General features: G+C 55.2%; 48 protein-coding genes. 23 read left to right on the forward strand and 25 right to left on the reverse strand.

The features are described from left to right. Positions 1-239 (reverse strand): IS66 family insertion sequence element accessory protein TnpA (gene tnpA, locus G565_RS26820; protein ID WP_157600093.1); only part of this gene is annotated, 239 nt, incomplete at its 3' end. 144 nt (positions 240-383) lie between these two features. On the opposite strand from tnpA, the gene G565_RS0114320 reads away from it, so the two are divergent. From G565_RS0114320 to G565_RS0114395, 14 genes are all read left to right on the forward strand, one after another. Beyond that, positions 384-950 (forward strand): ANTAR domain-containing response regulator, encoded by a 567-nt coding sequence (locus G565_RS0114320; RefSeq protein WP_028671524.1) that lies wholly within the window; start codon positions 384-386, stop codon positions 948-950. Between the two features lie 84 nt (positions 951-1,034). Beyond that, on the forward strand, positions 1,035-2,144 hold the full coding sequence (locus tag G565_RS24260) for a CmpA/NrtA family ABC transporter substrate-binding protein (RefSeq protein WP_051207947.1): 1,110 nt from the start codon (positions 1,035-1,037) through the stop codon (positions 2,142-2,144). Positions 2,145-2,472: 328 nt separating this feature from the next. Beyond that, positions 2,473-2,769, forward strand: a complete 297-nt coding sequence (locus G565_RS0114340; protein WP_028671525.1) for a hypothetical protein — start codon at positions 2,473-2,475, stop codon at positions 2,767-2,769. Positions 2,770-2,963: 194 nt separating this feature from the next. Beyond that, positions 2,964-3,137, forward strand: a complete 174-nt coding sequence (locus G565_RS26825; protein ID WP_157600094.1) for a hypothetical protein — start codon at positions 2,964-2,966, stop codon at positions 3,135-3,137. A gap of 181 nt (positions 3,138-3,318) precedes the next feature. After that, positions 3,319-4,701 (forward strand): CmpA/NrtA family ABC transporter substrate-binding protein, encoded by a 1,383-nt coding sequence (locus G565_RS0114350; protein WP_157600095.1) that lies wholly within the window; start codon positions 3,319-3,321, stop codon positions 4,699-4,701. 163 nt (positions 4,702-4,864) lie between these two features. After that, positions 4,865-5,770 carry an ABC transporter permease gene (locus G565_RS0114355; protein ID WP_245584191.1) on the forward strand — a complete coding sequence of 302 codons (906 nt, stop codon included), beginning with the start codon at positions 4,865-4,867 and terminating at the stop codon, positions 5,768-5,770. A 39-nt stretch (positions 5,771-5,809) separates the two neighbouring features. Then, positions 5,810-6,658 (forward strand): ABC transporter ATP-binding protein, encoded by an 849-nt coding sequence (locus tag G565_RS0114360; protein ID WP_028671528.1) that lies wholly within the window; start codon positions 5,810-5,812, stop codon positions 6,656-6,658. A 392-nt stretch (positions 6,659-7,050) separates the two neighbouring features. Beyond that, positions 7,051-8,001, forward strand: a complete 951-nt coding sequence (locus G565_RS0114365; protein ID WP_028671529.1) for a PDC sensor domain-containing protein — start codon at positions 7,051-7,053, stop codon at positions 7,999-8,001. Positions 8,002-8,092: 91 nt separating this feature from the next. Then, the gene (locus tag G565_RS24265; RefSeq protein ID WP_051207949.1) at positions 8,093-8,368 is read left to right on the forward strand and encodes a DUF1289 domain-containing protein; all 276 of its coding nucleotides are present in this window, start codon (positions 8,093-8,095) and stop codon (positions 8,366-8,368) included. A gap of 79 nt (positions 8,369-8,447) precedes the next feature. Continuing rightward, positions 8,448-8,639, forward strand: coding sequence for a zinc ribbon domain-containing protein (locus G565_RS0114375; RefSeq protein WP_028671530.1), 192 nt, complete (start codon positions 8,448-8,450; stop codon positions 8,637-8,639). A gap of 301 nt (positions 8,640-8,940) precedes the next feature. After that, on the forward strand, positions 8,941-10,131 hold the full coding sequence (locus tag G565_RS24270) for an NAD(P)/FAD-dependent oxidoreductase (RefSeq protein WP_051207950.1): 1,191 nt from the start codon (positions 8,941-8,943) through the stop codon (positions 10,129-10,131). Positions 10,132-10,140: 9 nt separating this feature from the next. Further along, positions 10,141-12,699, forward strand: coding sequence for a nitrite reductase large subunit NirB (nirB, locus tag G565_RS0114385; RefSeq protein ID WP_037339430.1), 2,559 nt, complete (start codon positions 10,141-10,143; stop codon positions 12,697-12,699). 9 nt (positions 12,700-12,708) lie between these two features. Beyond that, a complete protein-coding gene (nirD, locus tag G565_RS0114390) occupies positions 12,709-13,101 on the forward strand; it encodes a nitrite reductase small subunit NirD (RefSeq protein ID WP_051207952.1) in 393 nt (130 codons plus the stop codon). Beyond that, entirely contained in the window at positions 13,098-15,758 is a 2,661-nt protein-coding gene (locus G565_RS0114395; RefSeq protein WP_028671533.1) for a nitrate reductase, read from the forward strand. Before nirD ends, G565_RS0114395 begins: the two co-directional genes overlap by 4 nt. 2 nt (positions 15,759-15,760) lie before the next feature. Here G565_RS0114395 and G565_RS0114400 read toward each other — a convergent pair whose 3' ends face one another. The 5 genes from G565_RS0114400 to doeB2 form a co-directional block, all read right to left on the reverse strand. After that, on the reverse strand, positions 15,761-17,005 hold the full coding sequence (locus G565_RS0114400) for a hypothetical protein (RefSeq protein WP_028671534.1): 1,245 nt from the start codon (positions 17,003-17,005) through the stop codon (positions 15,761-15,763). 92 nt (positions 17,006-17,097) lie between these two features. Beyond that, entirely contained in the window at positions 17,098-18,471 is a 1,374-nt protein-coding gene (locus G565_RS0114405) for an NAD-dependent succinate-semialdehyde dehydrogenase (RefSeq protein ID WP_028671535.1), read from the reverse strand. A 218-nt stretch (positions 18,472-18,689) separates the two neighbouring features. After that, complete coding sequence (gene doeA, locus G565_RS24275; RefSeq protein WP_051207954.1) at positions 18,690-20,009, reverse strand: ectoine hydrolase; 1,320 nt, start codon at positions 20,007-20,009, stop codon at positions 18,690-18,692. Next, complete coding sequence (locus G565_RS0114415) at positions 20,006-21,283, reverse strand: aspartate aminotransferase family protein (RefSeq protein ID WP_028671536.1); 1,278 nt, start codon at positions 21,281-21,283, stop codon at positions 20,006-20,008. The genes doeA and G565_RS0114415 overlap by 4 nt, the downstream gene beginning before the upstream one ends. 129 nt (positions 21,284-21,412) lie before the next feature. Next, positions 21,413-22,600 carry a N(2)-acetyl-L-2,4-diaminobutanoate deacetylase DoeB2 gene (gene doeB2 / locus G565_RS0114420; RefSeq protein ID WP_084649404.1) on the reverse strand — a complete coding sequence of 396 codons (1,188 nt, stop codon included), beginning with the start codon at positions 22,598-22,600 and terminating at the stop codon, positions 21,413-21,415. A gap of 534 nt (positions 22,601-23,134) precedes the next feature. Here doeB2 and G565_RS24280 point away from each other — a divergent pair. Further along, complete coding sequence (locus G565_RS24280) at positions 23,135-23,923, forward strand: substrate-binding periplasmic protein (protein ID WP_037339434.1); 789 nt, start codon at positions 23,135-23,137, stop codon at positions 23,921-23,923. On the opposite strand, the gene G565_RS0114435 is transcribed toward G565_RS24280, so the two are convergent. The 6 genes from G565_RS0114435 to G565_RS0114460 form a co-directional block, all read right to left on the reverse strand. After that, positions 23,907-24,683: a TSUP family transporter gene (locus G565_RS0114435; protein ID WP_028671538.1), complete on the reverse strand. Its 777-nt coding sequence runs from the start codon at positions 24,681-24,683 to the stop codon at positions 23,907-23,909. The genes G565_RS24280 and G565_RS0114435 overlap by 17 nt on opposite strands. Positions 24,684-24,777: 94 nt before the next feature. Next, the gene (locus tag G565_RS0114440) at positions 24,778-26,508 is read right to left on the reverse strand and encodes a TorF family putative porin (protein ID WP_028671539.1); all 1,731 of its coding nucleotides are present in this window, start codon (positions 26,506-26,508) and stop codon (positions 24,778-24,780) included. A gap of 153 nt (positions 26,509-26,661) precedes the next feature. After that, a complete protein-coding gene (locus G565_RS0114445; protein ID WP_157600096.1) occupies positions 26,662-27,300 on the reverse strand; it encodes a class I SAM-dependent methyltransferase in 639 nt (212 codons plus the stop codon). A 137-nt stretch (positions 27,301-27,437) separates the two neighbouring features. After that, positions 27,438-27,902 (reverse strand): Mpo1 family 2-hydroxy fatty acid dioxygenase, encoded by a 465-nt coding sequence (locus G565_RS0114450; RefSeq protein ID WP_028671541.1) that lies wholly within the window; start codon positions 27,900-27,902, stop codon positions 27,438-27,440. A 194-nt stretch (positions 27,903-28,096) separates the two neighbouring features. Then, positions 28,097-28,264 (reverse strand): hypothetical protein, encoded by a 168-nt coding sequence (locus G565_RS26830; protein ID WP_157600097.1) that lies wholly within the window; start codon positions 28,262-28,264, stop codon positions 28,097-28,099. A 247-nt stretch (positions 28,265-28,511) separates the two neighbouring features. Further along, positions 28,512-30,740: a DUF1631 family protein gene (locus tag G565_RS0114460; protein WP_028671542.1), complete on the reverse strand. Its 2,229-nt coding sequence runs from the start codon at positions 30,738-30,740 to the stop codon at positions 28,512-28,514. A gap of 321 nt (positions 30,741-31,061) precedes the next feature. Here G565_RS0114460 and G565_RS0114465 point away from each other — a divergent pair, with 321 nt between their 5' ends. Continuing rightward, positions 31,062-32,123 carry a Gfo/Idh/MocA family oxidoreductase gene (locus G565_RS0114465; protein ID WP_051207956.1) on the forward strand — a complete coding sequence of 354 codons (1,062 nt, stop codon included), beginning with the start codon at positions 31,062-31,064 and terminating at the stop codon, positions 32,121-32,123. A gap of 52 nt (positions 32,124-32,175) precedes the next feature. On the opposite strand, the gene G565_RS0114470 is transcribed toward G565_RS0114465, so the two are convergent. The 9 genes from G565_RS0114470 to G565_RS26835 all read right to left on the reverse strand — a co-directional run bounded on the left by G565_RS0114470 (position 32,176) and on the right by G565_RS26835 (position 40,749). After that, positions 32,176-33,024 (reverse strand): substrate-binding periplasmic protein, encoded by an 849-nt coding sequence (locus tag G565_RS0114470; protein ID WP_211227186.1) that lies wholly within the window; start codon positions 33,022-33,024, stop codon positions 32,176-32,178. Positions 33,025-33,192: 168 nt separating this feature from the next. Continuing rightward, positions 33,193-34,527: a GH1 family beta-glucosidase gene (locus tag G565_RS0114475; RefSeq protein ID WP_028671545.1), complete on the reverse strand. Its 1,335-nt coding sequence runs from the start codon at positions 34,525-34,527 to the stop codon at positions 33,193-33,195. A gap of 47 nt (positions 34,528-34,574) precedes the next feature. Then, positions 34,575-35,441: a carbohydrate ABC transporter permease gene (locus G565_RS0114480; protein ID WP_051207958.1), complete on the reverse strand. Its 867-nt coding sequence runs from the start codon at positions 35,439-35,441 to the stop codon at positions 34,575-34,577. Next, positions 35,441-36,445, reverse strand: a complete 1,005-nt coding sequence (locus tag G565_RS0114485) for a carbohydrate ABC transporter permease (protein ID WP_245584190.1) — start codon at positions 36,443-36,445, stop codon at positions 35,441-35,443. The genes G565_RS0114480 and G565_RS0114485 overlap by 1 nt, the downstream gene beginning before the upstream one ends. Before the next feature lie 84 nt (positions 36,446-36,529). Further along, positions 36,530-37,741, reverse strand: a complete 1,212-nt coding sequence (locus G565_RS0114490) for an extracellular solute-binding protein (RefSeq protein ID WP_028671548.1) — start codon at positions 37,739-37,741, stop codon at positions 36,530-36,532. A 355-nt stretch (positions 37,742-38,096) separates the two neighbouring features. After that, on the reverse strand, positions 38,097-39,104 hold the full coding sequence (locus tag G565_RS0114495) for a LacI family DNA-binding transcriptional regulator (protein ID WP_028671549.1): 1,008 nt from the start codon (positions 39,102-39,104) through the stop codon (positions 38,097-38,099). 103 nt (positions 39,105-39,207) lie between these two features. Further along, positions 39,208-39,810 carry a YitT family protein gene (locus G565_RS0114500; protein WP_028671550.1) on the reverse strand — a complete coding sequence of 201 codons (603 nt, stop codon included), beginning with the start codon at positions 39,808-39,810 and terminating at the stop codon, positions 39,208-39,210. A 108-nt stretch (positions 39,811-39,918) separates the two neighbouring features. Continuing rightward, complete coding sequence (locus tag G565_RS0114505) at positions 39,919-40,368, reverse strand: methylglyoxal synthase (RefSeq protein ID WP_028671551.1); 450 nt, start codon at positions 40,366-40,368, stop codon at positions 39,919-39,921. A 9-nt stretch (positions 40,369-40,377) separates the two neighbouring features. Further along, positions 40,378-40,749, reverse strand: a complete 372-nt coding sequence (locus tag G565_RS26835) for a VanZ family protein (RefSeq protein ID WP_037339439.1) — start codon at positions 40,747-40,749, stop codon at positions 40,378-40,380. 123 nt (positions 40,750-40,872) lie between these two features. Here G565_RS26835 and G565_RS0114515 point away from each other — a divergent pair, with 123 nt between their 5' ends. Beyond that, entirely contained in the window at positions 40,873-43,119 is a 2,247-nt protein-coding gene (locus G565_RS0114515) for a CHASE2 domain-containing protein (RefSeq protein ID WP_051207960.1), read from the forward strand. A gap of 68 nt (positions 43,120-43,187) precedes the next feature. On the opposite strand, the gene G565_RS0114520 is transcribed toward G565_RS0114515, so the two are convergent. From G565_RS0114520 to G565_RS0114535, 4 genes are all read right to left on the reverse strand, one after another. Next, the gene (locus tag G565_RS0114520; RefSeq protein WP_028671553.1) at positions 43,188-44,558 is read right to left on the reverse strand and encodes a sigma-54-dependent transcriptional regulator; all 1,371 of its coding nucleotides are present in this window, start codon (positions 44,556-44,558) and stop codon (positions 43,188-43,190) included. After that, on the reverse strand, positions 44,555-46,378 hold the full coding sequence (locus tag G565_RS0114525; protein ID WP_028671554.1) for a sensor histidine kinase: 1,824 nt from the start codon (positions 46,376-46,378) through the stop codon (positions 44,555-44,557). Before G565_RS0114525 ends, G565_RS0114520 begins: the two co-directional genes overlap by 4 nt. 194 nt (positions 46,379-46,572) lie before the next feature. After that, the gene (locus G565_RS24290; protein ID WP_037339442.1) at positions 46,573-48,759 is read right to left on the reverse strand and encodes a TRAP transporter permease; all 2,187 of its coding nucleotides are present in this window, start codon (positions 48,757-48,759) and stop codon (positions 46,573-46,575) included. Between the two features lie 86 nt (positions 48,760-48,845). Beyond that, positions 48,846-49,823, reverse strand: coding sequence for a TAXI family TRAP transporter solute-binding subunit (locus tag G565_RS0114535; RefSeq protein ID WP_425413978.1), 978 nt, complete (start codon positions 49,821-49,823; stop codon positions 48,846-48,848). Between the two features lie 389 nt (positions 49,824-50,212). On the opposite strand from G565_RS0114535, the gene ispE reads away from it, so the two are divergent. From ispE to G565_RS24295, 6 genes are all read left to right on the forward strand, one after another. Next, positions 50,213-51,076, forward strand: coding sequence for a 4-(cytidine 5'-diphospho)-2-C-methyl-D-erythritol kinase (gene ispE, locus G565_RS0114540; protein WP_028671556.1), 864 nt, complete (start codon positions 50,213-50,215; stop codon positions 51,074-51,076). A 93-nt stretch (positions 51,077-51,169) separates the two neighbouring features. Continuing rightward, a complete protein-coding gene (locus tag G565_RS0114545; protein WP_425413979.1) occupies positions 51,170-52,096 on the forward strand; it encodes a ribose-phosphate pyrophosphokinase in 927 nt (308 codons plus the stop codon). Between the two features lie 120 nt (positions 52,097-52,216). Beyond that, positions 52,217-52,852 carry a 50S ribosomal protein L25/general stress protein Ctc gene (locus tag G565_RS0114550; protein WP_028671558.1) on the forward strand — a complete coding sequence of 212 codons (636 nt, stop codon included), beginning with the start codon at positions 52,217-52,219 and terminating at the stop codon, positions 52,850-52,852. Between the two features lie 158 nt (positions 52,853-53,010). After that, positions 53,011-53,601: an aminoacyl-tRNA hydrolase gene (gene pth, locus G565_RS0114555; RefSeq protein WP_028671559.1), complete on the forward strand. Its 591-nt coding sequence runs from the start codon at positions 53,011-53,013 to the stop codon at positions 53,599-53,601. A gap of 25 nt (positions 53,602-53,626) precedes the next feature. Continuing rightward, on the forward strand, positions 53,627-54,718 hold the full coding sequence (ychF, locus tag G565_RS0114560) for a redox-regulated ATPase YchF (RefSeq protein WP_028671560.1): 1,092 nt from the start codon (positions 53,627-53,629) through the stop codon (positions 54,716-54,718). 158 nt (positions 54,719-54,876) lie between these two features. After that, a partial coding sequence (locus tag G565_RS24295; protein WP_051207962.1) for a methyl-accepting chemotaxis protein occupies positions 54,877-55,932 on the forward strand: 1,056 nt, incomplete at its 3' end.

Here is a 55,932-nt window from a genome sequence, read left to right on the forward strand (position 1 = left end):
CAGGGTCTATCGGCATCACTCGGGTTGCCGGGATTCGGCGAAAGAGCGCTCAGATCAATGAACGACGGTTCAGGCTTCGTTTCTGGACCGGGTTCGGAAGTCTCCAGGCGCTGACGCCATTTGTAAAAACTGGCTGGACTGACTGAATGCTCGGAACAGAACGTTGGGACGGACAAGCCGGATTGTTGTTGCTGTTCGATCAGGGATTGCCATTGTGATCGGGTTCTACGCTTGGCCATGATTGCCTCGGACGTCGATGAATGAGGCTTGAGATTATCGCGCGGGAAGGCTCAGTAGAATGACTCCCTAAAATGAACGCTTACCTTGCAAAGACAAGCTCACACCCGTTTCAGCCAGATACAGCAGGACCCAAACGTGCGCGTATGAACATTCTTGTCATTGATCAACAGCTCGAACGCGCTCAAATTCTGGAGACAGCACTGACTGCGCTGGGCTATGCCGTGGTGATTCGATCACCGAACGAACATCGAATCTATCAGTTGGTTGAGTCCTTTCAGCCTGATGTGGTCATCGTTGACGCCCAGTCTCCCGACCGGGACATGCTTGAGGATGTCGCTCTCACCTCTGACCGGACACCGCGACCGATCATCTTTTTTGCCGAAGACGATGACGACACGGTCATCCGCGACGCTATTGCTGCCGGGGTCAGTGCTTATATTGTCGATGGCCTGCAGGCCAGCAGAGTCAACACCATCATTAAAGTGGCCATATCCCGTTTTGAGGCCTTTCAGGCGTTGCGTGGTGAACTGCGTAAAACCCGGGACGAACTGGCTGAACGCAAGATCATTGACCGGGCCAAAGGGCTGCTGATGAAGCATCGCCAATGCGACGAGGCGGCCGCTTTTGGCGCCATGCGTAAGATGGCCATGAACAAGAAGGTGCGTTTAATCGAGATCGCCCAGGATATCCTGGTGCTGTTCGATGAATAACCCGACACCAGCCACCCCAAACGACCTCGCGCCCGGGCAACCCCTGAGACACCAGCCCGTGCATGACGATAAGAGAACGCTGCAATGAGCAATCCATCCAACACCCCAGATACCGACTGCACCGAACTGGACCTCGGCTTCCTGCCCTTGCTGGATGCCGCGCCGCTGATTGTCGCCCAGGAAGCCGAGTTCTTTAGCGATGCCGGCTTACAGGTACGACTCCACCGGGAAGGCAACTGGGCCAGTCTCAGGGACAAGTTGTCGTTGAAATTGATTGACGGAGCCCATTTACTGGCGCCACTCGTTGTTGCCAGTCAATCCTCACTGGCCAGCACCGCTGTTCGAAACCGCCTTACAACCGCCCTGTCGCTTGGCCTTAATGGCAATGCGATCACCCTGTCCAATGCGCTGACCGAGGCTCTTGAGTGCACCTTGCCCGCAACACCGGCGCAACTGGGACCGGCATTGAAAGCCGTCATAGAGAACCGGCAAAGCCAGGGCCTGCCCAGGCTGGTGTTTGGCACCGTGTTCCCGATGTCCATGCACACCTATTTACTGCGTACTTTTTTTGAACAGGGGGGCATCGACCCCAACCGGGACATAGAGATTCGCGTTGTACCGCCCCAGCAAATGGTAGCCGCCCTGACCCAGGGTGACGTCGACGGATTTTGTGTCGGCGAGCCCTGGAATACCGATGCCGTGCGTGCCTGTCAGGGCAATCTTGCATTACTGGGCTATGACATCTGGCCCGACGCACCGGAAAAAGTACTCGCCGTTCATGCCGACTTCGCCGAGCAGCGCCCCGACACCCATCAGGCTCTGATTGGCGCGATCATGCGTGCCTGCCAATGGCTGGATGGGCCCAACAGCCTGGCCTCTGTCGCACACTGGCTGTCCAGACCCAATTACCTGAATTGCGATTCCGACTTGCTGCTGGAGGCCATGCAGGCGCCGTGGCCCGACGGTCAGCCGCGCTGGCACAAGGTGTTCTACCGCAACCGGGCGACCTACCCCGACCCGGATCACGCCCGCTGGATGCTGACGCAGATGCAGTCTGCCCGACAATTGCCCGAAAACCGGGTTTCTGACGCTGAATTGATCTCCCGGGCCTATCAACCGCAGATATGGAAAAAAGTTTTCAAAAAGATGACGCCAGTACTGAGTGCTGAAACTCCAACCGATTCAGAGACTTAGAAAGCCGTCCAAAAAAACGGCTTCAATCCCATCTGTTTTTCTTTAAAAACCCTCTTTTCAGCCCCCCTCGTCCTCTGTATTATGCGCGGCCCGCTGACCACTGAGCCCTTGAACATCAAGAGTCAAGGCGCTGACGGGAGACCTGTATGAACAAAGCAGCGTCGGCACCGGAGCCATCACGGCATAACCCGGTTGCCCGGTTCAATCCGCACCGAGGCCAGAGTTTTACCGACCGGAAAAAGTCGGCCAAACGCGGATACCAAAAGCACCGCCCAGACTGGGCTTAACATTAACCCAACGTGTCCAGAGCGATACCGGGAGCCACATCATGATCCGTTTCACAGTCGATACCATTCGCGTTCTCATTCACGTCAGCCCACGCGGCGCGTTTGAGGACCTGACTGACTGGGATCAGGAGGTTGTCGGGTCCTATTCGGTGGATGTCTCGGCCAAACTGGGTAAGGAACACTGGGCTGATGCAGCCCTGGATGCCTTTCACGGCTCGATCTCGGTGGATGATGAAGACGCCCTTGAGTTCCTGGTTGAAGACAGCCAGGGCAGTCTGTTGATCGGTTCCCAGGGTCATCTGCACGCGTCTTTGATGGACGAAGCCGAGCTGGTCTGAGCTTGATTCATTGCCTGGCGCATCGCTGACGTATGCGCCCGGCTCAACGCCTGAAACGGCCGGCCGGCCAACCCACAACATCGCTCAGCACCATCGCCACTCCGTGACTCAACAGCCTCGATAGCCCACCACCCACGCACCCTATATATGTGCCTCAATGGTGCGACAGTACCGCTACAGCCCATTAATAGCGCATGAAACTGCCTGATTACCAGACAACACTGATGCGTCGACTGTCGACGCAGACCGCTTCACGGGGGCGTATCCCAGCCATTGCTGAGTTCTGGCATGGTAATCGCTTTACACTCACTACACCCATTGACCTGCTCATCAACACGCAGGCCAAAAACGACTGGTTTGACCTTTGACGACTGCACACCTGAGTGGTGATCGTCAGACAGAAAAACCTGAGTGACAACACAGACTACTTGGCAACGGTGCCCTGTTCGCAACATGCGAACTCGGCGCCGTTTTTTTTTGGGCGTCATTTAGCCAGAGCCAGCTTCAGGCACGCTGAATGCAATGGTAAACCTATGGGAGACAGACATCATGACCTTTAAGAACCCTGCGAAAGCGGTGCATACAACGCTTACCCGAACGCTGTTGACGGCAGCTCTGTGCAGCAGCGTCAGCGTCGCTCAGGCTGACCTTGGCTGGCCGGAAAAAGAAGCACTGACGTTCGGCTTCATTAAACTGACCGACATGGCACCGCTGGCGATCGCCTATGAGAAAGGCTACTTCGAAGACGAAGGGCTCTACGTAACACTCGAAGCCCAGGCCAACTGGAAAGTACTCCTAGACGGTGTCATTACTGGCCAGTTGGATGGCGCACACATGCTCGCCGGCCAACCGCTTGCCGCGACCCTGGGCTATGGCACCCAGGCAAACATCATTACCCCTTTTTCGATGGATCTGAATGGCAATGGCATAACGGTCTCCAACGATGTATGGGCGAGTATGAAACAACATATTCCCCATGAAGACGGCCTGCCTGTGCACCCGATTAGCGCCGAAGCCTTACAGCCAGTTGTCAACGAATACCGTGATCGGGGTGACGCGTTCAAAATGGGCATGGTGTTCCCGGTCTCGACTCATAACTATGAAATTCGGTACTGGCTCGCAGCGGGTGGGCTTCACCCCGGTTACTACGACCCGGCCAATGGGGACACCTCGGGTCTGATCGATGCTGACGTGCAACTGAGCGTAACGCCGCCACCGCAGATGCCGTCCACCCTTGAGGCAGGCACCATTAAAGGGTACAGCGTCGGTGAACCCTGGAACCAGCAAGCGGTATTCAAAGGCATCGGCGTACCGGTGATTACCGACTATGAAATTTGGAAAAACAATCCGGAAAAAGTGTTTGGTATTACTGAAGAGTTTGCCGAAGCCTATCCAAACACCACGACCCGAATGGTGCGCGCACTGATCCGGGCGGCCCATTGGCTGGATGCAGACAATAACGCTAACCGCGAGGAAGCGGTTCGAATATTGTCGCAGCCGAAATACGTCGGCGCCGATGAGGAAGTGATTGCCAATTCCATGACGGGCACCTTCGAGTACGAGCGCGATGATGTTCGTTCCGTGCCGGACTTCAACGTCTTTTTCCGCTACAACGCGACCTACCCTTACTATTCCGATGCCATCTGGTATCTGACCCAAATGCGCCGCTGGGGCCAGATTGAAGAGCAAAAAACGGACGACTGGTACATCGATATGGCGGCTCGTGTTTATCGCCCCGACCTTTATCAGTCGGCGGCTGAAAGCCTCATCGACGATGGCTTGTTCAGTGCCGATCAGTTTCCTGCGTTTGCCAGCGAAACCGGTTTTAAACCCGAACAAACTGAATTCATTGACGGTATTCCCTACAACGGCCGTGAACCCAATGCCTACCTGAGCCGGTTTCCAATTGGTTTGCAAGGCAGCAACGAGTAATCGCGGACCGTGCACCGGGCGTCTTTATGGAAGTCCGGTGCACCCCAGTTCGGTACAGGAGATAGCTATGACAGCGCAGACTTTCACTCATCCATGGCGGAAGCTTAAACTCACCCTGAGTCATCGGCTGGCTGATTTCAACCCCACACAATGGCTCATCTCAATGTTGTTGCCAGCGACCGGTATCGTGATATTTCTGATGCTGTGGCACGTGGGTGCCGGCCAGATCAATACATCTCTGGGTACTTTTCCGGGGCCTCTTGATGTGGTTGAACAAAGCCAGTCACTGTGGGAAGGACACCAGGCTGAACGCGAGAGTGAACGCGCCTTTTATCAGCGACAGGAAGACCGCAATGCCGCGCGCATGGCAGATGACCCGGGCTATACCCCAACCATTCACAGTTACCCGGGCAAAGCGACGTTTATCGATCAGACAGTCACCAGTCTGGTAACCGTTCTGGCTGGTTTTCTGGTGGCCAGTGTGATCGCAATACCCTGTGGCATCCTGATCGGTTTGTCACGGTCGACCTACCTGGCGGTCAACCCCATCATTCAAATTTTCAAACCGGTATCACCCCTGGCCTGGCTACCGCTGGTGACCATGGTGGTCAGCGCTGTGTATGTGTCGGACGATCCGATGTTTGAAAAGTCGTTCATAACCTCATTGTTCACGGTCACTCTTTGTTCACTCTGGCCCACGCTGATCAATACCGCCGTCGGCGTGGCCAATATTGACCGAGACTTACTCAATGTCAGCAAAGTGCTTCGGCTACCGACGTTTACACACATTCGTAAAATCGTTATCCCGTCAGCCATTCCAATGATGTTTACCGGTCTGCGTGTTTCGCTGGGCATCGCCTGGATGGTGTTAATCGCCGCTGAAATGCTGGCGCAAAACCCCGGGCTCGGCAAATTCGTCTGGGATGAGTTTCAGAACGGCAGTTCCAATTCGCTCGGTCGGATCATGGTCGCGGTGCTGGCCATTGGTCTGATCGGTTACGCTCTGGACCGCATAATGCTGATGCTGCAACAAGCCGTCAGTTGGGACAAAACCAGTGAACAGCGTTAAGTCGAACCCCCATACTTTTCACGCGTCAGGAGAATCAACATGACCCAGACACACCTGGAACTGAGCGGCGTCGGCATCGACTTTCCGACCCCCAAAGGCCCTTTTACCGCCCTGAACAACGTTAACCTGAAGGTCCATGATGGCGAGTTTGTTTCACTGATCGGGCATTCCGGTTGCGGTAAAAGCACGGTACTCAATATTGTCGCCGGCTTGCATCAGGCAACGCGCGGCGGGGTTCTATTGAATGGCAGGGAGGTCAATGAACCCGGGCCTGAGCGGGCTGTTGTGTTTCAAAATCACAGCCTGCTGCCCTGGCTATCCGCCTGGGAAAACGTTGAGTTGGCGGTAAAACGGGTTTTCGGTAAAACCAAAAGCCGGACCGAAATAAAAGAATGGATTGCCCACAATCTGGAGCTGGTGCACATGGGTCATGCCATGCACAAACGCCCCGGTGAAATTTCCGGTGGCATGAAACAACGGGTGGGCATTGCCAGAGCCCTGGCCATGCAACCGAGCGTGTTACTACTGGACGAACCCTTCGGCGCACTCGACGCCCTTACTCGCGCTCACCTGCAGGATTCGCTGATGGAGATTCAGGCGCAACTGGGCACCACCGTTATCATGATCACCCATGATGTGGATGAAGCCGTGCTGTTATCGGACCGAATCGTAATGATGACCAATGGCCCATCGGCCACAGTCGGTCAGATTCTGGAGGTTGACCTTGAACGACCGCGCAACCGACTCGCGCTGGCCGACAATGCACACTACAACCACTTACGATCGGAAGTGTTGACGTTTTTGTATGAGAAGCAACGCAAGATCGAGCCGTTTTCAGCCCGGACAACCGCCTCTGCTCAGGCAAAAAAGAAAACCGAAGTCGCCTGATTGACCCATTCATGTTTCGGAGTTCAGATTAGCTGATTCGCCAGGAGTCCGTGCCAGCTGGCACTTAAAATTTTGCGTCTACTCTACATTGACCGCCATAAACCTGATCGGTTTAATGGGTATAGAACTTACAGCAATGCGTTTTGATCTATTTTTTAAAAACACCTCCGAATAGTTAGCACAAACAGGCTGCTTTTCGGAGCGATTCTGTTGTTTCACTACGGTTCAGTCGAGCGCATCACCATTCAAACGATGTTTTTACCGACAGACTGTTATTGAGCAACAAAGCTGACCTGACGGGCAAGCCTGACGGCTGGAGTCTGCGTTGGAGAAGCCATTGTCGGGGTGGTAACGTAAACGACTCACGCACTCCCCAGGGACTTCACCGCCTCATGGCGTACCACAGTTATTTGCATCTTGTATCGAGCTACCAACAGGATCGTGCGGCCATCAATGGCCTGATCGAATCCATCGTCTCCAGCCTCGACCGGATCGCCCTGCTAACCGACCCCAAGGCACAGCAGGAAGAGGTCGCGCATCTCAGTAAGGCCTATCCGTTCATAGAAATGCTGTACAGCCTCGATGAACGGGGCACACAGTTATTGCCCTCCGCCTATGGCCAGGGCGTAACCGAACCCGCACGCCGTACCCTGGGGCAATACAGTGACCGCAGCCACCGGCCCTACTTTCAGGCAGCGCACCAGAACACTGGAGCCATCACCGTCTCTGAGCCCTATTTGTCGAGTGCGACGCATCGGCTGGCCATTTCTGCCGTATTGAGATTCAACCGGAATGACGGTGATGACACTGGGGCTGCAACACCAGGGTATCTGGTGCTGAATCTGAACCTGCAAGCGCTGATTGCGTACCTGAACAACGACCAGTTGCGCTATCGGTTTCACCCGGTGTTTCGGGCTGTCTATGCCCTGATCGGTTCGGTACTGATCGCCGTATCCGGTTTGCTGCTCTGGGCGTCATTGCAATCCTTACTGGGGACCCTGCTAACACCCAGCCACATTGCCACCGATTCATTCGGAGTCGTCATTCTGATCACCCTGAGTCTGGCTATTTTTGATCTTGGCAAAACCATCATCGAAGAAGAAGTCTTTGTTCACAAAGACATTCACCACCACGGGTCAACGGAAAGAACCATTACCCGCTTCATGTCTGCTATTCTGATAGCCATATCAATTGAAGCTCTACTGCTGATGTTCAAGTCCTTACTGGGTGAGAGCAATCAACTGCTTCAGGCGGTATATATGATGTTGTCGGCCGTTGCACTTCTGATCGGGCTTGGTATTTACCTGAAGCTGAGCCGGCCCGACAATGGTAACAGCAAGTAGCTGACTCGCCCGGGTTTCGCAAGTCGGGCCACCCCGGTAGCTCTGGTCTGTACCTAAGACCGGTAAACAGAGGAAAGCCTGTCAGGGCGTCATGAAACAACTCGAATTTTTCGACATCCCCAGCCCGTGCATCGGCGTCTGTGAATCCGGTGCCAGAGGCTACTGTCGTGGTTGTTTTCGTTCCAGGGCCGAGCGCCAATACTGGTTTCAGGCCGACGACGAAGCCAAGCGCCTGATCATTCGTGCCTGCCAGGTGCGCAAGCTTCGATTCGAGCGGACCCAAAACGGACAGGTAAGCGACCCGGAACCACAACAGGAAACCCTCGCGCTCATAAGCGATGAAGGCCTTGGCAGCACCGACACTTGAGTTACGAATAAAGCCGTGCAGTCCGGTGAGCCATGCACTACTTTTTGTCGTATCGTCGTACCAAACTTGCGGAGGCCACATGTCACTCGATCACCTCTCCACTGAACTGGTGGATCTGCGTTGCCCTTATTGCGACGCCCACATTCACCTGATTATCGATCCCACCGACGACAGCCAGGAGTACACCGAAGACTGTGAGGTGTGTTGCCAGCCCATGCTTGTCTTTACCGAAGGCGATCAGATTGTGCGCCTGGCGCGTGAAGACGAATAACAGAAGCTCATGCCCCAACACCGACCACAGCACACGCCTTTCTGACTGGTCTTGGTGCAAAAAAAGTCGGCCTTCCCCATGAAGAGTGCCTAACCGCCTGATTTAAGGCGGTTTTAAAAGTTGGCACGCCCTTCGCTATATAGAAATCAGTCATCACAAATCAGAGTCGGGTTTACTCCCTTCTTTGAGATGAGATGGCCTTACACTGTGATTTGCGTATCGAGCATTGGCGCTCTTGGGGAAACCCAAGAGCGTCTTTTTTTTGCCTGGCCGAAACTGGCGGGCGAGAGCGAGGGGCCATATGAACCAGGAGCGTTTACTGATCATCGGACACGGTATGGCGGCAACCCGGTTGCTGCAACAGCTGACCGAGGGTGGCTATGGGGGCTCCATCACCGTCATTGGTGACGAAGGCGGTGTGGGTTACAACCGCATTCAATTGACGCCCTGGCTCGCCGGAGAGGTCAGCGAAGCCAGCCTGAATCTGGTCGATGACGCCTGGTACCGACACCATCGGATATACCGTGTAAACGGCGATGCCGTCGCCTCGCTCGATCCGGATGGATTGGTCACATTGAGCACTGGCCGCACCCTGGCGTTTGATACAGCGGTACTGGCAACCGGTGCCCTGCCCCGCTTTCCGGACCTGCCCTTTCCGCCGCAGCCGGCTATACGAGCATTTCGAAGCAAGGCAGATGGTCATTGGCTAAAAGCACTGCCCCGCGGCCAGTCGGTGGTTGTCATCGGAGGTGGTCTGCTGGGGCTTGAGGCCGCATGGGGTCTGCGTGCTCGCGGCCATAGCGTCAGCCTGGTGCATCGCAACGGTCATCTGATGAACCGGCAATTGTCTGCGCCCACAGCCGCCTTACTTGCAGGCGCAATGTCGCAAGCTGGCATCACAATTCACCTTGGTTGTGAGCTGCGCCGAATCAATGCCAACCCGGTCATCGAGTCAGTCGAGTTAACGAATGGCGAGATTCTGAACGCCCGGGTCCTGATCGCTGCAGCCGGTATTCAACCCAACCAGCACCTCGCGCAGCAGGCCGGTTTGGGGGTGCATCGCGGCGTACTGATCGATGACCAGATGCGCACCAGCCATCCGCGTGTTTTCGCGCTGGGCGAATGCGCCGAGTTCAACGGCGAAACCTTCGGCCTGGTCGCACCCGCCTATGAGCAGGCGGACGTTCTGGCGTCTGTACTCTGCGGTCGCCCGGCGCACTGGTCTCCTTTGCAAAGCACCACCCGATTAAAGATTTCTGGTCTCGACGTCGTTTCTCACGGCCGCATCGACCACCCGGATGCCCGGCACCTGACGTTGAACGCACCGGGCCGTAACCAGTGCCGACGGCTGCACTTTCTGAACGACCGACTGATCGGTGCCGAAATGATCGGCCTGCGCAGTCACCTCGAGCTTTATCAACGCCTGATTGAACAGCAGACCCCCATTAACGATGCCCGCGCCGTGATGCTGGGCAACATGAAGGCGGCCTAGGAGAAGGGTATGACACCGCAAACGACACACACCAACGCATCGGCTCAACGCCAACTGGTCATCATCGGCAATGGCATGGTCGGTCACCATGCGGCCATGAGCTTTCTGGACGCCTGCCAGGGTAAAGCGGACTGGGCGATACACATAGTGGGCGAAGAAACCTACAGCGCTTACGACCGGGTGCACCTATCCGACTATTTCCAGGGGAAAACCCACGCGGACCTGGCGCTGGGAACCGGTGACGAGTACCGCGAGCATGGCATTCATACTCACCTCGGTGTGGCCGCGCGCCGTATTGATCGTGATGCGAAAACCGTAGCTCTGGCAGACGACACCGTACTGCCTTACGACGCCCTGATTCTGGCCACGGGGTCCTATCCCTTTGTGCCACCCATTCCCGGGCACAACCTACCTTCCTGCCTGGTCTACCGGACGCTCGATGATCTCGATGCCATTCGCAATGCGGCCAGCGATGGCAGCGTCGGTGTTGTCATCGGCGGTGGCCTGCTGGGTCTCGAGGCGGCTAATGCGCTTAAGTCTCTCGGGCTCGATACTCATGTGATCGAATTCGCACCACAATTGATGCCGGTGCAACTTGATGCCGATGCCGGAACCCTGTTACGCGATAAAATCCAGGCACTCGGGGTTCAAGTTCACGTAAGCACCGCTACCCAGTCAATTACTGCCGACGAGCAGGGGCGGACCGTACTGGCCTTCGCCGATGCTGATCCACTGGTTTGCGATGTGGTTGTCTTTTCTGCCGGCATTCGCCCCCAGGATGCCCTGGCCCGTGATGCCGGTCTGACCCTTGGTGAACGCGGTGGTGTCACCATCAACAATCAGTGCCAGACATCCGACCCGGCGATCTACGCCGTGGGTGAAGTGGCCCTTTGGAACAACGCCATCTTCGGTCTGGTTGCGCCGGGCTATCGCATGGCTGAAACGGCGGCGGCCCATCTCGCTGGCACCGATGCCTCTTTCACCGGGGCTGATATGAGCACCAAATTGAAACTCTTGGGTGTTGATGTTGGCTCGATTGGCGATGCCCATGCCCGCAGCGCCGGCGCAGTGACCTATCGCTACAGCAATGAACGCTCTGGCGTCTATCGCAAGCTGGTCACCAGTGCCGATGGCAGCCGCCTGCTCGGTGCCATTCTGGTCGGTGACAACAGTTTGTATGACACCTTGCTGCAGTACTACCTGAACGACATCACGTTGCCCAAAGAACCCGACAGCCTGATTTTACCCAGCAGCGAAGGCGTGCCTCAGTTGGGCGTCGATGCATTGCCGGACACCGCTACCCTGTGTTCCTGCCTGAACGTCACCAAAGGCGATGTCGTCGGTGCCATTGATGGCGGTTGCTGTTCTCTGGGAGAGGTTAAGGCTGAGACTCGCGCCAGCAGCGGATGCGGCGGATGCGCAGCGATGCTAACGCACGTTGTGAACGCGACTCTGGAGGCTCGAGGGGTCGAAGTGGACCATTCGCTGTGCGAACACTTTCACTATACCCGTCAGGAATTATTTCATCTGGTACAGGTCGGGCAGATAAAAACCTTCGATGCCCTGGTTCGGGAGCATGGCCAGGGGTTGGGCTGCGACATATGCAAGCCAACGGTAGCGTCCATTCTAGCCAGTTGCTGGAACGAAGGAGTGCTGGAGCCAGCGCACGTTAACCTGCAAGACACCAACGACACCTTTTTGGCCAACATGCAAAAAGACGGTACCTATTCGGTTGTGCCGCGCATTGCCGGGGGTGAAATTACCGCCGACAAACTGATCGTGATTGGCGAGGTTGCCAAAGAATACGACCTCTACACCAAAATCACCGGGGGTCAGCGCGTCGATTTATTCGGTGCCCAGTTGCATCAGTTGCCTGAGATCTGGACGCGGCTGATCGACGCTGGTTTCGAAACCGGACAGGCTTACGGTAAGTCGGTGCGCACGGTTAAATCCTGCGTGGGCAGTACCTGGTGTCGCTACGGCCAACAAGACAGCGTTGGCATGGCCATTCTGCTGGAGAATCGCTACAAGGGGCTACGCGCACCACACAAACTGAAATTCGCCGTATCCGGTTGCACACGCGAATGCGCCGAAGCGCAGAGCAAGGACATTGGCGTCATCGCCACCGAACACGGCTGGAATCTCTACGTCTGCGGCAATGGTGGTATGAAACCACGCCATGCTGATCTGTTCGCGACCGATCTCGACGACGTCACTCTGATCAAAACCATTGATCGACTGCTGATGTTCTACATCAAAACCGCCGACCGGTTGCAACGCACCGCTCGCTGGATGGAAAACCTCGAAGGCGGCCTCGATTACCTGAAAGACGTCATCCTCAACGATTCACTGCACCTGAACATAGAACTGGAACAGCAGATGGCGCGCATCGTTGAATCCTACCAGTGCGAGTGGAAAGCGGTGCTGGACGACCCGGAAAAACTGAAGCGTTTCAGAACCTTCGTCAACAGTGACAGCGCCGACAGTAACGTGGTGTTTGTCAAAGAACGCGAACAGATTCGACCCGCCCGGGACGATGAAAAAGCCCGGCTCATCGCAACCACCTAGGAGACCGCTATGACTGCCAATGCTCAAACACCGAGTCAGGCTCACGCATCAATAACCAGCCCCTGGGTTCAGGTTTGCAAGGTCAATGACCTGGTACCCGGCTCCGGGGTTGCCGCTCTGGTGCTCGGTCAGCAAATCGCCTTGTTCTATTTACCCGATGAACAGGGCCTCAGCGCATCGAAACGAGTCTACGCACTCGCCAACCAGGACCCGGCCAGCGGTGCCAACGTCATGGCCCGCGGCATTCTCGGCGACATCAGGGGTGAAGCCGTAGTCGCAGCGCCCTTGTACAAACACCATTTTTCGCTTGAAACCGGCCGTTGCCTGGAAGACGACCACTGGCAGGTTACCGTTTGGCCAGCTCGCATCGTCGATGGCAAGGTCGAGATCGAGTGGGTATGACGGATCGCCGCCTGCATACCACCTGTGCCTACTGTGGCGTTGGATGTGGGGTGGAAATTCCCCACGCCGGTGACCGCACCATTCAGGTTCGCGGTCTGGCGAACCACCCGGCCAACCAGGGTAGGCTCTGTGTGAAGGGAACGCACCTGGGTGAGGTACTGCCGTTGCAGCAGCGACTGTTGCGACCCACCTTAGCCGGAGAAACAGTCAGTTGGGACACAGCACTCGACTTTATCAGCCAGAAAATGACGAACGCCCGCACAGAAACAGGTGTGGACAGTCTGGGTTTCTATCTCTCCGGTCAATTGCTGACTGAAGATTATTACGTCGCCAACAAACTCGCCAAGGGCTTTCTCGGCACCGCAAACCTGGATACCAATTCACGCTTGTGCATGTCGTCGGCAGTGGCCGCCTATCAGCAATCGCTGGGTGAAGATGCGGTACCCGGCTGCTACGACGACATTGAGCAGGCCGACTTGGTGATACTGGTTGGCTCCAACCTCGCCTGGGCGCACCCGGTGTTGTTTCAGCGTTTGCAGGCAGCGCGCAAAGCACGACCGCAGATGCGTCTGGTGGTCATTGACCCGCGTGCAACAGACACCAGCCGGGCGGCTGATTTGCACCTGCCACTCAAACCCGGAACCGATGGCCGGCTCTTCAACGGAGCGCTGGCCTGGCTGTCAGAACAAGGCGCGCTGGATACCGATTTCATTCAACACCACACAGCACAGTTTGATGAAACATTGATTGCTGCCCGCCAGCACGCAGGCACAGACTGGGCTGCCCTGGCAAACGACTGCGGCCTTACCCTGGCAGACCTGCTGCAGTTTTTCGACGGGTTGAAGACAACACCCAAAACCGTTACAGCCTGGTCGATGGGCATTAACCAGAGCCGGTCCGGTGTCGCTAAAAGCCAAGCCATCATTAACCTTCACCTGGCGACCGGTCGCATTGGCAAAGTCGGTGCCACTCCGTTCTCGATCACCGGGCAACCCAATGCCATGGGCGGTCGTGAAGTGGGGGGCCTGGCCAATCAACTGGCCAGCCATCGGGGGTTTACCGAGACAGACTGTGACACGGTAGCTCGCTTCTGGAAGGCACCCCGTATAGCGCGAAAGCCAGGCCTGAAAGCGGTGGATTTGTTTGAAGCCGCCGCCCGCGGTGACATTAAGGTCTTGTGGATCATGGCCACCAATCCGCTGGCCAGCCTGCCTGATGCCAACCGGGTGCGTGAGGCGCTGGCCCGGGTGGACACAGTGATCGTCTCCGATGTGGTGACCGACAACGATACGCTCGCCTACGCTGACCTGGTTTTACCGGCGCTTGCCTGGGGTGAAAAAGACGGTACCGTCACCAATTCCGAACGTTGCCTGTCAAGGCAGCGTGGCTTTTTGCTTCCTCCCGGGGAAGCCAAGCCTGACTGGTGGGCGCTGGCTGAAGTCGGCAAACGGCTTGGTTTTGAGAATGCTTTCGACTACGCGCATCCGGCGGCTATCTTTGCAGAACATGCCGCGCTCAGTGCGTTCGAACCAGCACCCAACCGGCAATTCAATTTGCACCCCCTAACGAGTCTCACCGCGCGTGAATACGATGACCTTGCACCCGCGCAGTGGCCCTTCGACGCCGATGGTCGCTCACGTGCACGACTGTTCAGCGATGGGCGCTTCGCCACCACTGATGGTCGTGCCCGTTTTATTGCTGTCGCACCCGCCGAGCCGGACGCGTGCGCAAACCAGTTGCGATTGAATACCGGCCGGCTGCGTGATCAGTGGCATACCATGACGCGCACGGGTCTGGTGAACCGACTCGGTCAACACCGGCCAGACTTCTGCCTCACCCTGCATCCGGCTGATGCTGCCGAGCGAGGGCTCATCGAAGGCCAGCCGGTTCGTGTACGCAACGCACTGGGACAATTCATCGCTTTGTTGGCCGTCGATACGGCTCAGCGGCGCGGCGATGCTTTCGCACCGATGCACTGGAACGCGACCTTTGCCGCCCAAGGCGGTGTGGCAAAGGTTATTCCACCCATCGTAGACCCCCAGTCTGGGCAGCCGGAAACCAAGCACGCACTGGTTGACGTGGAGCCTCTTACCATAGCCTGTTCCGGGGTCTATATCGGTGACCAACTGCCCGAGCCACTGTCTCAGGGGGCAATCTGGTTTAAACGCTCATTGGGCGAACGCTGGCTCTGGTCTTTGCACTACAGCCAACACACAGTCGCCGAAGTGTCGGAACGCTGGCAGTGCTTTGCAAACGACATCGGTTTTTCGATGACCGATACCGATCATCACTGGTTCCACCAGGCCACTGCGCCGGGTCAGTCACCGACCGTTTTCTGGCTGGCACTGAGCGATCAGCAACGACCGGATCCGGATACCGACTGGCTTCTGGAGCAATGGCAAAACAGCCAGGTGCCGCTGGATGACTGGCTGGCGGGAAGCCCGGGCGAAGCAGACCCCCGTGGCAATCTTATCTGTACTTGCCATTCGGTTTACGACCGGGATATTCAAGGGTTCCTTGCGCAGCATTCCAGTGCAGACCTGAAAGCGGTTCAATCTGCATTGAAGTGCAGTACTCAGTGTGGCAGTTGCCTCGAGGAAGTGACTGACCTGGTTGGCCGGTGTACCGCCGCATCACCGGATGTGGAATCTGCCTGACACTATTTCAGGCCCTTCAGGGCATTCTCGACATTCACACCCGCTACCAGCATACCAATCAGCTCCCCGGTTGAATCCCTAACCGGCAAGGCGATCTGGGATAAGAACTGCCGGGTGGACTCATCGTAGGCAATGGCATCAACCTGAACGGACAGGCGCTGGGTAACAATGGCATCAAAGGGCCTCTCATCGCCCTGATTCCAATCGGAGGTTATGTCGCTGGTACCGATTGTCGCACCATGAATATCGGTGATGAACAGCTCACTGAACACCCCCTGCGACTGACGACGAATCAGTGCCAGCCGGATCGACAGATCGCGACTGAGCACTTCGGCAATCAGATCGTATTCACCCGTTCGGACCTCATCAATCCATTGGCGGTCTATACGGTTTATATCATTGGGGCTAAGCAGCTGGTTGCGCGCATTGGCCTGCAATACCGGCTCTCGCACCCAATCCGATGTTAGCCACCGGGAGAGAGATTCGACCCGCTCGTTAAGAGCCCGCTGGTTTTGTTCGGTCAGGGCAATCTGTTCGATACGACACCCCACCGCTGCCTGATTGAAGCCGCGCATAAAACCCGGATGCTGATCAAAGAACGCATCCGTTATGTAGAGTCCCAGCGGAATAAACCCCACAAATCGTTGATTAATGGCCGACAACTCTCCATTCAATCGGTCAACCGCTTCATTGAAGACGGTTTCACTGACCAATAAATGTCGCGCGCGACCCGCCAGAAAAGCCCGCACCAGGCTGTCTGTCGTCGCCACGCTGAAAAACCTGGTAAAACCCTGACTTTGCAACCAAATCGCCTGATAAGTGCCGTTCATGACCAAAACTGTTTGGTCTTTGAGGTCATCGAGCGCGACATCCGACACGTCATCCAGGCTATACCAATACCAGGACTCCAGCAGTAGCGGATCAGACAGAACCGCAAAATCATCGCTGCCTGAATTCTGAACATAAAGAAACCAGCCATCGATTTCGCCACGATGTGCCAGCCTCACCACTCTGGGCCAGGGAGCAATAGCCGTCTGAAACCGGTAGTCAGGCAATTGATCAAAAACGCAGTCGAGGGTGCGTTTGGCATCGCCCTGCAATGACTGGTCAGGCGACTCAAACAGGTAAGGAGGCATGATGTCTGTGCCCAGACGCAGTGTCGTTTCAGCGCTGGCGACAAGCGACAGGCTGGCAATACACAAGAGCATCATTACTGACAAACAGACTTTCAGACTGACCGGACGCATCAGGACCTAAATTCCCAGATAAGCACCCAGCGCAGTGTAGACAGTAATTCGGAAAAAGCAGTGCCTTCGGGGGAAGGCACTGTCAGATGGATTCAGCCGTCCTGTTTAGGACCGATCCAGACTTGCTGGGCGTTGACGAATTCACGAATGCCATGTGGACCCAATTCCCGGCCCATACCGGAGCGTTTGATGCCGCCACTGGGCAGGCGCGGGTCGGTCTTAACAATGCCGTTAACCGCTACTTGCCCCACTTCAAGCCGACGGGCAATGGCTTCACCGCGACTGGCATTGGTCCAGACGGCTGCCGCCAGGCCATAATCACTGTTGTTGGCGATGGCGATGGCCTGCTCTTCACTCTCAGCTTTCATCATGACCGCAACCGGCCCAAAGGTCTCTTCACAACTGGCCACCATCGACTCAGTGACATCCGCCAGCAGAGTGACCGGATAGAAATAACCCGGACCTGATGGCAATTCACCACCGAGCAAACAGCGCGCCCCGGCCTCAACCGACGCGGTCACCTGGCGATGCAGGTTGTCGCGCAAATCCGCCCGGGCAATCGGTCCGATGTCGGTGCTTTCATCGCGCGGATCGCCCATTTTCAACCTGGCCAGACGCTCGTGCACTTTTTCAACCAGGCTGTCATAGACCGGAGCCTCGACAATGATGCGTTTGGCCGCGATGCAACTCTGGCCGGCATTGATGATACGCGACAGCGTGATGATATCGGCCGCCTCATCAAGGTTGGCATCCGCCAGTACGATACAGGGGTCGGAGCCGCCCAGCTCCAGCACCGAGTGCTTTATTTCAGAGGCCGCTATGGAGGCCACCGCACTGCCCCCCTTTTCCGAGCCGGTAAAGGAGACCGCCTGAATACGCTTGTCGCGAATAACGGCTTCAACGGCTGGCGTTTCCAGTGGCAGGTTCTGAAAAATATCAGCCGGTGCGCCGACCTGGTCAAACAGGTCAGCAATCGCCTGGGCGCAGGCCGGTACATGCGGGTCGTGTTTCATTACACAGGTATTGCCCGCCATCAAGGTTGGCGCTGCGTAGCGGAACGCCAGCCAGAATGGCGCATTCCAGGGCAGGATACCCAGAATCACACCCAGCGGCAGATGCTGCACGTAACTGAGCGTTGCATCGGAGCCCAGTGTCTGGGGTTGCAAATACGCTTCGGCGTTTTGCGCATAGTGTTCGGCACACCAGGCTGACTTGATGACCTCGGCACGGGCTTCCTTGATGGGCTTGCCCATTTCTTCGGTCATCAGGATGGCCAGGCGGTCTACATCGTCGCGCATCAGCTTGGCGACTTTCATTAACACCTCTGCACGCTCGTCGAAAGAGCGGGTCCGCCAGCTTTTGAACGCCGTTTCGGCGCGCGACAGGATGTCTTCAACCTGTGCGGATGTAGCCGCAGGCACTTCATGCAATTGCTTGCCTGTGGACGGATCGGTGGCGGTCAACATGTCTCGTTCTCCTCGGTTATCTGTGTCACTGGCTCAAGTTCCGGAGTTCAGTCTCGTTTTTTGCCAGGAGTCCGTGCCAGCCACCGGGTGTACCTCTCCGGGGTCGGCATAAACCCATCCATGGGGCCTAGACCGCAACATCCATGTTGCGGTCTACCCCGGAGAGGCACACCCGGCACCTGGCACTCACTTAGCCAAGAACTCCAAACATACGTTTGCTATGAGCCGGCAACTTCGCTGTTTGCTTTGCTAGCCTCTTTCTTGCGCTTTGCCGTGCTTTCGCTGGCTTGCGGTTTCGGTTCAGCGCTCAATGGCTTACCCGACACATCGGTTAGCCGGGCGGGTGTGTTGGCACTGAGTTCGCGCGCCGCGAATTCCGGTTTGACGACGAAATCTTCATCCAGACTGAAAAAGGATTCGCAGCCCCGGGCAGTCACGTAGATGGTGTCGGAAATGCCCACCGTTTTATTGCCATCGACACCCCACATCCACGGAATGATGTGAAAGGTCATGCCCTCACGCAGTACCTGAGAGTCGCCCTGTTTCAGACTGATGATATAGCCTTCATCCCAACTCGGCGGAAACGCAATGCCGATTGAATAACCGGAGCGGGTAACCAGTCGCGCACCCACGTCGTTATCGGTAATGATGTTGCGCACCAGGTTGTCCACATCAGACACCGTGAGCCCGGGCCGTATCAGCTTCTTGACCTCGCGCAGGGCGTGCTGCATGCGCTCCTGAGCGTGATGCATGGAGGCCGACAAATCGCCCAGTACAATGGTGCGCATCATGGCGGTGTGGTAACGCCGATAGCAGCCACCGACTTCCAGAAACACATGCTCTCCGGGTTGCACCGTCCGGCCTTCCCAGGTGGCGTGACCGATCATCGAGCGGGGTCCGGAGGTCACGTATGGCATGACCGCCGGTGGCTCGCCACCGGCCCGGAACATGGCCGCCGAAATGGCCGCACCAATGTCGTTTTCGGTGGCACCGGCCACGGTCGCTTCAAAGCCGGCTTTCATGCCTGCTTCGGTTGCCCGGGCGGCCTTGCGCATCACATCCAGCTCGGCCGGCGACTTGCAAATCCGGCCCTCTTCGACAATGCCAAAACAATCGTTCAGTGACCCGTCGAGAAAGGTGGTGTGAATGCTGTCCTGGTGATAAGCCGGGAAAAAGTAACTGTTACGTTCGTAACCGATGCTCTTTCCGTTCAGTCCAAACTCACGCAAGGCCTCGACCAGCATCTGGATCGCATCCCCGGTATCCGGGTAGGGCCGAGTTCGTTCCACCCAGGTACGGGCGTGAACGTTCGACTCCTCCAACGCCCGGGTGATCATGAACGGCTCGTCCTCCAAAGGCACAACAAGTGCCTGGAAGAACGAATACCCCGTGGTCTGATAATCGGTCAGATACATCAGATTTTCAGGGTCGGTAATCACCACAGCATCCAGTAGCCTGCTGGCCATACGCTCACGCAGACCGTCCAGTCGACGCACGTACTCGTCGAATGGAAAGGTCATGTCCTCGCGTTGTTTCATGCCGCCTCCAGCGCTTCCCCGATGGCTTTCGACAGCGTCGCCAGACCTTCATGCAAGTCGCTGTTCGGTATCGTTAGTGGCGGAATGAGCTTAAGTACCCGACCACCGATACCGCAGGCACCGATCAGCATACCAGCCTCGAAACAGCGCCGGGCCACGTCTTTCGCCAGGGCACCATCGCCCAGGTCAATGGCCTGCATCATGCCTTTGCCACGGACCTGAAAAGCCTTGTCGCTGTGTTCCGCGCAGATGCCCTGCAGGTGCTCTTTCATTTCCTTGCCCTTGGTGGCCACTTCGGTCATCAGGCTATCGTCTTTGAAGTAGCTGAGCGCCTGAACACCGGCAACAAAGGAAAAGCCCTGACCACGGAAGGTGCCGGTGTGTTCACCCGGGCCCCAGTGTTTATCGTGCTCGGGACGCACCAGGTTCATCGCCAGCGGCGTGCCGAAACCGCCGATGCCTTTGGCCAGGGTCACGATGTCCGGGTCCAGACCCATGCCATCGAAACTGAAGTAGTTGCCAGTGCGGCCACAACCGGCCTGAATGTCATCGATGATGAACATTGCGCCCAGATCGTGCGCCAGTTTCTGCACCGCCTGCAGCCATTCTTTGGAAGCAACATGCACCCCGCCCTCGGCCTGTATGGCTTCGACCAGAAATGCCGCAGGCGGCTCAAGGCCACTGCTCGGGTCGGCATAGAGAGCACGCAGGCGGTCGACCGAATCGACGCCGCAACCCAGGGTACAGCCCTTGCACTGGGTTTCGCAGCCGAACGGCTGGCGCAGTACGTGGTTCAACGGCACGCCAGCGGCATTGCGGAAATAGCTGTTAGCGGTGGCGGCCAATGCGCCCAGGGTCATACCATGAAAACCGTGGCTATAAGCCACAATGGTTTGCCGGCCGGTGACTTTACGCGCCAGTTTCATCGCGGCTTCTACCGCATTGGTACCGGTTGGCCCCATGAACTGCATTTTGTAGTTCATCTTGCGCGGCTCAAGAATGGTTTGAGCGAATTCCTGAATGAAATCACGCTTGACCGTGGTGTACATGTCCAGACTGTGCGCCACACCATCGTTCTGAATGAATTCGATCAGTGCTTTTTTCATGCGTTCGTTGTTGTGACCGAAGTTCAACACCCCGGCTCCGGCGAAAAAGTCCACATAGGACTTGCCCGCTTCGTCGACCTGGCGAGCATTCGACGCCGACTTGAATACCGTCGGATACAACCGGCAGTAGCCACGGATATCAGATTCCCATTTTTCAAATACGTCCATTTCAACCCCTCCAGTTGTGTGTTGATAAAAAACTTCTTGTTACCCGGCATGTTCGGTTTCAGGTCACGGCACCGCAACATCGGGTATGTTTTACGGCATCGTTACCCTGAACGATGCCAGACAATCCGGTCAGTCCGGAATCGGGACTCCGGCCAGGCGAGCATATATGCGCGCCACCGGGTCAATAAGAGCGTCATTAAAATCGTAATTCGGACTGTGGCACGGCACCTCGTGTGCGGGCTCACCGTCTCCGGAACCGATCAGTGCAAAAGCGCCCGGACAGACCTGCAAGTAATAGCTGAAGTCCTCCGATGCCATAATCGGCAAGCGCGTTGTTTCGCTTAACGCGTGCTCACCCAGTTGCGCAGTCAGCGCCGACCGATATTCCGACGCTTCAGCTGCATGGTTAACCGTAGCCGAATATCGTGGAAATACCTCAACCTGGCATTCAACGCCATACGCCTGTGCCGTCGCCGTGGAGATTTCCTCAATCATCTGTGTCAGCGGTTCGCGCATGGCAGGATCGGCCAGACGAAAGCTGCCTTCAAGCACGGCCTGATCCGGAATTACAGTGACGCCGCTGCGCGCATCAAAGGACGTGACGCTCAACACCGTCGCATTCTGTGCCGGTAACCGCCGACTGACGGCTTGTTGCAAGGCGACGACGATTGCCGAACCCGCCAGAACCGGGTCCCGGCACAACTCGGGCTGACTGGCATGGCCGCCCTGGCCCTTTACGACCAGTTTGAAGGTGCCGTTACCCGCCATGACCGCACCATCGGGACACACCGCCTGACCAAATGGAATCGCGGGCCAGTTGTGCCAGCCAAACACAGCATCCACACCGGCCAATGCACCATCTTCAATCATGCGCCTGGCACCATGCCCCCCCTCTTCGGCCGGTTGAAACAGAAGGGTTACCGGGCCAGGCAACACGCCTTCCTGAGACTTTAACCAGCCGGTGGCTGCAAACAAGGTGGCGGCATGGCCATCGTGACCGCATGCATGCATGCAGCCCTGATTATGTGACGACCAGGCCACACCACTGTTTTCTTCAATCGGCAAGGCATCAATATCGGCGCGCAGCGCGATATGCCGACCCGGAGCATCGGGTGCCAGTGTTGCGACGGTACCGGTATCCGCACAGACCCGCCATTCAATACCCAGGGCGGTTAACTTTTGGCGCAAGGTCGCTGCGGTGCGTTGCTCAGACCAGCTCAATTCCGGCTGGCGGTGCAAATCCCGGCGCAACGCAATGGCTTCTTCAATGGCTAATGCCCAGCTTGAACTGTCTGATGTTCGAGTGCGTGTAGACACCGTTAAATCACCTCTTGCTGTCTTGGTTTGCGTCTGCGTCAGTGCAGTAGTCGTTGCTGAACATCGCTGATCTGCGGATAAAATGTTTTGATCCCCACAGACCGTTTATCGAGCCTGTAACCCACCCTAGTTTCATAAGCAGAGGCCATGCAAGGTTTTTTTCAGGACCCGGAACGACGCGGTTGCACAGCGCTGGTTTACCGGTGTTAGACCCAGTTACTGAAAAACGCCATGAACAACCTTTTTTTCCCTTTTATTTCAATCGACTAGCGTCTTTTAGCAGGCTCTGAAACTGCTCATGAGCGACGCTGTTTTACTCACTGAAATCCCACGTTAAACGCCAGCTCCTGACACTCAATTTTCACTCCATTCCCCCTTTTTTTATTCTGGAGGGGAATAACCATTAGGCCCCTTATTATTAGGGGCATAAATCGTTTCTCATCGTAAGAAGTCTGTCGTCCGCCCAGCGAACAATTCAGCCAGCCAAGAAGTATTTGGCTATACTGTCTACTCAAACGGACACTGGATGGATTGATGCGATCTGGAATCAAAATCATTCTGCTGACAGCAACACTGGTCATCAGTCAGGCTCAGGCTCAAGTCCTGATCAGTACGGGTGGATGGCCGCCTTTCCTAACCCCTGAACAGAAGCACTTCGGTTTCATCGCTCATTTAATTTCTGATGTTTTCGCCGAATCCGGCATCGAGGTTGACTATCAGTTGGTTCCCTGGCGTCGCGCCTATGTCGGCGCCGTGTCCGGTGAATACGACGCGACTGCCGTGTGGATGGATGCACCCGACCGGCATGCCGATATGCTGTATAGCGACGCGATCCTCGATGAGCGCTTTGTTTTCTTTCACCGGGCCGGTCAGACGTTTGAATGGCAGGAATTTACAGATTTATCAGGCTTAAAGCTGGCGGGCGTTTTGGGTTACAGTTATGGCCCTGAGTTTGATGCGGCTGTTGAAGCAGGCATTCTCGACATCGAATGGGTTGCCAGTGAGGCATCGACAGTCAACATGCTGCTGGCCGGGCGGATCGATGCCTACCCGCAGGAAATCAATGTCGGGTACTTTACACTATCGAAAACGGTCAGCCCGGAGGCTGCCCGAAGAATAACCCACCACCCCAAAGCCTTGCTGGTCAATCAAAGTTACCTGCTGCTGCCGCGTTCATTGCCAGACAGTGAAGCACTGCTTGAGAACTTCAATTCCCAACTAAGAGCGTTCAGGGCGTCCGGACGCTATCAGACTTACTTTGATGCCTTTGAAGCCGGGGACTATGAACTGACCGCGACTGAGCCGGTCAGCCAGCCAGACTGATCCACCCCATCGACTGTGCAACCTGGCTGACCGACATCAGCATGCACATGGTGATTACGATGGGCCGGATCAGCCGGGCACCACCACTGAGGATGGTATGGCTGCCAACAAAAGCCCCTAGCACCTGCCCCAGCATCATGGCAAAACCGATCACCCAGACCACCTGTCCACCCGCAGAAAACACCGCCAGTGACACGACATTTGACATGAAATTCAACGGTTTGGCGGATATAGTGGCAGCCAGCAATGTTTGCCCGCGAAAGGCGACACCCGTAGCGGCGTAGAAAGAGCCGGCACCTGGCCCGAAAAAACCGTCGTAAAAGCCAACGGCAGGGGCCCAGGTCATCGTCCATTCCCGCTGCGTTTGATGCGCCTTGGTCTCGATGCTACCCAGGTTCGGCGTTAACCAGAAATACACGGCAACACTGATCAGTAAAACGGGGACTAACCACTCCAGCCAGCCGGTATCCACACCCTGCACCAGCCAACTGCCCAAAGCGGCTCCAAGCCCAACAGCGATCAATCGCCAAAACAGTGACTGGCCACGCATATGCCCCTTCAGCAGCAAAGTCACCGAAGCGGTCAGGGTTCCAACGACGCCCTGGGCTTTGTTGGTTGCCAATGCACTGACAGGTGGCACGCCCAATAACAACATGGCAGGCAATGAAATCAGCCCACCGCCTCCTGCCAGGGTATCGACCCAGCCAGCCAGCATGGCGACAGCAAACAGGATAAACAGAATGGTGAAAGACCACTCCATGGATGATTTCTCCCTGGGATTCCAATGACTCAGAGGTCGGCACAATACCTGGCAGCGATTCACGTCGACTCTCCTGAAGCCGACATGAACAGCGCTATTCCTGAAGCACCGGCATCAGACCCACACTGCTCAGATTTTGCCAGGCGCGTCGGGCATCATTATCCCGGGCAAAGCCGGTGGCGATCAAATGATAACGCTGATCAGATGCGTTCCATTGTAACACCAGAGTCGGAGGCTCTTCATTAATGGACTGGTAGGCCTGAAACCAAAGCACCTCTGGTGATACAAGTCGCTGCAACATGTCACTGGCATCGGCCTGCTGGTGAAGCTCAAGACTGTAACCATGCAACCCATCACCCAGGAAATACACATAGACATCACCGACGGGCAACCGTGCAGACTGATGCAGACTGGCAACCTGCCCCTTTCCTTCCAGCCAGGCTTGCCACTCATCGATCTGTGTTGTCGAACTGAAACGGTCCAGATAGACCCAGGCCTGGTTACGGGCGGCATCCCAGATGAGCCGGTGGCGCCCGGGCAGGCGCCGGGTCGTGTCGGTCAGCAAAGCATCCCGCATCGATGGCTCAGACATCCAGCCAGTCAACGTCGCCGGGCTTACCGGCCCGAGAATGAGGGTCCCGGGTACGTAGTTTGAATCAGGCATCACCGCTGGCGTCGAATGGGATGATGCGTCCTGCCCGGCAACGGCTGCCTGGTTTAAAGTCTGTCGATTCAGTTGGGTATTGACCCCGACATCCGGCGAAACTGAGTTCATACGCCGTATTTCCTCGGCGGTATACCGAGGCGTTCTCGCCTGTGCACTGGCGTCAACGGTACGGTTTTCGACTCGTCCATCGCTGCCAACGACCCGACGAATACGCCCTTCAATGCCACTTAGCCGCAAACGACGCCGCCAGATTTCACTGTCAGCCAACTGCTCATATTCTCCCAGAAACAGGCCTACCGGCCCCTCGGGCTCCGCCTGTGCCAGAAAGACAGGCTGTGGATCACGGTCATAGGCGATGGTGGTAAAAAACTGGCGCAAGCCCCGATACTCCATGGCCCGAACCGCTCGTTCCATGTTCGGAAATTGCCCCAATTGCAGAGTGTAAGGCCCGGCCGGGAAACATTTGCACAGTTCGGAACGTTCAATAATGGGTGGCAACGATTGGGAGAGATAGGTGGGTATCGGCTGCACCCGACGCTCGGGTTGTTCAGTGTCGACCGCATTCGCCGTATTTTGTGGCGGTGCCTGAGCGGCCTCGGCGCGAGCTCGGGCGTCACGCTCTGCGGCGGACATACGTTCGCCAAATACATAGCGCACGCCATAGCGCCAGCGCCACTGGGCAGGCATGTCTCCGCTGAAATAGTCCTGATAGCCCGCATTGGCAAATACACGCAAGCCTTCAACCAGTGGCACGCTGATGTCAGCATCGAGATGGTAGCCAAGCGCACCGGCATTCAACACCGACTCATCCGCATTGCCGACAACATTGTCGCCCGCCAAAATCAGCCCCCCCACGCCCTGAAAGCGAGCACCGGTATGGCCTTGCTGCCATATCAGCCCCATTTCGTATTGCCGGAAGTCGTGGTTCAGAGTGCCGTTGTCGGTTGGGTATTCAAGTTCGCTGTGGTAACGATAGCCAAGATCCAGACCCCAGCGCGTGTTATCCATGATCTGGACATGACTGGCCACACCCCAACCAACCGCATTTTCTCCACTGGCCAGGCCCAGGTCCATACTGAATTCCAGCGCAGGTGCTGACAATGGCAACACGCCCGCGCAGCCAACAAGCAGAGACCTCAGTGTGGTGGCCAGGCTCATGAGCGAAATCTCACTGTGGTAAACGGGGTGGCGCGCTTCATAACAAAAACAATCCGGTTAATACTCTCGGTCAGGTTATCGCCCGCATCCGGGAAAAGTTGAGCCACGCACCTCAATTGACCATTTTCAACGCCTGTTCCGGAAAGGGGCTGTCTAGTCGCCATCGCCAATCAACGGGATGTCCAGAACATAGCTGGTGGCTTTCACCGGTTGGGTGATGTCGTGCTCCCACAGCTCGGCGTTGTGTTTTTTCACCGCCCAGTCGGCCAGATCAAAGAATGGCTGCCGCCCCGGATCGGCGATCAGAATCTGACGCACGCCCGCTTTTTTAGCTCGTTTGATCAGCGTTTTCCATTCATCGGCCAAACTGTCCCAGAAACAGATATCACCACCGATCACGGTGTCGGCCATCGACAGGTCGTCGTTTTTCAACTGCTTGATCTTGCGCTGCCAAAAAACCGGCTTCAACTGATTCAGTTCGCCATGCAGTTGCAGATAAGGTTCAACAGAATCATCAGCATCAATCGACATCACTCGGGATTGGAAACGATTCATCAAGAACAGGCTGGTAGGCCCCCAACCGCAACCGATGTCAAACACCACACGACCTTCGGGAATAGGGTCAATCAACAGGTAGTCCATCAGGACGAAACTGGAGTCCCAGACCTTATTACCATGCAGATTGGCGTCACCAACACTGTACTTCAATGTTTTGATAACCGGGTGACTGGCTTTCAGAAAGGTCAAACCGTGGGCAGACATCTGGTGCCTGGACAGGGAATTTTTAGACAAAGAATTTCTCCAGTCGAGTGTGACACGTTTATAGATAAAGGGTGTAATCTACCGCACTGAACCCACGCCTTATGAACAGTAGGCAGCGATTCAGGGAATGCCAACAGTGCGTTAAAAAATCAGACAGAATGGCCCTGCTATTTCAATGGAATGCCCAGGCGCTGATAAATGAAACTCAGCAACCAGGCTGGACCAATCAACAAGAACTGAACGTCTTTGAAGAAACTGGGTTTCTTGCCTTCGATACGATGCCCCCAAAACTGTCCCACCCAGGCAGCCACGAACAATATAAGCGCAAAGACCCAAAGTGGCAGTGGCGACCCAAGTGCTTTAAAACCCAGTATAAGGGCCACGGATACGGCGACCAGAATGCCCATCCCTATCGTCAGTGTCCACGACAGACGTGAATAAAACAATATACTGACTGCGATCAGGACAACGGCCGCATTCATCACCGGATTAGGCCCAAGCGGTATCTCCCACAACAATGCCAGCACGCACCAGAAGATAACCGGCACACACACCCAATGAATTCTTTTGTTGATAGGGTTTTGATGGCTCTCGCCGTATTGGCTTAACCAGGTCTCAAGAGAGTTGGCCATGAATCATACCTCCCGCTAGGGTTGAGTCCCGTTGAAGGGTGCAACTCGACAGCATAGCGGGTCCATGGCCGGTAGAACAGCAGAGGGGAATTATTGAGATAAAATAGCCCTGCCGACACCCGGTAGGTATCGTTGAAAATGCAATTGTCGGCATCCTGCCGTAACCCGAGACTCAGTGCATCGGGTGGCGACGATCAGTTGTCGCTAAGAACCGCTATACCCTTGAGGGCCAATTCGTCTCTCACTTCCGGACGCGATAGCCGGTCCAGCGTAGTGTGGTTACCACGACGACGCGACTTGGACTTGCTGACCACACCCAAAAAGGCGAGGAACGATTGCTTGGCGGTTGCTTTCTTCTCCATTGTGTTCACCTTGAACTCAGTATTCTGAGGTTTAGTACCCGGCTTTACCGTCAGATTGTGCGTGTCAGAATGGGTACTTGAATACTGTACTATGAACGCTGGTTACATTCTGCGCACAAATCAGACAAACATTTATAACTTAGCGTCGTCAATGACTGTTCGCATACAGTCGCCCGCTATACGCAAACCCCGGACAATAAAAAACCCGCTGAAGCAGCGGGTCTGTTTGGGGCAATCGGGTGACGAATCAGTGTCGGGTTTTTTCCGGCTCACCCAGCTCGGATACCAGCGTATCAATCATCCGGTCAAACAGCGGCGCATCGTCAACCAGACGGAATCCGTCGTTGCGCAAAGCCATAGCCAGGCCAATAGCAGAGCGTTCTGCCACTTTGTTGCTCTGATGATCGGTAAAAATGTACTTGCTGCCCATACCCACAATAGCCGTCAAACACCCTCGCTCAATTTTGCCCGACTGGTTTTCAATATCGAACCAGGCCCCGGTTTCAAACGTTTCAACCATGTCCATATAATAGGTCAGGTCGGCCGGCTTGTGCTGAATGACCGGTTCATCGACTGGCAGTGGCTGCGGCTGCTCAACCAGCTCATCCGCGCGAGCCGAACGCTCAGTAAAGGCGTCCAGCCGCTCCTGATCCGCCCAGACACTCTCAGACAGTGGCTGGTGCCGGGGCTGGTGCCATTCATCAATGGCTGACATCAGGCGGTCGCGTTCGCCTTCGTTCAGACCCAATGCTTTAAGACCATCGTGCAGGCCGGAACGTAGATTCGGCAGCAGCCGCGCAAAGCGCGTCGACTCCGTTACCTGAATGTTCGGCTGCAAGCTCCAGACCAGTTCCCTGGCAATTCGGGCACTGGTTTTCCAGGCTTTGCCTTCGCCATGGGTGGTGTAGATGCCGCGCATCAACCGGTACCAATGACGCTTGAGCAAATGCTCGGCATCCTCGGGCAATGTTTCGCCTTCGAGCAGGGCTTCCATAAACAGCCTTGCCCTGTCCTGGTTCTGGTGCTCTTTGAACTGAGTTTCCTCAGCCTCGACCATGGGCGATACACGAGCTTGCGCGACGGCATCGTACTCCGCCTTGAGATCATCAAATTCACTCAATGCCGAGTCAAACATGGTCAAATCGGATTCAAACTCGTGATTCAGACGCGTAACAATGCGCTCCATACCATCAAGCAGAACGTCGTCTTCAAGGTGCTCGTCAGGCTGCCAGCCGGTTGCGGCGCGCGCCATCCGGTTAAGCAAAAGGCGAGCCGAATGTTCCGACTCGGTAAAGAACTCCTTGTCGAGCAAGGCGACTTTGATGATTGGAATTTGCATACGCGCCATCAATTGTTTCATGTGCGCCGAGAGCTTCTGATCATCAAGAATGTATTCAAACAGCATCGCCACCAGCGAAACCGTACCCGCTTCCTGGGTTCCCTGAACCTGGGCCGTCACTTGCTGCGCCTGAGCCTGAGCCCAGAGTTTCATTTCTCCCAGATCAAGCGATACCGGCGCCGCACTGGCCTGGGCCTGCACTCGGGTCAGATTGCCCATCAACGCCTGTAAAGCGTCAGCCGCAACCATGACCCCTTGCCCGCCCGAGCCAGCCATTCCCGCGCCCGCGTTGTAACCACCCGCTCCCGAACCGGAGAATCCGCCACCGGCATAACCACCCGGCTGAGCTTGGCCGCCCGGGTGTTCACCGTACATTCGCTGGCTCAACATCTGACCCAGTTGTTCAAACGTTTCTGAACTGGACATATCCGGCCGATTCTGGGTCGACGCATTGATCAGTTTCAGATTGGGCAAAATGCCTTCTTCAATCAACCAGTTGTTGTTGGATTGGTAAAATACCAGCAACTTGGAGACGGCTTTCTGGTCAAACAACCTAAACAGCAGAAGCGTGGTCTTCAGTGACCAGTTACCGCCTTCCAGTGCGCTCATGGCCATGCGGCCAAGGACTTCAGGATTGAAGGGCGTCTGCTCATTATTGAGATCTTTGCGTCCGGTCAGCACACCAAGCCGTTCCCGGAAAGCCAGCCACTGGTCGCCGGAGCGCTCAAGAATTCGATTGGTAAAGCTGTCGATGGCCAGACCGCGCTCCAGAGTGTCGTCTTCTATCAGCGACAATTCGGTCACTTTCGGCGCTGCATCCGTCGTTTCAGCCTCCACCTGCCCTTTGGCCACCTCATCGGTATAGGTTTTTACCCCTTTGATAATGGCTTCCCGAATGCTGTTTTTCTCAAGTCTCAAGGCCCGCAGGCTGTCAAAATAAGCACCGGACTCAAAACCATCGGTGGTTTTTTCAGCCAACCGGAACAGGAAGTCATCAGAGGCGACAAAGAACTCGTCCAGCAAGGCCGGCAACAGCGCAACAAACCGTCGCGATAGCGCGTCCAGCCTTGCTGTATCGGCTTTGTGCGGTACTTTGCTGAGGTGTTGGCGCAGGTCTGTAACCTTGGCTGTGTTCATTGTCGTTCCACTTGGAGTAACGTTAGGCTGCCTAATGTACGGCATCTAACGGGTAATTCTGGGACACAGTTCACTCTGTTCCGGAGCCAGACCAGGCAAAGCCTTAAAGTGTCGACTGCGTCACCATTTCGACTCTTTTCATCCGGGTGGAACAGTCAATCTATTGGCTTATTACTTCATGTCTCTCTTTCTTTGTGACAGGCGGCAACTTTATGGCGCCATATTCTCCCCAACTGCTGTTACAGTTTGATACTTGTGGCCAGCCTGAGGGACTGGGTTAAATGTCCCCCTACGAAGGCATTCAAAAAAGGAGCCGCATTCATGGCATACCCCGCCATTCGAACTGGAATCATCGGCTATGGCCTGTCAGGACGGGTTTTCCATGCACCTTTTATACAGGGTACGCCTGAGTTTGAATTAACAGCAGTGTGCAGCCGGCAACCCGAGGCTATTCACGAGCGCTACCCAGACACGACCGTGGTGGAGGATGCTGGCCAACTGATTGCATCGCAGCTCGACCTGATCATCATTACTGCGCCCAACGCTCTGCATTTTCCACTCGCAGAAGCGGCCCTGAAAGCGGGTAAGGATGTTTTACTGGAGAAGCCTTCAGTCACCTCGCTGCAAGAAATAGAGACGCTGACACAGCTGGCCAAAACACAAAACCGTTTGCTCACGGTCTATCAAAACCGCCGGTTCGATGGCGATTTTCTGCACCTGAAAGCTCTGATCAATTCCGGAGAGCTTGGCGCACTGAAGCACCTGACCAGCCGGTTTGACCGTTTTCGGCCCATCCCGCAGAATCGCTGGCGGGAACAACCCGGGCCAGCCAGCGGCATTTTCTGGGATCTGGGACCGCACTTACTGGATCAGGCATTGCATTTACTGGGCTCACCCGACTCCCTGCAAGCAAGCCTGAAAGTTCTGCGCACCGGGGGCACCACACCCGACTGGTTTGAAGTCATGTTGTATTACCCGGATTTGCAGGTGACGCTTGGCTCGACACCTTTTGAAGCGGGGCCTATGCGACGTTTTAACGCCCGTTTCGAACAGGGTAGCTGGCACTGTTGGGGGCTGGATCCTCAGGAGGAAGCACTGCGCGGCGGCCAAATGCCCTGGCTTGCGGCCTATCCCGACGCAGGCCAGGCACAGACAGCAAAACGGTACAGTGCCTCTGACGACGGGCGCGTTACAGAGCAGCCCGATGACTGCTCTGCCGGGCAGTATCAAGCCTATTTCAAGAGCCTTGCCAGGGCCATTCACACCCGAAGCGAGCCCCCCGTCAGTCTGAACGATGCTCGCGCTCTGCTCTACACACTTGAACTGGCAGAGCAATCGTCTAGCGAAGGGAAACGTCTGGACTGGAACTATTCTCAGCCCTAACGGGATTTCTGGTCTCAGCCCTAACGGGCTTGCTGGTCTCAGCTCAACAGGCTTACTGGCGGGTCAGAGACCAGGCATCCAGCCCATCATTCAGTGCACGCTGAGCCGTACCGTCGGCAACAAGTTCCGCCATGATTCGATTCAGCTCAGTGCGAAGTGCCTCGGTGTTGCACGGTGAGCGCCGTGATATGGTCAGGAACAACCCCTCTGCACTGATGGGCGGCTCTATCTGCTCAATGACAAAATCGAGATCAAGTTCAGCCGCATAGGCCAGCCCCGGATATTCCTCATAAAGGACGTAGTCGACCCGACCCTGGGCCAGCATGCGAAACGCCTGAGGCAGGCTGGTGACGTTATCAATGCTCAGATTAACACTGGCATACTCATCGAAATTCTGCCCGAAGCTGTTATTGATTACGGTTGCACCTTCATACGACTTAAGGTCGGCCCACTCGCTGTATTCAAAGGCCACTAGCGATCGCTTCCAGACCACCGAGCGGGTAGTCAGAAAGGCCGGTTCTATATAATCCATATAGGCCAGTCGCGGCATCGTGAAAAAGGCGCCGGCAATAAGATCTATGCGCCCTACCCTGACTTCCTCCTGAGCTCGGGACCAGGGACCGGTGTAGATAACTTCGATCGGAATCCCCAGGCGTTCACTCAGCGCTTCCATGATGGTCTTATTGGCACCGATCAAACCGCGTCGTGACCCGGGTTCCTGCCACAAATACGGAGGATATTCGGGGTTACCGGTAGCGGTCAGACGGGAACAGCCGAGCCCCGACTCGGTCGTCGCAGGTGTGCCAATCACACTTTGCTCGGCCTGTACGGCGGCCAAAAAAGAGATTGAACCGATCAGCACCAGGCGTTGCAACCAGCTGGACGCGCTCAAAATCATCATTCGCGCCCCATTTCGGACGAAAGACCCGTCAAGATCATGTGTTCACTCTATTCATGCGGATTCAACCCCTTTGTCCTGCTCCTCCCTGATCCGGACTCCTAAGCTTAATAATAGATGCGTAGTTGAAAAATCACAAAACCCGGAGATCACTCCGGGCAGACACATCGCTCAGCGGGCGGCTAAAAACGCCTTGAACGCCAGTGCACTGGCTTTTGGCGTTCTTACCTGGGTGTCATAATTTACATGCACAATACCAAAGCGCTGGCTGTAGCCTTCGGCCCATTCGAAGTTGTCCATCAAACTCCAGGCAAAATAGCCCTGAACATCAACCCCGGCCTCTATCGCTTTGTCTACTGCGTTCAAATGCGCGTCATAATAGCCGACACGCAACTGGTCATTCACCTCGCCATTGGTGACCGGCGTATTGTCGGCTGCCCCATTTTCAGTGATGTAAACGGGCGGCAAGTTGTCATAACGAGCCTTGAACCCGGTCAGCAGATCGGTCAGCCCTTGCGGGTAGATTTCCCAGCCGATGTCAGTTTTAGCAGCCTGTTGCTCGACACCGTCGTAATCATTCTCACCGCTACTGGTAATCACCGCCCGGGTGTAAAAATTGATGCCGAGAAAATCGAGATCGGCTGCAATAATGTCCATATCACCCGGGTAGACCGTAGGCATCCATTCCGGATGTCGCTCTTGAACGGCTGCTGGGTAGTGACTGGTCAGCAGTGGTTCAAGGTAGAAATGGCTGTTTTCTTCGTCACTGTAGGCCGCTGCGATCCGGTCTGCTTCCGAGTCCGTTTCCGGGTAGGCCGGGGTAAAGTTAAGAACTATACCATGCTCCGCTTTGGGAGCATTGGACCGCATTGCTGGCAAGGCCAGGCCGTGAGCAAGCAGCAGATGATGAGCAGCCTGAAACCCCAGTCGGTCGTCTTTCAGGCCAGGTGCATGAATACCAAGCCGGTAACTTAGAAAGGCTGAGCACCAGGGCTCGTTCAGGGTCGCGTAACTGCTGACCCTGTCGCCCAACACGCGGGTGACGCGGTCGGCGTAATCGGCGAAGCGGTAAGCGGTATCCCGGTTGACCCAGCCGCCGCGTTCACCCAGGTACTGTGGCAAATCCCAGTGATACAGTGTGGCGTAGGGTTTAATGCCCCGTTCAAGCATGCCATCGACCAGCCGGTCATAAAAATCAAACCCCTTGTCATTCCAAACGCCGGATTCAGGCTCGATTCTTGGCCAGGCGATGGAGAAACGATAGGCATCGAATCCGAGTGACTTGATCATGTCCAGGTCATCGGCCCAACGATGGTAGTGGTCGCAGGCGGGCATGCCATTGTCGCCACCGAGTACACGGCCCGGGGTGTCACAGAAGCGGTCCCAGATGCTTTCACCACGGCCATCTTCTGTCGTTGCACCTTCTACCTGAAAAGAAGCGGTAGCGACGCCCAACAAAAATTCACGTCGTTGCAAAGGGGATGATTCGGGTAACTTAAAACTCATACACTACTCCTAAATACCAGGGGCAGACTCCGCCCGCCCAATACACATCAGTTTTTAACGGCGCCGCTGGTCAGGCCGCTGATCATTTGCTTGCTGGCAGTCATGTAAATAACCACCAATGGCAGTATCGAGATAAAGGTTCCCAGCATCAGGGCACCCCAGGGCGTATTCGGCACACCCTGCACGCTGCGCAACATCTGGGTGATCACCATCTTGTCGCTGCTGGTCAGTACGACCAGCGGTTGCAAAAAGTTGTTCCATAAAAACACGAATTGCACGATCGCCAGCGTGGCCAGGCCTGGCCGCAATAACGGCAACACAACGCTCCAGTAGGTCCGAAAAGCACTGGCTCCGTCGAGTTTGGCTGCCTCCAGTAAATCTTTGGGCACCGATGCCACCACGTACTGACGAATCAGGAAAATGCCGAAGGGGTTGATACTGAATGGCAACCAGACAGCCAGGTGTGTGTTGCTCAGACCAATGGTGTTGATCACCATGTAATAGGGAATCAACGTCAGTATGGGGGGCAGCATCATTGAACAGATCATCATGCCGAACAGCACTTTGCGCCCCCGGAACTCAAACACCGCCAATGCGTAACCACACATGCTGCAAAACAGCAACGACGTCACCGTACCCAGCAAAGCCACTGAAAAGCTGTTAAACATGCCCACCCAGAAATCCATGATATCCAGCAAGCGGTGGTAGTTGGCGACCAACTGATCTCCCAATGCCAGGTTTAGCCCGGAGCTGAACATGGTGCTGCGGTCGTGCGTGGCCATCAGTAATGACCACAGAAAGGGAAAGACAGTGAATACAACGGCCGTCAGCAGGGCAGTCCACAACATGGCTTTGCCCAGGGTGTGAAACACGCCGTCAAGGCTCTGTTTTTGTGCAGTTGTCAGGGTTTTCATTAATCTCCCCCCAGGCCACGACGGCCAAAGAACCAGAAATACAGACCGGTGAACACGCCAATAACCATGAACAGGATCCATGAGATGGCAGCGGCGCTGCCCATATCGAGCCACTCCCAGGCAACGCGGTAGAGATAATTGGATATGGTCATGCCGTTGGTGGATGCCTGCTGCAAGCCACGGGTCAGCACATAGGGTTCGTCAAACAAATTCATGTTGCCAATAATGGTGAGCGTAACCGCAAAAAAGATGAACGGACGCAACAGGGGTAATGCAATACGGGTAAACCGTTGCCAGCTGTTGGCACCGTCAATAATGGCCGCTTCATAGAGTTCATCGGAAATGGTCGCCAGTCCGGCAGTGTAAATCACAATGTTAAAACCCACGTATTTCCAAAACACCACAAAAGAAACCGAGTAACGAATCAGACTGTTTTCCTGCACCCAACCCAGAGGCATCACCCCGTTCAGCCAACCAAATGCCCAGCCGGTCAGGCTGCCATTGGCAAGGCCGGTTAATGCCTGATTGATAATGCCACTCTCTTTGGAAAACATGACAAAGAAAATCATCGAGATGGCGATGGTTGATGTCACGTAAGGTAAAAAATAGGCCGTTGTGAGCCAGTGGCGCGCGCGTGAACCCAGTTGAACCAGCAAATACGCCAGCGGTAACGCAACAAGATGCTGGGGGATGCCTGAATACAAGGCCATCAGCAGCGTATTCCACAGCGTTTGCCACAGAGTAGGATCGGTCAGGCTAAGCGCGTAGTTTTCCAGCCCGACATACTCCATGGTTCCCAGGCCAGCTACGGGGTTCCAGGTATGAAACGACAGATAGATCATAAACAGCACCGGGAAGATACCGAAGGTGCCAAAAATAATAATGTAGGGAGACATAAACCAGTAAGGCGTGGTTTTATGCCAGAACGTACGCTGACGGTCCGACTTGTCGCGCTGGGCGTTTTCCTGCACGGTGGTCGGATCGGTCATTTCGGTGGTCGTCATTGCCGCAATCCGGAAGGTTGAATGAATTGGAAATAAAAAGGCGGCATCAGTGGTGATGCCGCCCTGGGCGCTTACAAGGATCGATTAGCGCACGCGACGCTTGATTTGACGTTCAGCATTGGCCAGCGCTGTATCGATGTCCATACCATCGTTCAACACTTGTTCCAGAGCGGTACTGATCAGCGACTCGGCAATCTGATCACCTTCATTCGGTTCAACCGGGGTGACGTTTTCTGCGATGTCAGCAAACAGCACCCGGGCTCTCTGGCCGCGCAAAAAGTCGACGGGCTCGTTAAACATTGGATCATCGTAGGTCGCCGTATGCGCCGGGAAGGCGGCGATGTTCTTAAAACCAGCCAGTTGAATCTCTTCACTGATCATGTATTCGATCAGGTCCCAGGCAGCTTCAGGTTGATCAGACTGACGCGGAATAGCGAGAAAAGAGCCACCCCAGGTACCGTAGGTGTTATCAGGCAAATTACTGACACCCCAATTGCCTGACGTCTCCGGTGCCATCCAGTTTTGCAGGTGGCCCAACAACCAGGCACCTGACATTTGCGTGGCAAAGCGACCTTCGCGGAAACCGGCATACCATTCTTCGGTCCACTCAGAAATATTGGCGTCCATGCCTTCATCGCGTACCGTTTTGGCCAGTTCGAAGGCCCGCTTAAAGCGCTCGGTGGTCACCAGCGACTCGCCTTCTGAATCAAAATAAAGGCCGTTGCCGGGTTCAACGTTGAAATTCCAGTACGCGGTAGCGATGGCATTGGCGTTGCCAATCAACAGGATATTGTCTTCTTTCAGAGCGCGGCCATAATCGAGGTAAGATTCCCAGTCGGTCATGACTGCACCGAGGTCGTAGCCCATGTCTTCCATGTAATCGCGACGGTAATAGACCACACCCGGCCCCAGATCGACAGGAACGGCATACTGGTTACCATCGCTACCCTGGCCCTGCGTTACCGCATAGGGGGCAAAACTGTCACTGTGGGGAGCAAACTGGTCGCTGAGGTCGTAGAAACCGCCCTGATTCACGAACGAGCCAACGAAATTACGGTCGATCAGCACCACATCGCCTGCGCCGCTGCCGGTCGCCAGGTTGGTCTTGAGTTTGTCGTGGTGACCACCGTGCTCATTCATCAGCATGTCAACATTGTGAGCCGGGAAACCGTCCAGTATGGCCTCTAACTGACTGTCGTAATCAGGAAACCCATCCAGCCTCAGATCGGCCGCCATGGCGCCACTGGTCAGCGTGAGCGTGGCCAGTGCCAGGCCCAGTCCGTGTGTATGCTTCATAGTAATCTCTCCAGACAACTTTTTGTTTTTGTGATTTGGTACTGCACTGCGCCCTGTGAAGCACAGCAGCCGATGCGACTGCTTTAAAAGCAATGTCATGTAACCGGTTACATAACGATAATGAGAGAAGACTTACCTGTCAACACGTTACGCCTTGTTTTGGTCAAATATACGGGTGGTTTGGCTGTCATGCTGCCTGGCAACAGGCAGGAAAAGCTTTCGCGGTGTAACCGGTTACAATTTATCACAGAAAGAATCCGGTAAATGCGGGGCGCAAGGGGTAGGCATTAAATGAAGTGCCTGGAGTCACTGACACTGTGAACTGAAGCCAAACTTTACGCTTGGGTCACTGGTTCTACCCTGGCTTATACGCCCCGGTAGAGGCACGCTCGATTAAAGTAGGTTGAAACAGATGCTGTACCTTAAACGTAGCCCCTTCTCCCAGGTTGAGTGCAAGCCGGCCGGCCTCTGCTCCGAATTGCTCGATCGGAACCCGCACAGTAGTGAGGCCCGGTTCAATATAGCCAGCCATGACAACATCATCGTAGCCAACGACGCTGCAATCGTCGGGCACTTTCAGCCCGTTGCGCCTAAACGCCTTGACTACGCCAATCGCCATCAAGTCATTGCCCGCAACCAAACCGGAGAAGTGAGTGTCCCGTCGAAATAAACGCTCCAAAGCAGCTTCACCACCCTGCTCCAGGTAGTCACCTTCAACCACCAGTTGTTCATCATAGGGAATGTCAGCCATTTTCAGGGCATTGCGATAACCGGTCAGGCGATCCCGTGCGTCAGACTTGTAGAGTGGGCCGGTGATGCAAGCGATACGGCGGTGACCAAGGTCAATAAGATGTTGTGTCGCCAGACAGCCACCGGCTTCGTTATCGAGGTATATGCATTGTTCGACCAGCTCCGGAATCAGTCGGTTGACCAGAATAATGGGGGTCGCCTCAGCATCAACCCGCTTCAGGATCTCGGCGTCGGACATCAGATCCAGGTGCAGGATCAGCGCGTCGCAGCGGCGCTTGAGCAAGAACTCGATAGAATCCCGTTCTTCCGCAAGCGTGGCATGACCACTGGTGATGATCAGATGCTTGCCTTCATCGCGTATGACCCGCTCCGCAAACTGCATCATCTCGCCAAAGAACGGACCGGAAAGCTCGCCAACGACCATACCAATGGTTTCGGACTTATTCGTGGCCAGACTGCGAGCAAAAGAGTTGGGTTCATAACCGAGCGCCGACATGGCTTCAAGCACTTTTTGGCGGGTCGCTTCCACTACCTTCTGATTACCATTAACCACCCGGCTTACGGTGGCAACCGAAACACCGGCTCGCTTGGAGACTTCCCGAATAGTGGCCATACATCCGTTCCTGTTCGTAGATTTATTGCGCCAACACAACCGACGCACCCGCAGGTTGTTGAAGTTCGCTGAAACTCAGCAACCGGCCAGTTGAACACAAGCGTCAGGTGATCTGATACCGGCCGGGCTTATGATTCAGGGCGATAACCATGTTGAGCGCCAGGGCCCCAACAACAGACAGCACCAGCATCGGCAATGACACCAGAAAGAAACCCACCGCCACAATGCACACATCGACCGTCATTTGCACCCTGCCCGCATTCACGCCAAATCGCTGCTGAAGATAATACGCTAATATTCCCACTCCGCCGAGACTGGCAACGTGTCGAAACAGTATCAACATGCCGGTGCCAATTAAAAAACCACCCATTAAAGCTGCAAACACCGGGTTCACCTTCTGCAGACCTATCAGGTATGGCAAGCCTTCAACCATTACTGATACACAGGCCACCGAAATAAAAGTATTGATCGCAAAGCGCCAACCCAGCCTGCTCACGGCCAGCCAGTAAAAAGGCAGATTAATGATAAAAAACAACAGACCGAAATCGATGGCAGTCACCTTGGCTAACACCAGTGCCAACCCGGCTGTACCGCCAGTCAGCATGCCATGGTATTGAAACAACAGCAGACCAAAGGACACAAATGCGGCACCGACGGTAAGCGCGAACAGATCTTCAAATAGCGAGTGAGTGTGTTTTTGCTTCAACAGAGTTCTCCGGGAATTTTACAACTGAGGGCACTGTCTGGTGCGCCAGAATACCTGGCTGACGCAAGGGGCTGAACCAGCCCATTGCGCATTGGATACGACACCAGGTTAGTCGTCAGCCGGGGTAATACGCTGGGTATAGATTGAAAAATCAGGTTGTGCGGGTGTGTAGTCACTGTGCAGCAGCGGTGACTGAATCATAAAATCGGCACTCGCCCGGTTACAGGCTACCGGAATATTGTACAGTGCAGCGATGCGCAACAGGGCTTTGATATCCGGGTCGTGCGGTTGAGGTTCAAGCGGATCCCAGAAAAATATCAGCAAATCGATGTCACCTTCGGCAATTTTGGCGCCAATTTGCTGGTCACCCCCCAAAGGCCCGCTCAGCAGTTTTTGCACTGACCGGTTCAACCCTTTTTCGATCAATTTCCCGGTAGTACCGGTCGCATAAATCCCCAGCGATTCAAACAACGCCTGATTCTCCTGCGCCCAGGCAACCAGCTCCTTTTTCTTATTATCGTGAGCGACCAGCGCTACATTTCGATTCAGTTTAGCCATTGTGGTTCCTCAGTGAGTGGGGTGTAAGCGATGTTTGAGCCGATCCCAGAGGCTGACAAGCCCGAGGCCAATCAGCAGACCCGCCCCGTTTGCAACAGCATCGGCCAGGCTGAACATCCGATAGGTCGTCAACCCCTGGGCGCCTTCGAGTGTAAAGCTGGCGAACCAGAGCATCACTACCAACCGCAGTCTTGCTGACCAGCCAAGGCACCCCAGGGCGCCCAGGGCGCCCCAGCCAATCAGATGATTCACTTTGTCATTGGGAGAGAATTCCGGATGCCCCAGTGGCAAGAGCGACAAGACAGTAATGATCAGGAACACTGTCCAGAACAAGCCGCGGATAATGCAAGGGGACAGCCCATATCGCCAGTTGGTCTTCAAAATCGGGATCCTCCGGTGCGGGATTGTTCGCGCAACGTTTGTATCAGTCATGCGGGACAGAGCAACGAGTTTACCATATCCTGCACACTAACAACGACACGCTACTCAAGGTCATATCGCGTCATGGCATCGCCAAAGTCACAGTATATAACGCCCCGTGTATTGCGCTGGGGAGCGCTGCTGTCAGGCGTGCTGATTACCCTCTCGCTAGCCGGATATCATCTGTTCCAGGGTCGCTATGACCAGACGTCGCTGATCAAACGACTCGACTACATCCTCTACGATTGGCGATTTAACCTGTTTGACAGTTCGAAGCTCTTTGCCCGCAGTGATGCCAATATTGTGATCGTCGACATAGATGAGAGCAGCCTTTTCGCTGAGGGACGCTGGCCCTGGCCCAGAGACAAACTGGCCACTCTGACCCGACAGCTCACTGAGGCCGGGGCTGTGGTCATCGGTTTCGACATCCTGATGTCCGAACCTCAGCAGAACCCGACCCGACGGTTACAGGAACTGGCCCGTCAGTCGGGAGAGACCGCCATGGCTGATGCCCTGGCACGCTTTGCAGACCTGACTGAATACGATCAGCAACTGGCCGATGCCTTCGCCAATGTCGATGTGGTCACGCCTTTTCTGTTCCATGAAAACGCCGCCACGCGATCAGGGCAATTGCCACCACCCGTCTATTCACTCAGCTCCGACCAGGCCGACCGACTCTTGGCTGTGCAAGCCAATGGCTACACCGGTGCGCTGCCCATCCTGCAGCGCGCCGCGGTCGGAGCTGGCTTTATTGTCCCGGCCATTGACGGAGATGGCGTACTGCGCAGTGCGCCGCTAGTCACCCAGTTCGACGGCGCTTTGTACCCTTCACTCTCGCTGTCAATGGGCCTGGCCTACTACCTTCTCGACGATATTGACCTGTCAGTCGCCCGCTACAACGATCAGCTCGACATCATCAATTGGTTGCAATTCGCCGACCAGCGCATTCGCACTGATGTGGCCGGGCGGGTTCTTATCCCCTACCTCGGTGGCCAGGGTCAATTCCCTTATTTGTCGGCAACCGATGTCCTCAACCAACGCATAGATACCACCGTGCTGGAGAATGCCCTGGTCCTGGTCGGGACCTCATCCGTTGGACTGGCCGACTTACGCACTACACCGGTCGGCACACAGTTTCCCGGTGTTGAAATACATGCAACGCTGCTCAATGCCCTGCTCGCCGGGGACTTTCCGTACACCCCGGATGTAGCTCACTCCCTGACCGCTCTGATCCTACTGATTCTGGGCATCATCTACTCCACCATCTCCAGTCGGGTGGGCCCGATGGGACTGGTTTTTGCCACGCTGGTCTTACTGGCCGTCATGATCGGGGTGAATTTCTATTTCTGGCAATACCAGAAAGTGGCCTTGCCGCTGGCCAGCAGTCTGCTACTGACGATCAGCCTCGGTGGCTTGCACCTGTTGCAGGGGTTTTTGGGTGAGCGTCGCACCAAGCAACACATCAGCTCTGTGTTTGGCCAATATGTACCTCAGGCCCACATTGATCACATGCTGGCGCATCCAAACGAATACGGCTTTGCGGGTGAAAACCGGGAAATGACAGTGCTGTTTTCCGACATTCGCTCTTTCACCACGATCTCGGAGTCACTGGATGCGACTGAACTGAAAGACTTGCTCAACCGTTACTTCACCCCGATCACCGAGTCGATTTTCAATCATCAGGGCACGATCGACAAATACGTCGGAGACATGGTGATGGCATTCTGGGGGGCTCCGCTGAAAGACCCCCTGCACGCACGCCATGCCCTTGAAGCAGCGATGGACATGATCGACACCCTGGCCGTGCTGAACCCGGAACTCAATGACCTCGGCTACCCTTCCATCGATGTCGGCATCGGCCTGAACACAGGTCCCATGAATGTCGGGGACATGGGCTCCCATTTTCGGCGGGCCTATACGGTGCTGGGTGACTCGGTCAACCTGGGCGCGCGACTGGAGGGCCTGACCAAATATTACGGTGTTAAAATTCTGGTCGGACCCGCTACCTGTTCTGCCATCGATGACTGGGTATTTCGGCCCGTCGATCGTATTCGAGTTAAGGGCAAACTGGAGCCGGTCTCTGTCTATGAGCCTATTTCCAGAAAAGCAGCCGTCTCAATTGAGTGGCAACAGGAACTCGCTCTATGGGCAACCACCTACCAGAATTACCTGAACCGGGACTGGGTGCTCACCCGTCAGCAATTGCTTGAGCTGAGCAGCCTGAGCGACAGACCAAGATTATACCAGGTGTATCTGGACCGGCTGACTGAACTGGAAACCGAAGGGGTGCCACCCGACTGGGATGGAACCTACACTCACACCAGCAAGTAAAGCCAGACTGCAATCACACAGTATCCGGGCGTTAAGTGCCGGATTGACTGAGCAAGCTGCAACTTACCCTACTCAGCGCCACCGTCATCTTTGAAACGGGCCTTGTCGAGGCCGTGTTTTTTCATCTTGTCGTAAAGTGTTTTGCGCGCCAGCCCCAAGTGCACCATGGTGTCCTTAATACTCCCCTGGCAAGCTTGCAATGCACTCTCCAGCACAGAGCGCTCAAAGGCATCGACCACCTCGACCAGCGTTTGCCGGCCCGATACATCGGTTGAATCGTTGCCCTGGGCATCTTCCAGAGCACTCGGGCCCATCAACACGTATCGTTCGGCCCGGTTGCGTAATTCGCGCACATTACCCGGCCAGCTGTGGCGCAAAAGCTGCCCAACCTGCTGTGTATTGAGCGGTATACTCTCCCGATCGTACCGCGCAGCGGCAATCAACGCGAAGTGATGGAACAGCATCGGAATGTCTTCCTTGCGTTCACGCAACGGCGGAATGTCTATTTGAATAACATTCAGGCGGTAATAGAGGTCCTCTCGAAAGTCGCCACGCTCGCTCAGGGTTTTCAAATCGGTTTTGGTCGCCGCGATGATGCGAACATCAACTTCAATGCTGGTGTTGCTGCCAAGTCGCTCAACCTTGCGCTCTTCCAGAACTCGCAATAGCTTTACCTGTAACGGCAAAGGCATGCTTTCCAGTTCGTCCAGAAAAATGGTGCCTTTGTGAGCGTGCTCGAATTTGCCAATCCGCTTCTTGTCTGCGCCGGTAAAGGCACCGGATTCGTGGCCGAACAATTCGCTTTCTATCAGATTCTCAGGCACAGCCCCGCAATTGATCGCCACGAAGTTATGCTGACTGCGCGGGCTGGTCTCATGAATGTACCGGGCAATGGCATCTTTGCCAGCGCCGGTTTCGCCGTGCAACAGAATATCCGCCGAGGTTTCAGCCAGGCTGTCGAGCATCGACATAACCCGTTTCATGCTGGCCGATTCCCCTCCCAGCAAACGCGGACCCGGGCGGACAAACTGCCGAAGCTGGGCTTTAAGCATGCGGTTTTCCAGCGCCAGCTGTCGCTTTTCAATCGCACGTTTAAGCAACTCGATCAATTCATCGTGGTTGAACGGCTTTTCAATAAAGTCATAGGCTCCCTGTTGCATCGCTGTCACTGCGGTGCTGATGTCTCCCTGACCGGTCAGCATAATGACGGGGATTGTTTCATCAATAGCCCGTACCCGAGTCAGGACACCCAAACCATCCAACCCGGGCATGTGGTAATCACATAACACCACGCCTTCAAAATCCGGTTTGAGTTCGGCCAGTGCCGACGCCCCATCCGGGTACCCGCGAGCCGTTAACTCCTCCAGTGCCAATGTCTGCAACATGACTTGCCGCAGCGCTGACTCATCGTCAATAAACATTACATCGATTGCAGTCATTCCGATGTCTCCCTTCGATTCAGCTCTACGATAAATTCAGCCCCCCGGGCATCTGTCCGGTTTCGCCCGGTCAGTTGCCCACCCAGCGCATCGACAATTTGGCGGGATATGGACAACCCCAGTCCCAAGCCCTGTTTTAGCGATTTAGTGGTGAAAAACGGCTCGAATAGCTGCTCGGTATTGGCCGGCAAACCCGGCCCATTATCCAATACGCGACACAGCCACTGACCGGACTTTTCAACCAGCTGTACCGACACGGTCGGCTGCTCGCTTGACTCGACAGCGTGCAATGCATTGGCCACCAGGTTCACCAGCACTTGTTCGATACGAATCAAATCACCGTGGACATAGGCGGGGTGGTCAGGCCGCTGCCAGTCGATCTGAACGCTGGCGCTGTGATCCTGAGCCTGAATGATCTTCAGTGCCGCATCGATGGCCAGACGCAAATCTACCGTCGATGGCGGGCCTTCCGACTTGCGAGCAAACACTTTGAACTGTCGGGTCAGCTCGGCCATTTTGTCACATAAGCCCACTATTTCGCCCAGGTTAGCTTGCACCGTCTCTGAATCTCCGCGCTCCAGAAACCGCCGACTGTTGCGCGCGTAAGCCTGAATGGCGGTCAAAGGTTGATTCATTTCGTGATTGAGTCCGGCCGACATCTGGCCCAACACCGCCAGTTTGGCGGCCTGAATCAGCTCTTGCTGGGTTTCTTTCAGTTCCTTTTCGGCACGTTCACGCTCATGTATTTCAGCCTTAAGTTGCCGATTTGAAGATTCAAGGTCGGCCGTTCGTTCAGCGACCCGATGCTCCAGTTGCACCCCTCGCTCTGCCAGCTCGGCCTCACGCCGGTAGCGCTCACGCAGATACAGCCAGGTTAGAAAACAGCCCAGATAAACCAGGGTCCCGGCAATCAAAAATTGCACCTGAGTCCAGAGGACCTGATCGGTGCCGATCAATACCCGCAGTGTCCAGTCCAATTGTGGCAACGGCGTGTCAACGCTGAGGTATTCCTGCTGCCTATCGCCAGTATTGATGGCTACCCGAACCGACTGTTCGCCCAACCCCCAGGGACGCCCGCGTTCAACCTTGGAAATCGGCGTCAACGGTTCATTGAAGTAACGGCGCTGAGCCCGAATATCGGCCAGTCGCTTATCGGGGATGGGCTCAAATGCGCGGTAGAGCCAATTCGGGCGACTGGCTAAAAAGCTGACTCCATCCAGATCCAGCACCACCATTTCCGCCACAGAGAACGATTCAGGCCGGCGCCACTGTGACTCCAGTTCGTTGACCTGAATCTTAACCGCGATCACGCCCAGCGGACGGGTGGGATCCTGATCCGATGTGACTGTATGCGAAAAATACAAGCCGCGTTCGTTAGTCGTAATGCCAAGAGCATAGTAAAGCGCTGCACTGTTGCGCTCCATAGCCTCAAAGAAATAAGGGCGAAAGCTGAAATTCCGGCCGATGAAACTGGTCGGCAATTCATAGTTATTGGCAGCGATGGTCAGCCCGCTGGTGTTCATCAGGTAGACATCTGAACTGGCGACAATGGTCGCCATGCGCTTCATTTCTTCATTCGCAGCCAGCACCAGATCGGGGTTATCGGGCTCACGCAACACATCCAGCATCACCGGATGCTGCGCCATAAGCTCTGGAATGGGCCGGTACCGGTTCAGTTCATTGGCAACCAGTTGGGAATAACGGAAAGATTCATCCAGACTTTCCCGTTCAACCTGCCGATACCCCATCCAGGAGCCGAGCAGCCATGACACCAGGCAGGTCAGAACAAACAACAACAGGCCCCAGGTACGGTATTTCATGCTCGGTTCCCAATTCAATTCCTGGAACTGCCAACTGACATTATTAGCAGTATGCTGATTCTACCCGATTTAAAGCCCACCAGTGACCACGAACGACGCGTCACCAAACGCAATTCCGAGCGTAAAAACTGAAAAACCCGCAAGCCGGTAGCGGCTTACGGGTTTTGCGTCAGATCGCGTTAACCAGTACGGCTTCAGGACTGAGCTTGAACCAGACGACCATTGATCAACTTTTGTACAAAGTACGCAATGGCGCCCGCTGCGATGCCCGCCAGGTCAGTATAGATACCACCTTCGATCATCAGAAAGGCCGCCACGATCAACAGTATTCGCAAATACCATGGCGCTGCGTACCGCAGGAACCAGGCCTGCACACCGGACGACAGCAGATAAACACCCACAATGGCTGTAATCAGCGCGCGAACAATGGCCAGGGGCTCGGCATCCATCAACAAAGCACTGTTATAGAAGAACATAAATGGCACGATAAACGCGGCCAGGCCCATTTTGAAAGACGCCACAGACGTCGCCATGGCTTTTGCCCCGGAAATAGCCGCCGCGGCGTAGGAAGCCAGCGCTACAGGCGGAGTAATCGCCGACACAACCGCAAAATAGAACACAAAAAAGTGCGCGGTTAATGGCGGTATGCCCATTTGTACCAGGCCGGGGGCGACGACTGAAGCGGCAACTGCATAAGCAGCGGTTGTTGGCATGCCCATGCCCAGTAAAATTGAAATGCACATGGCAAAAAACAACGCCAGCAACTGGCTCGCTTCGGCCACGCCTAACAGCAAAGAGCTAAACCGTGCACCCACACCTGTCAGCGAAATGACCGCAACAATGATACCGGCACAGGCACACACGATGATGATCTGGATCGACATATAGGCCGCGATTTCCAGTGCCTTCAGAATCGATCTGATCCCCATCTTGTTGGGCGATATCCAGCTCACTACCGCAGCAGAAACGGTTGCCAGAGTACCGGCACGGATCACCGAATACCCCATAAACAGGGCCCCGATCAAAATGATGATGGGAATAAACAAGTACACCTGGCGCACCATGCGACGCAGTGAGGGCAATTCATCATCACGCATGCCACGCATACCGGTTCTGGCGGCTTCCAGGTCCACCATAAAATAGACCGAGGCAAAATAGAGAATGGCGGGAATGATGGCCGCTATCGCGATTTCCGTATAAGGAATACCGGTTATTTCAGCCATAATGAAGGCACCGGCACCCATAATAGGAGGCATAATCTGCCCACCGGTGGAGGCGGCTGCTTCAACCGCACCGGCTGAGGTTTTGTTGTACCCCACTTTCTTCATCAGTGGAATGGTCAGCGAACCGGTAGAAACAACGTTACCGGCACTGGTGCCGTTGATCATACCCATCAGACCTGATGCAAAAATTGCGACCTTTGCAGGGCCGCCACGAGCCCGACCGGCCATGGCAAACGCAAAGTTCACGAAATAATCACCGACTTTGGATGCCTGCAGAAAGGCAGCAAAAATAATAAACAATATTATGTAAGTAGATGACACGGCTGTCGTTGGCCCGAGCACACCGGCGTCGGTGTACACCTGGCTGAAGAAGCGCTGTACGCTCAGCCCCGGGTAACCCAGGAAGCCTGGTAGATAGGGCCCAAAGAAAACATAGCCAAGGAACACCAGGGAGATGATCACCAGCGCATAACCGGCAACGCGTCGCGTCAACTCAAAAATCAACGCTGTTCCGGCAACTGCCGCAAAGGAAATACCAACCGGAGCGAAAGATGTGCCAGTGCTCATACGGATGGACGTGTTGAACACGATCACCAGGTAACTGGCCACCGACATTGAACACACCACCAATACCAAATCAGGAATTGAGAACACGCCCCGGTTACGGCGATGCAACCAGCTCAATACGATGCCCAGGCCGGTAACAGTCAGTAGCGGCCAACCAAAGCGCCAAACTTCCATCTCAACCGGTAAGCGCAAAGCGCCGCCCGACAGAATATTTTGCATGATGGCTGTTTGAATCAGGATATAAAATGCAGGAAGCAGGAGTGCGACACCCGCCCAGGTTGTCCATGTCGGACCCTGCTCACTTTTACTGTCATCGGTAAAGCGGGCACCGGAAAACAGGATAAACCCAAGAATAGAAGCACCGCAGACGTGAAGAATACGAAATGCCCAGGTTTCCAGCGGAGCAATGTTCAATGTATAGAGGTGAAACGCCGAATAAAGAATCGACAGCGCCATAACCAGCCAAAGCGTCGGACCGGCAAACATTCGGCGGTTCGGCTCTACCGGCTCGTCATCAACCCCTGCCGCTACGACCACATCTTCGATGGATTCGACGTCTGTCGACTCGGGAGCATTTTTTTCAGTTGTCATAAGTCTGACCCATACCCAAACAGGCAAACGGGTGGCCCTGGGGCCACCCTATTTTTTGGAACAAAGGCTTTAAAAGGCCCGAATGATTACTTGATCAGGCTCGCATCAATGGAGTAGCCATTTTCATTAAACCAGCGCGCTGCACCCGGATGAAACGGGATAAACGTGTTTTTGTCATAGTTCGCTGGAATTGAGCTACGGGCTGAGTTGTGAATAGATACCATCTGCTCATTGTTTTCCATGGTCAGCTTGGTTGCTTCATAGACAAAGCTCTCCGGCAATGTGCAGTCTGCAATGGCGAAATTCCACATTGAAACGGCCCGCGCATTTTCGGTAAGCGTCGTATAGGTGCTGGCAGGAATACTGAACTCGGACACCGGGAACGCGCCCATGACAGTGTTCATTTCATCTTCAGTAAATTCAATGATGTTCACATCTGTCTGAACTTCCAACTGGCTGACAGCCGGGATGGGAATACCCGCGGCAAACGCGATCACGTCAAGCAGACCATCCTGTAATTGGGTACCCAGGTCGCTCCAGCCACCATTTCGACGTTCGAAATCTACGCCCAGCGTCTCCAGCATGGCAGGGAAGTATGTATCTGACGTTGAACCAGCCGGACCAAATCCGATTCGAGCACCCGCCGGGATATCACTGATGCTCTCAATTCCGGAATCAGACAATGCAGTGACGGAGAACGGTGTTTGGTACATTGGAAACATGGCACAGACGTTGTCCATCATCAAGCCCGGAGCCAGTGGACTGTTACCATCAATTGATTCGCGGGCAGGACCCATGGTGGTCAAACCAAATGCCACTTCACCAGTATGGACTAACGCCATGTTCTGCATGGGGCCACCGGTTATTTCCGAACCACCACTGACGCCGAGGTTTTCAGCCACAAAGTTAGCCCAGCCAGTGCCGTATGCGAAATAAGTACCACCCTGGCTAGCGGTGCCAACGGTGAAATTAGAAGGCCAGTCTGACCGGTCTTCAGCGATCGCTACGCCAGCGGTCATCACAGAAACAGACAGTGCTGCGAGGGCAAACATGCGTTTGGACATCATAGAGAACTCCAGTTTGTTGTTGTCGTTGTCGTTAATACCTGGCTGATCACCAGTGTAGTTCGTTATTGGACTTATTCGAGCGCGCAAACATCCGGTTTCACTTCGGCTATTGGCTCGGCGCACCAAGGTGGTAGCAAGCACCGGGCCAATGCACCGAAACCAGGCAAATAGTGGCTTTCAGAGCAGAGACCAACTGGGATTGGGTCAGCCCTTACCCATGGCTGCACAGCATATGGGTGCATGCCCACCCATTCCCTGAGGATACGGTCAGACCGACCGACATCCAGCCGCTGTGCAAGCCCATTTCGGAGCAGTCAGACTCACTACAATCGGGTAAGCTTGTCATCCAGACCCCAATCCACTCATGCGACACAGGAGCCTGACCGGTGCTAACCCTGCCCGCGCCCGCGAAACTGAACCTTATGCTTCACATTGTCGGTCGCCGGCCGGATGGTTATCACAGCCTGCAAACGCTGTTTCAACTGCTCGATTCCGGCGACGTTCTGACACTGGAGGCTCGCCCCGGTCCGGACATCGAACTGTCTTGCACCACCCCCGAACTGGCCACAGCGGATAACCTCGTGATGCGTGCTGCCCGGGCTCTGCAGGCATACACCAAGTGCCAATCAGGGGCCCGACTGCATCTGGATAAACGTCTGCCATTCGGTGGTGGCCTGGGTGGTGGAAGTTCTGACTGTGCGACGGCTCTTTTGGGGTTGAATCACCTCTGGTCGCTGAACCTCTCGGTCGATGTGCTGGCGAGCATAGGCCTGTCTCTGGGGGCCGATGTCCCTGTGTTCGTGCGCGGACATTCCGCCTGGGCCGAAGGCATCGGCGAGGTACTAACACCCGTTGAAATGCCTGAACACTGGTTTGTGGTGGTAAACCCGAGTATTCACGTCAGCACGGCCACATTGTTCGGCCATCCTCAATTGACACGCCATACCCCAGTCAGCACAATACGCTCCGCACTGGCCGGGGCAGGACACAACGATTTCGAACCGCTGGTCAGAGCACTCTACCCCGCAATTGACCGAGCCTTTCGTGAGCTCAATGAACTGAGCAACGGCACGGCCGACACAGTCAGACTCAGCGGGAGCGGATCCTCTATGTTCATAAAGACGCAAAGCGATATGGCAGCCCAACAGATTCTACGCAGCATTAGAGATCAATATCCCGGCTACAGCGCCTTTATCGCCCAGGGTGTGAATCAGTCGCCTTTGCAGCGAACCCTGGCCACACAGGCCTGATCGCAACACCGGTTTCCAGACAGGTGGTTGCGAGAACCACCTGTCGTACGTTCAAGTAAACGCCAACAAAGGTGGTTCGAAGTGTCAAAAATGATGGTATTCACGGGGAGTGCCAACCCCGAACTCGCCAACCAGGTGGTTGAGCGTCTCTGCATTCCCATGGGTGACGCCACCATTACCCAGTTCAGCGATGGTGAAACCGCCATTGACATCAATGAGAACGTCCGGGGTGCCGACGTTTTCATCATTCAACCTACCTGCGCACCAACCAACGACAACCTAATGGAAGTCATCTTACTGGCGGACGCCCTGCGCCGCGCTTCTGCAGGTCGGATCACGGCGGTAATGCCGTATTTTGGCTACGCCCGCCAGGACCGCCGTCCGCGCAGCTCACGTGTTCCCATTTCAGCCAAGGTGGTGGCAGACATGCTCACTGTGGTCGGCATCGACCGCATTCTGACTGTTGACTTGCACGCTGACCAGATTCAGGGGTTCTTCAGCATTCCGGTCGACAACATCTATGGTTCGCCTATTTTACTCGACGACATCCAGCGTCAGGATTTTGAAGATTTAATTGTAGTATCACCCGACGTGGGCGGCGTTGTGCGCGCCCGGGCGGTTGCCAAGCAATTGGGGGCTGACCTTGCCATCATCGACAAACGTCGACCTCAGGCCAATCAGGCCGAAATCATGCACATCATCGGCGATGTGAAGGATCGCACCTGCGTCATTGTCGATGACATGGTCGACACCGCTGGCACGCTTTGCCAGGCCGCAGAAGCACTGGTCAAACACGGGGCCCGTAAAGTGGTCGCCTACGCCGTGCACCCGGTGCTCAGTGGCCCCGCTGTTGAGCGTATCGCCGGTTCAAATCTGGAATTGGTGGTGACCGATACGATTCCCCTCTCGGATGCGGCAAAAAACTGTGCTAATATCCGCCAGCTTTCTATGGCAGGGATTCTAGCTGAGTCCATGCGCCGTGTTAGCAATGAGGAATCAATCAGTGCAATGTTCCGTTAATTCGAAGCATTTACCGACTTTTCCCAGCTAAATTCGCCTATCGGGAGTCACCCGATACTTTTAAAAACGGTACCGCCCAGACTGGTCGCGGTCTGTGGTACCTATATTTGGAGAAACACCATGTCCGATTCTTTTGCATTAAACGCCGAAGTGCGTGAGCTTGCAGGAAAGGGTGCGAGCCGCCGCCTGCGTAAAGAAGGCAAAGTACCTGCCATCATTTACGGTGGCGCCAAAAACCGCAAGCCGACCAGCCTGACACTGGAAGCTCGTGAACTGGTCAAGGCACTGAAAAACGAAGCCTTCTTTTCTCACGTCCTGACCATCAACATCGATGGCAAGGAAGAACAGGCCATTTTGATGGACCTTCAGCGCCACCCTGCCAAGGGTCACCCGCTGCACGCTGACTTTGAGCGAGTTACCAAGTCAAGCGTGGTCCACAAAAAGGTACCGTTGCACTTCACTAACGAAGACCAGTGCAAAGCGGTGAAACTGCAAGGTGGCAAGATCCAGCACAGCGCCACTGACGTTGACATCACCTGCAAAGTCAGTGACCTGCCTGAGTTCATCGAAGTCGACATGGCCAAGATTGAATTGGGCACTGTCCTTCACCTGAGTGACCTTGTGTTACCCAAGGGTGTCGAACTGGTTGAATTGAACAAAGGCGCCGATCATGACGCGCCCGTCGTATCCATCGTCAAGCCTGCCGGCATCATTGACGATGCAGATGACGCAGAAGAAGACGCCGCTGAAGAATAAGCGCCGTCTTCGGACTGTTAAAAGGGCCTCTGGGCCCTTTTTTTGCTCAGGCTGACTGCAACTTCCATGCAGCAGCCTGAGGTTCACCCAGGCAGCTTGGAAAATGAACGCCATTCTCCAAACTGCTTTTATCTTCAAGGTTGCACAGTGGCACCCTCATGAATGACCCCATTGAGATGATCGTCGGGCTGGGTAACCCCGGAACCCAGTACGACCATACCCGGCACAACGCCGGCTTCGAGTATATTGATGCCCTGGCTGAATCAGTCGGCGGCCAATGGAAGCTCGACACTAAGTACCAGGCACTGATCACAAAAGTTCGCATCGCCGACTCAGACATCTGGCTGCTCAAACCCATGGCCTTCATGAACCGCAGCGGCCAAAGTGTTGCAGCCGTCGCCCAGTTCTACAAGATTCCGGTCGAAAGAATCCTGGTCGCCCATGATGAACTGGACCTGCCTGCAGGCGTAGCCCGTCTCAAGCAAGGCGGCGGCCACGGTGGTCACAATGGCTTGCGGGACATCATCGCCTGCCTGGCGAACAATCGAAATTTCTATCGGTTACGCCTGGGCATCGGCCATCCCGGTTCGGCAGGTCAGGTCGTTAATTACGTATTGTCAAAGGCACATCCTGACGACCGTATCAGCCTGGCCCGAGCCCTCGATGCAGCAGTCGACCAGACGCCATTGTTCGTGGCCGGGCACTGGCAAAAAGCCATGAACCAATTACACCAATTCAAAGCAGACTGATCTCTGCCTTCAGGAGACCCTCAGCATGGGCATTAAATGTGGCATCGTCGGACTACCCAATGTCGGTAAATCCACCCTCTTCAACGCCCTGACTCAGGCGGGTATCGACGCGGAAAACTTCCCGTTCTGCACCATCGAGCCCAATACCGGTGTTGTTCCGGTCCCGGATCCGCGTCAGGACAAGCTGGTCGAGATCGTTAAACCAGAGCGTACCATCCCGACCACAATGGAATTCGTGGATATTGCCGGCCTGGTAGCGGGTGCTTCTAAGGGTGAAGGCCTGGGGAACCAGTTTCTGGCCAACATCCGCGAAACCGACGCCATTGCCCATGTTGTCCGGTGTTTTGAAAACGACAACGTGATTCACGTCGCCAATAAAATCGATCCGGCGTCAGACATAGAGATCATCAACACCGAGCTGGCTCTGGCAGACCTCGACATGCTTGAAAAACAGTTGCTCAAGCTGCAAAAGAAGGCCAAGGGACAGGACAAGGACGCCATCCGTCAGGTAGCCGTACTGGAAAAAGTACGGCCCGCACTCAACGAAGCGCGTCCGATTCGAAGCGTGACGCTGACCGATGATGAAAAAAGCGACCTCAAGCCGTTCTTTTTCCTGACCACCAAGCCCACGCTCTATATCGCCAATGTCGATGAAGACGGCTTCGAGAATAATCCCATGCTGGACCGCGTTCGGGAAATAGCGGCAGAAGAGAATGCGGAGGTCGTAGCCATCTGCAATAAACTCGAATCTGAAATCGCTGAACTGGAAGACGATGAAAAAAACGAGTTTCTGGCCGATCTGGGTATGGAAGAACCCGGTTTGAACCGGGTTATTCGAGCAGCCTACTCCCTGCTTGGCTTGCAGACCTATTTTACCGCGGGCGTTAAAGAGGTTCGCGCCTGGACCGTTAAAGTGGGCGCTACAGCTCCCCAGGCTGCCGGTGTTATTCACACCGACTTTGAAAAAGGCTTTATCCGCTCAGAAACCATCTCTTACGATGACTTTGTGGCCTACAACGGCGAAGCTGGCGCAAAAGAAGCAGGCAAGTGGCGCCTGGAAGGTAAGGAATACATTGTTAAAGACGGCGATGTGATGCATTTTCGCTTCAACGTCTAGCAGGCCATTGAAATTCTCTGATTTTCAACAGCCAGTGCCGGGAACACGGATGTTCCCCGGGGAGTCTACCCCCGAATACCCCCCCACCTTAGTGGAATAGACATTTCCGGTTGGCATGCTAGTTTAGGCAGTAACGTCTCAACAGAAGACCATTATCGATGCTGCCTTCACTACTCTCCGGACTCTTTCTGGGCCTCCTCGCCTGGCTGTTGCTCTTCACCCCCCTCGAATCCTGGCAATATGCCATAGCCGTCTCACTCCTGGTCATTGCCAGCCATGAAGTTCGCCGTCGGCTGAGCGGCCACCAGGTCAAGGCAAACACTCATGATCAACCGATAAGCACAGACTCTGAGTCTCTGACGCACATAGCAGGTGCGGCCCAGCGCATTGCAATCGGTGGTGCCACACTGTCCAACTTTCTAGACAAACTGGCCCGTGCACTGGCGATGCAGGTTAAACACGCACAACAGGTTGCCAACCGCATAGAAGTGCTTGAGTCGTCGGGTGCCCACCTGTCGTCAAACGTCAGCCAATCTCATGAACACGTTTCAATAGCAACACAAGACATGAGCCGTATCGACACCGCACTGACCGACATTGCAGGTCAGCGTGATGCCTTGCTGACGCAAATGGAGAGCACAAACGCTGTATTGACCGAATTGAAAGACAAAGCCGATTCCATCAGCCACATAACCCACACCATCAATCAGTTGGCCGACCAGACTAATCTGCTTGCATTGAACGCGGCGATCGAGGCAGCACGAGCCGGTGAATATGGTCGCGGCTTTTCTGTGGTCGCCGATGAAGTGCGCAACCTGGCCAACAAGACCAGTGAAGCCACCAAAGGAATTGAAACCCTGCTCTCCAGAGTCTCTGCAGACAGCGTCAGCTCCGTTGCGGCCATGTCGACCCTGAGCGATATTGCCAACGCCATGTCAGCTCAAATCAGCCAGGCCAGTGAAGACGTCAACAACACCGCTGAAAGCACCCGAAAAGCCAGTGAGGCGATGGAGTCGGTCAGCGAGTCACTGATACTATTCGATGAGGCGAAAGGAGGGATAGCAAGTGACGTTACAGCCCTGCATGATTCCATTACCCGCATCGACAAAGACCTGGAAGAAACCTCGGCTAAAGCGATTCAGTTAAGTCATGAAACCGAAGACATCTTCCGTCAGCTTCACGACTTTGAGTTGGACGACCGGAACCATAGAATC

Origin of the sequence: Saccharospirillum impatiens DSM 12546, assembly GCF_000423605.1 — a bacterium.
In the GTDB taxonomy this organism is placed as follows: Bacteria; Pseudomonadota; Gammaproteobacteria; order Pseudomonadales; family Natronospirillaceae; genus Saccharospirillum; species Saccharospirillum impatiens.

Excerpts from the sequence above, each read along its gene's own strand:
- pth (WP_028671559.1), top strand. The coding sequence starts at position 53,011 with ATGAATGACCCCATTGAGATGATCGTCGGGCTGGGTAACCCCGGAACC.
- G565_RS0114520 (WP_028671553.1), bottom strand. The coding sequence starts at position 44,558 with ATGACTGCAATCGATGTAATGTTTATTGACGATGAGTCAGCGCTGCGG.
- nirD (WP_051207952.1), top strand. The coding sequence starts at position 12,709 with ATGACTGCCAATGCTCAAACACCGAGTCAGGCTCACGCATCAATAACC.
- G565_RS0114495 (WP_028671549.1), bottom strand. The coding sequence starts at position 39,104 with ATGGCCACTATTCGGGAAGTCTCCAAGCGAGCCGGTGTTTCGGTTGCC.
- G565_RS24280 (WP_037339434.1), top strand. The coding sequence starts at position 23,135 with ATGCGATCTGGAATCAAAATCATTCTGCTGACAGCAACACTGGTCATC.
- G565_RS0114435 (WP_028671538.1), bottom strand. The coding sequence starts at position 24,683 with ATGGAGTGGTCTTTCACCATTCTGTTTATCCTGTTTGCTGTCGCCATG.
- G565_RS0114470 (WP_211227186.1), bottom strand. The coding sequence starts at position 33,024 with ATGATGATTTTGAGCGCGTCCAGCTGGTTGCAACGCCTGGTGCTGATC.
- G565_RS0114415 (WP_028671536.1), bottom strand. The coding sequence starts at position 21,283 with ATGGACGTATTTGAAAAATGGGAATCTGATATCCGTGGCTACTGCCGG.
- G565_RS24265 (WP_051207949.1), top strand. The coding sequence starts at position 8,093 with ATGAAACAACTCGAATTTTTCGACATCCCCAGCCCGTGCATCGGCGTC.
- G565_RS0114350 (WP_157600095.1), top strand. The coding sequence starts at position 3,319 with ATGACCTTTAAGAACCCTGCGAAAGCGGTGCATACAACGCTTACCCGA.
- G565_RS0114355 (WP_245584191.1), top strand. The coding sequence starts at position 4,865 with ATGTTGTTGCCAGCGACCGGTATCGTGATATTTCTGATGCTGTGGCAC.
- G565_RS0114400 (WP_028671534.1), bottom strand. The coding sequence starts at position 17,005 with ATGCGTCCGGTCAGTCTGAAAGTCTGTTTGTCAGTAATGATGCTCTTG.
- nirB (WP_037339430.1), top strand. The coding sequence starts at position 10,141 with ATGACACCGCAAACGACACACACCAACGCATCGGCTCAACGCCAACTG.
- G565_RS0114365 (WP_028671529.1), top strand. The coding sequence starts at position 7,051 with ATGGCGTACCACAGTTATTTGCATCTTGTATCGAGCTACCAACAGGAT.
- G565_RS0114490 (WP_028671548.1), bottom strand. The coding sequence starts at position 37,741 with ATGAAGCATACACACGGACTGGGCCTGGCACTGGCCACGCTCACGCTG.
- G565_RS0114440 (WP_028671539.1), bottom strand. The coding sequence starts at position 26,508 with ATGAGCCTGGCCACCACACTGAGGTCTCTGCTTGTTGGCTGCGCGGGC.
- G565_RS0114515 (WP_051207960.1), top strand. The coding sequence starts at position 40,873 with ATGGCATCGCCAAAGTCACAGTATATAACGCCCCGTGTATTGCGCTGG.
- G565_RS0114535 (WP_425413978.1), bottom strand. The coding sequence starts at position 49,823 with ATGTCCAAACGCATGTTTGCCCTCGCAGCACTGTCTGTTTCTGTGATG.
- G565_RS24260 (WP_051207947.1), top strand. The coding sequence starts at position 1,035 with ATGAGCAATCCATCCAACACCCCAGATACCGACTGCACCGAACTGGAC.
- G565_RS0114545 (WP_425413979.1), top strand. The coding sequence starts at position 51,170 with ATGGTATTCACGGGGAGTGCCAACCCCGAACTCGCCAACCAGGTGGTT.
- G565_RS24270 (WP_051207950.1), top strand. The coding sequence starts at position 8,941 with ATGAACCAGGAGCGTTTACTGATCATCGGACACGGTATGGCGGCAACC.
- G565_RS0114550 (WP_028671558.1), top strand. The coding sequence starts at position 52,217 with ATGTCCGATTCTTTTGCATTAAACGCCGAAGTGCGTGAGCTTGCAGGA.
- G565_RS0114395 (WP_028671533.1), top strand. The coding sequence starts at position 13,098 with ATGACGGATCGCCGCCTGCATACCACCTGTGCCTACTGTGGCGTTGGA.
- G565_RS0114375 (WP_028671530.1), top strand. The coding sequence starts at position 8,448 with ATGTCACTCGATCACCTCTCCACTGAACTGGTGGATCTGCGTTGCCCT.
- G565_RS0114340 (WP_028671525.1), top strand. The coding sequence starts at position 2,473 with ATGATCCGTTTCACAGTCGATACCATTCGCGTTCTCATTCACGTCAGC.
- G565_RS0114360 (WP_028671528.1), top strand. The coding sequence starts at position 5,810 with ATGACCCAGACACACCTGGAACTGAGCGGCGTCGGCATCGACTTTCCG.
- ychF (WP_028671560.1), top strand. The coding sequence starts at position 53,627 with ATGGGCATTAAATGTGGCATCGTCGGACTACCCAATGTCGGTAAATCC.
- G565_RS26825 (WP_157600094.1), top strand. The coding sequence starts at position 2,964 with ATGAAACTGCCTGATTACCAGACAACACTGATGCGTCGACTGTCGACG.
- G565_RS26830 (WP_157600097.1), bottom strand. The coding sequence starts at position 28,264 with ATGGAGAAGAAAGCAACCGCCAAGCAATCGTTCCTCGCCTTTTTGGGT.
- G565_RS0114460 (WP_028671542.1), bottom strand. The coding sequence starts at position 30,740 with ATGAACACAGCCAAGGTTACAGACCTGCGCCAACACCTCAGCAAAGTA.
- G565_RS0114485 (WP_245584190.1), bottom strand. The coding sequence starts at position 36,445 with ATGACGACCACCGAAATGACCGATCCGACCACCGTGCAGGAAAACGCC.
- G565_RS0114405 (WP_028671535.1), bottom strand. The coding sequence starts at position 18,471 with ATGTTGACCGCCACCGATCCGTCCACAGGCAAGCAATTGCATGAAGTG.
- G565_RS0114320 (WP_028671524.1), top strand. The coding sequence starts at position 384 with ATGAACATTCTTGTCATTGATCAACAGCTCGAACGCGCTCAAATTCTG.
- G565_RS0114525 (WP_028671554.1), bottom strand. The coding sequence starts at position 46,378 with ATGAAATACCGTACCTGGGGCCTGTTGTTGTTTGTTCTGACCTGCCTG.
- G565_RS0114450 (WP_028671541.1), bottom strand. The coding sequence starts at position 27,902 with ATGGCCAACTCTCTTGAGACCTGGTTAAGCCAATACGGCGAGAGCCAT.
- G565_RS24290 (WP_037339442.1), bottom strand. The coding sequence starts at position 48,759 with ATGACAACTGAAAAAAATGCTCCCGAGTCGACAGACGTCGAATCCATC.
- G565_RS0114465 (WP_051207956.1), top strand. The coding sequence starts at position 31,062 with ATGGCATACCCCGCCATTCGAACTGGAATCATCGGCTATGGCCTGTCA.
- G565_RS0114505 (WP_028671551.1), bottom strand. The coding sequence starts at position 40,368 with ATGGCTAAACTGAATCGAAATGTAGCGCTGGTCGCTCACGATAATAAG.
- doeA (WP_051207954.1), bottom strand. The coding sequence starts at position 20,009 with ATGAAACAACGCGAGGACATGACCTTTCCATTCGACGAGTACGTGCGT.
- G565_RS0114475 (WP_028671545.1), bottom strand. The coding sequence starts at position 34,527 with ATGAGTTTTAAGTTACCCGAATCATCCCCTTTGCAACGACGTGAATTT.
- G565_RS0114480 (WP_051207958.1), bottom strand. The coding sequence starts at position 35,441 with ATGAAAACCCTGACAACTGCACAAAAACAGAGCCTTGACGGCGTGTTT.